Annotated in this window: 55 protein-coding genes and 4 tRNA genes (2 of these 59 running past the window's edge); 32 read left to right on the top strand and 27 right to left on the bottom strand. The window is 61.2% G+C overall.

Going from position 1 to position 56,126, the window contains the following annotated elements; all coding sequences use genetic code 11:
• A protein-coding gene (locus PSH78_RS07585; RefSeq protein WP_305499513.1) for a S1 RNA-binding domain-containing protein crosses the window boundary here: on the bottom strand, positions 1–109 show its 5' end (the start). 728 nt of this gene lie to the left of the window's left edge; 109 of the gene's 837 nt are visible here — the first part of the coding sequence; its start codon is at positions 107–109; its stop codon lies off the left edge, out of view.
• Between the two features lie 318 nt (positions 110–427).
• Between PSH78_RS07585 and PSH78_RS07580 the strand changes: the two genes are divergently transcribed.
• The 3 genes from PSH78_RS07580 (at position 428) to PSH78_RS07570 (ending at position 2,471) form a co-directional block, all read left to right on the top strand.
• Entirely contained in the window at positions 428–616 is a 189-nt protein-coding gene (locus PSH78_RS07580; RefSeq protein ID WP_018607615.1) for a hypothetical protein, read from the top strand.
• A gap of 197 nt (positions 617–813) precedes the next feature.
• Positions 814–1,524 carry a TorF family putative porin gene (locus PSH78_RS07575; protein WP_305499512.1) on the top strand — a complete coding sequence of 237 codons (711 nt, stop codon included), beginning with the start codon at positions 814–816 and terminating at the stop codon, positions 1,522–1,524.
• Positions 1,525–1,604: 80 nt separating this feature from the next.
• A complete protein-coding gene (locus PSH78_RS07570) occupies positions 1,605–2,471 on the top strand; it encodes a DUF6279 family lipoprotein (protein ID WP_305499511.1) in 867 nt (288 codons plus the stop codon).
• Positions 2,472–2,536: 65 nt separating this feature from the next.
• Here PSH78_RS07570 and PSH78_RS07565 read toward each other — a convergent pair whose 3' ends face one another.
• Positions 2,537–2,929 (bottom strand): transcriptional regulator, encoded by a 393-nt coding sequence (locus tag PSH78_RS07565; protein WP_305499510.1) that lies wholly within the window; start codon positions 2,927–2,929, stop codon positions 2,537–2,539.
• 25 nt (positions 2,930–2,954) lie between these two features.
• Here PSH78_RS07565 and PSH78_RS07560 point away from each other — a divergent pair, with 25 nt between their 5' ends.
• The 3 genes from PSH78_RS07560 to PSH78_RS07550 all read left to right on the top strand — a co-directional run bounded on the left by PSH78_RS07560 (position 2,955) and on the right by PSH78_RS07550 (position 4,321).
• Positions 2,955–3,092 (top strand): hypothetical protein, encoded by a 138-nt coding sequence (locus PSH78_RS07560; protein ID WP_305499509.1) that lies wholly within the window; start codon positions 2,955–2,957, stop codon positions 3,090–3,092.
• Positions 3,093–3,111: 19 nt separating this feature from the next.
• Complete coding sequence (locus PSH78_RS07555) at positions 3,112–3,843, top strand: thioredoxin family protein (protein ID WP_305499508.1); 732 nt, start codon at positions 3,112–3,114, stop codon at positions 3,841–3,843.
• Between the two features lie 202 nt (positions 3,844–4,045).
• Positions 4,046–4,321, top strand: coding sequence for a hypothetical protein (locus PSH78_RS07550; protein ID WP_305499507.1), 276 nt, complete (start codon positions 4,046–4,048; stop codon positions 4,319–4,321).
• Positions 4,322–4,383: 62 nt separating this feature from the next.
• Here the strand turns inward: PSH78_RS07550 and PSH78_RS07545 are convergent, their stop codons facing one another.
• Together PSH78_RS07545 and PSH78_RS07540 are read right to left on the bottom strand one after the other, a co-directional pair.
• Positions 4,384–5,571, bottom strand: a complete 1,188-nt coding sequence (locus PSH78_RS07545; protein WP_305499506.1) for a patatin-like phospholipase family protein — start codon at positions 5,569–5,571, stop codon at positions 4,384–4,386.
• A gap of 35 nt (positions 5,572–5,606) precedes the next feature.
• On the bottom strand, positions 5,607–6,539 hold the full coding sequence (locus PSH78_RS07540; RefSeq protein WP_305499505.1) for a lipid A biosynthesis lauroyl acyltransferase: 933 nt from the start codon (positions 6,537–6,539) through the stop codon (positions 5,607–5,609).
• Between the two features lie 118 nt (positions 6,540–6,657).
• Here PSH78_RS07540 and minC point away from each other — a divergent pair, with 118 nt between their 5' ends.
• The 6 genes from minC to PSH78_RS07510 all read left to right on the top strand — a co-directional run bounded on the left by minC (position 6,658) and on the right by PSH78_RS07510 (position 11,256).
• Entirely contained in the window at positions 6,658–7,392 is a 735-nt protein-coding gene (gene minC, locus PSH78_RS07535; RefSeq protein ID WP_030142350.1) for a septum site-determining protein MinC, read from the top strand.
• A 201-nt stretch (positions 7,393–7,593) separates the two neighbouring features.
• Positions 7,594–8,406, top strand: a complete 813-nt coding sequence (gene minD, locus PSH78_RS07530; protein WP_042728954.1) for a septum site-determining protein MinD — start codon at positions 7,594–7,596, stop codon at positions 8,404–8,406.
• Positions 8,406–8,660, top strand: a complete 255-nt coding sequence (minE, locus tag PSH78_RS07525) for a cell division topological specificity factor MinE (RefSeq protein WP_039594520.1) — start codon at positions 8,406–8,408, stop codon at positions 8,658–8,660. Before minD ends, minE begins: the two co-directional genes overlap by 1 nt.
• Positions 8,661–8,763: 103 nt before the next feature.
• Positions 8,764–9,399, top strand: coding sequence for an RluA family pseudouridine synthase (locus PSH78_RS07520; protein ID WP_018612476.1), 636 nt, complete (start codon positions 8,764–8,766; stop codon positions 9,397–9,399).
• Positions 9,400–9,577: 178 nt separating this feature from the next.
• A complete protein-coding gene (locus PSH78_RS07515; RefSeq protein WP_305499502.1) occupies positions 9,578–10,867 on the top strand; it encodes a M18 family aminopeptidase in 1,290 nt (429 codons plus the stop codon).
• A 206-nt stretch (positions 10,868–11,073) separates the two neighbouring features.
• A complete protein-coding gene (locus PSH78_RS07510) occupies positions 11,074–11,256 on the top strand; it encodes a hypothetical protein (protein ID WP_305499501.1) in 183 nt (60 codons plus the stop codon).
• A gap of 7 nt (positions 11,257–11,263) precedes the next feature.
• On the opposite strand, the gene PSH78_RS07505 is transcribed toward PSH78_RS07510, so the two are convergent.
• Positions 11,264–11,989, bottom strand: a complete 726-nt coding sequence (locus PSH78_RS07505; RefSeq protein WP_305499499.1) for a UTRA domain-containing protein — start codon at positions 11,987–11,989, stop codon at positions 11,264–11,266.
• A 350-nt stretch (positions 11,990–12,339) separates the two neighbouring features.
• Between PSH78_RS07505 and PSH78_RS07500 the strand changes: the two genes are divergently transcribed.
• The 6 genes from PSH78_RS07500 to PSH78_RS07475 all read left to right on the top strand — a co-directional run bounded on the left by PSH78_RS07500 (position 12,340) and on the right by PSH78_RS07475 (position 17,740).
• Positions 12,340–13,407 (top strand): ABC transporter substrate-binding protein, encoded by a 1,068-nt coding sequence (locus PSH78_RS07500; RefSeq protein ID WP_305499498.1) that lies wholly within the window; start codon positions 12,340–12,342, stop codon positions 13,405–13,407.
• Positions 13,408–13,619: 212 nt separating this feature from the next.
• On the top strand, positions 13,620–14,426 hold the full coding sequence (locus PSH78_RS07495; RefSeq protein ID WP_305499497.1) for an alkaline phosphatase family protein: 807 nt from the start codon (positions 13,620–13,622) through the stop codon (positions 14,424–14,426).
• A gap of 5 nt (positions 14,427–14,431) precedes the next feature.
• A complete protein-coding gene (locus PSH78_RS07490; RefSeq protein ID WP_305501201.1) occupies positions 14,432–15,268 on the top strand; it encodes an ABC transporter permease subunit in 837 nt (278 codons plus the stop codon).
• Entirely contained in the window at positions 15,255–16,055 is an 801-nt protein-coding gene (locus tag PSH78_RS07485) for an ABC transporter permease (RefSeq protein ID WP_305499495.1), read from the top strand. Before PSH78_RS07490 ends, PSH78_RS07485 begins: the two co-directional genes overlap by 14 nt.
• Positions 16,052–17,041 carry an ABC transporter ATP-binding protein gene (locus PSH78_RS07480; RefSeq protein ID WP_305499493.1) on the top strand — a complete coding sequence of 330 codons (990 nt, stop codon included), beginning with the start codon at positions 16,052–16,054 and terminating at the stop codon, positions 17,039–17,041. Before PSH78_RS07485 ends, PSH78_RS07480 begins: the two co-directional genes overlap by 4 nt.
• A gap of 45 nt (positions 17,042–17,086) precedes the next feature.
• A complete protein-coding gene (locus tag PSH78_RS07475) occupies positions 17,087–17,740 on the top strand; it encodes an HAD family phosphatase (protein WP_305499491.1) in 654 nt (217 codons plus the stop codon).
• A gap of 267 nt (positions 17,741–18,007) precedes the next feature.
• Here the strand turns inward: PSH78_RS07475 and PSH78_RS07470 are convergent, their stop codons facing one another.
• Positions 18,008–18,970: a zinc-binding dehydrogenase gene (locus tag PSH78_RS07470; protein ID WP_305499489.1), complete on the bottom strand. Its 963-nt coding sequence runs from the start codon at positions 18,968–18,970 to the stop codon at positions 18,008–18,010.
• A 142-nt stretch (positions 18,971–19,112) separates the two neighbouring features.
• Here PSH78_RS07470 and PSH78_RS07465 point away from each other — a divergent pair, with 142 nt between their 5' ends.
• Positions 19,113–21,191, top strand: coding sequence for a carboxy terminal-processing peptidase (locus PSH78_RS07465; RefSeq protein ID WP_305501199.1), 2,079 nt, complete (start codon positions 19,113–19,115; stop codon positions 21,189–21,191).
• Positions 21,192–21,321: 130 nt separating this feature from the next.
• Positions 21,322–23,109: a bifunctional diguanylate cyclase/phosphodiesterase gene (locus PSH78_RS07460; RefSeq protein ID WP_305499488.1), complete on the top strand. Its 1,788-nt coding sequence runs from the start codon at positions 21,322–21,324 to the stop codon at positions 23,107–23,109.
• A gap of 191 nt (positions 23,110–23,300) precedes the next feature.
• Here PSH78_RS07460 and PSH78_RS07455 read toward each other — a convergent pair whose 3' ends face one another.
• The 5 genes from PSH78_RS07455 to PSH78_RS07435 all read right to left on the bottom strand — a co-directional run bounded on the left by PSH78_RS07455 (position 23,301) and on the right by PSH78_RS07435 (position 25,976).
• Positions 23,301–23,702, bottom strand: coding sequence for a sel1 repeat family protein (locus PSH78_RS07455; RefSeq protein ID WP_305499487.1), 402 nt, complete (start codon positions 23,700–23,702; stop codon positions 23,301–23,303).
• A complete protein-coding gene (locus PSH78_RS07450) occupies positions 23,703–24,074 on the bottom strand; it encodes a hypothetical protein (protein WP_003179080.1) in 372 nt (123 codons plus the stop codon).
• Positions 24,071–24,409 carry a helix-turn-helix transcriptional regulator gene (locus PSH78_RS07445; RefSeq protein WP_305499486.1) on the bottom strand — a complete coding sequence of 113 codons (339 nt, stop codon included), beginning with the start codon at positions 24,407–24,409 and terminating at the stop codon, positions 24,071–24,073. Before PSH78_RS07445 ends, PSH78_RS07450 begins: the two co-directional genes overlap by 4 nt.
• Before the next feature lie 111 nt (positions 24,410–24,520).
• Entirely contained in the window at positions 24,521–24,976 is a 456-nt protein-coding gene (locus tag PSH78_RS07440; RefSeq protein ID WP_305499485.1) for a YkvA family protein, read from the bottom strand.
• Positions 24,977–25,262: 286 nt separating this feature from the next.
• Complete coding sequence (locus PSH78_RS07435; RefSeq protein ID WP_305499483.1) at positions 25,263–25,976, bottom strand: FKBP-type peptidyl-prolyl cis-trans isomerase; 714 nt, start codon at positions 25,974–25,976, stop codon at positions 25,263–25,265.
• A 269-nt stretch (positions 25,977–26,245) separates the two neighbouring features.
• Here PSH78_RS07435 and PSH78_RS07430 point away from each other — a divergent pair, with 269 nt between their 5' ends.
• Positions 26,246–28,051, top strand: coding sequence for a di-heme-cytochrome C peroxidase (locus PSH78_RS07430; RefSeq protein ID WP_305499481.1), 1,806 nt, complete (start codon positions 26,246–26,248; stop codon positions 28,049–28,051).
• A 31-nt stretch (positions 28,052–28,082) separates the two neighbouring features.
• Positions 28,083–29,219 (top strand): catalase family protein, encoded by a 1,137-nt coding sequence (locus PSH78_RS07425; RefSeq protein ID WP_305499479.1) that lies wholly within the window; start codon positions 28,083–28,085, stop codon positions 29,217–29,219.
• Positions 29,220–29,977: 758 nt separating this feature from the next.
• Here PSH78_RS07425 and PSH78_RS07420 read toward each other — a convergent pair.
• From PSH78_RS07420 to PSH78_RS07405, 4 genes are all read right to left on the bottom strand, one after another.
• Positions 29,978–30,054, bottom strand: a tRNA-Asp gene (locus PSH78_RS07420).
• A gap of 17 nt (positions 30,055–30,071) precedes the next feature.
• Positions 30,072–30,147, bottom strand: a tRNA-Val gene (locus PSH78_RS07415).
• 178 nt (positions 30,148–30,325) lie between these two features.
• A tRNA-Asp gene (locus PSH78_RS07410) sits at positions 30,326–30,402 on the bottom strand.
• A gap of 19 nt (positions 30,403–30,421) precedes the next feature.
• Positions 30,422–30,497, bottom strand: a tRNA-Val gene (locus PSH78_RS07405).
• A gap of 160 nt (positions 30,498–30,657) precedes the next feature.
• Between PSH78_RS07405 and rdgC the strand changes: the two genes are divergently transcribed.
• From rdgC to sugE, 3 genes are all read left to right on the top strand, one after another.
• Positions 30,658–31,578 carry a recombination-associated protein RdgC gene (gene rdgC / locus PSH78_RS07400; RefSeq protein ID WP_305499478.1) on the top strand — a complete coding sequence of 307 codons (921 nt, stop codon included), beginning with the start codon at positions 30,658–30,660 and terminating at the stop codon, positions 31,576–31,578.
• Positions 31,579–31,720: 142 nt separating this feature from the next.
• Positions 31,721–32,686 (top strand): bile acid:sodium symporter family protein, encoded by a 966-nt coding sequence (locus PSH78_RS07395; RefSeq protein ID WP_305499476.1) that lies wholly within the window; start codon positions 31,721–31,723, stop codon positions 32,684–32,686.
• Between the two features lie 117 nt (positions 32,687–32,803).
• Positions 32,804–33,118: a quaternary ammonium compound efflux SMR transporter SugE gene (gene sugE / locus PSH78_RS07390; RefSeq protein WP_305499474.1), complete on the top strand. Its 315-nt coding sequence runs from the start codon at positions 32,804–32,806 to the stop codon at positions 33,116–33,118.
• 103 nt (positions 33,119–33,221) lie between these two features.
• Here the strand turns inward: sugE and PSH78_RS07385 are convergent, their stop codons facing one another.
• From PSH78_RS07385 to PSH78_RS07375, 3 genes are all read right to left on the bottom strand, one after another.
• Positions 33,222–35,096: an MFS transporter gene (locus PSH78_RS07385; protein WP_305499473.1), complete on the bottom strand. Its 1,875-nt coding sequence runs from the start codon at positions 35,094–35,096 to the stop codon at positions 33,222–33,224.
• A gap of 81 nt (positions 35,097–35,177) precedes the next feature.
• On the bottom strand, positions 35,178–36,326 hold the full coding sequence (locus PSH78_RS07380) for a TDT family transporter (RefSeq protein ID WP_305499471.1): 1,149 nt from the start codon (positions 36,324–36,326) through the stop codon (positions 35,178–35,180).
• A gap of 104 nt (positions 36,327–36,430) precedes the next feature.
• Complete coding sequence (locus tag PSH78_RS07375) at positions 36,431–37,624, bottom strand: MFS transporter (protein ID WP_305499470.1); 1,194 nt, start codon at positions 37,622–37,624, stop codon at positions 36,431–36,433.
• A 102-nt stretch (positions 37,625–37,726) separates the two neighbouring features.
• Between PSH78_RS07375 and PSH78_RS07370 the strand changes: the two genes are divergently transcribed.
• Positions 37,727–38,266 (top strand): TetR/AcrR family transcriptional regulator, encoded by a 540-nt coding sequence (locus PSH78_RS07370; protein ID WP_305499468.1) that lies wholly within the window; start codon positions 37,727–37,729, stop codon positions 38,264–38,266.
• A gap of 252 nt (positions 38,267–38,518) precedes the next feature.
• Positions 38,519–41,989: a PAS domain-containing hybrid sensor histidine kinase/response regulator gene (locus PSH78_RS07365; RefSeq protein ID WP_305499466.1), complete on the top strand. Its 3,471-nt coding sequence runs from the start codon at positions 38,519–38,521 to the stop codon at positions 41,987–41,989.
• Between the two features lie 143 nt (positions 41,990–42,132).
• On the opposite strand, the gene rmuC is transcribed toward PSH78_RS07365, so the two are convergent.
• Positions 42,133–43,512 (bottom strand): DNA recombination protein RmuC, encoded by a 1,380-nt coding sequence (gene rmuC / locus PSH78_RS07360; RefSeq protein ID WP_305501197.1) that lies wholly within the window; start codon positions 43,510–43,512, stop codon positions 42,133–42,135.
• Positions 43,513–43,688: 176 nt separating this feature from the next.
• The gene (locus PSH78_RS07355) at positions 43,689–44,012 is read right to left on the bottom strand and encodes a sel1 repeat family protein (protein WP_305499464.1); all 324 of its coding nucleotides are present in this window, start codon (positions 44,010–44,012) and stop codon (positions 43,689–43,691) included.
• 950 nt (positions 44,013–44,962) lie between these two features.
• Here PSH78_RS07355 and PSH78_RS07350 point away from each other — a divergent pair.
• From PSH78_RS07350 to PSH78_RS07340, 3 genes are all read left to right on the top strand, one after another.
• The gene (locus PSH78_RS07350; RefSeq protein ID WP_007898912.1) at positions 44,963–45,187 is read left to right on the top strand and encodes a hypothetical protein; all 225 of its coding nucleotides are present in this window, start codon (positions 44,963–44,965) and stop codon (positions 45,185–45,187) included.
• A 275-nt stretch (positions 45,188–45,462) separates the two neighbouring features.
• On the top strand, positions 45,463–45,945 hold the full coding sequence (locus PSH78_RS07345) for a hypothetical protein (protein ID WP_305499463.1): 483 nt from the start codon (positions 45,463–45,465) through the stop codon (positions 45,943–45,945).
• A 144-nt stretch (positions 45,946–46,089) separates the two neighbouring features.
• Positions 46,090–47,364, top strand: a complete 1,275-nt coding sequence (locus tag PSH78_RS07340; protein ID WP_305499461.1) for an OmpP1/FadL family transporter — start codon at positions 46,090–46,092, stop codon at positions 47,362–47,364.
• A gap of 89 nt (positions 47,365–47,453) precedes the next feature.
• Here the strand turns inward: PSH78_RS07340 and PSH78_RS07335 are convergent, their stop codons facing one another.
• From PSH78_RS07335 to PSH78_RS07325, 3 genes are all read right to left on the bottom strand, one after another.
• Positions 47,454–48,005 (bottom strand): glutathione peroxidase, encoded by a 552-nt coding sequence (locus PSH78_RS07335; RefSeq protein WP_305499459.1) that lies wholly within the window; start codon positions 48,003–48,005, stop codon positions 47,454–47,456.
• Positions 48,006–48,187: 182 nt separating this feature from the next.
• Entirely contained in the window at positions 48,188–49,387 is a 1,200-nt protein-coding gene (locus PSH78_RS07330; RefSeq protein WP_370871113.1) for an MFS transporter, read from the bottom strand.
• A 61-nt stretch (positions 49,388–49,448) separates the two neighbouring features.
• Positions 49,449–49,853 (bottom strand): MarR family winged helix-turn-helix transcriptional regulator, encoded by a 405-nt coding sequence (locus PSH78_RS07325; RefSeq protein WP_305499455.1) that lies wholly within the window; start codon positions 49,851–49,853, stop codon positions 49,449–49,451.
• A 299-nt stretch (positions 49,854–50,152) separates the two neighbouring features.
• Here PSH78_RS07325 and PSH78_RS07320 point away from each other — a divergent pair, with 299 nt between their 5' ends.
• Positions 50,153–50,428 carry a LuxR family transcriptional regulator gene (locus tag PSH78_RS07320; protein ID WP_305499454.1) on the top strand — a complete coding sequence of 92 codons (276 nt, stop codon included), beginning with the start codon at positions 50,153–50,155 and terminating at the stop codon, positions 50,426–50,428.
• 72 nt (positions 50,429–50,500) lie between these two features.
• Here PSH78_RS07320 and PSH78_RS07315 read toward each other — a convergent pair whose 3' ends face one another.
• Positions 50,501–51,343: a fibronectin type III domain-containing protein gene (locus PSH78_RS07315; RefSeq protein ID WP_305499453.1), complete on the bottom strand. Its 843-nt coding sequence runs from the start codon at positions 51,341–51,343 to the stop codon at positions 50,501–50,503.
• Between the two features lie 297 nt (positions 51,344–51,640).
• Here PSH78_RS07315 and PSH78_RS07310 point away from each other — a divergent pair, with 297 nt between their 5' ends.
• Positions 51,641–52,921 (top strand): RHS repeat-associated core domain-containing protein, encoded by a 1,281-nt coding sequence (locus PSH78_RS07310; RefSeq protein ID WP_305499452.1) that lies wholly within the window; start codon positions 51,641–51,643, stop codon positions 52,919–52,921.
• 378 nt (positions 52,922–53,299) lie between these two features.
• On the opposite strand, the gene PSH78_RS07305 is transcribed toward PSH78_RS07310, so the two are convergent.
• The 3 genes from PSH78_RS07305 to PSH78_RS07295 form a co-directional block, all read right to left on the bottom strand.
• A complete protein-coding gene (locus tag PSH78_RS07305; protein ID WP_305499451.1) occupies positions 53,300–53,926 on the bottom strand; it encodes a hypothetical protein in 627 nt (208 codons plus the stop codon).
• Positions 53,905–55,407 carry a hypothetical protein gene (locus PSH78_RS07300; protein ID WP_305499450.1) on the bottom strand — a complete coding sequence of 501 codons (1,503 nt, stop codon included), beginning with the start codon at positions 55,405–55,407 and terminating at the stop codon, positions 53,905–53,907. Before PSH78_RS07300 ends, PSH78_RS07305 begins: the two co-directional genes overlap by 22 nt.
• A gap of 148 nt (positions 55,408–55,555) precedes the next feature.
• Positions 55,556–56,126, bottom strand: partial view of an adenosylcobinamide-GDP ribazoletransferase gene (locus PSH78_RS07295; RefSeq protein ID WP_305499449.1) — the 3' portion only. Its footprint extends 161 nt past the window's final position; 571 of the gene's 732 nt are visible here — the last part of the coding sequence; its start codon lies off the right edge, out of view; it ends in the stop codon at positions 55,556–55,558.

Raw genomic sequence — 56,126 nt, 5'->3', positions numbered from 1 at the left:
TATATCGGTTGGGCAGCAGGATTTCGCCGTCCGCGCCGCCATCCAGATATAAACCGAAGTTAGTGTGTTTAACCACTTGCAAACTGTTGTAGCGCCCGACTAAAGCCATTTCCAGATACCCTCATTACGTGGGCGGCATTCTACCCGGTTTTGCCGCGTGATTCGTGGTCGCTGGTGCAGCCGTTGATTTTCCTGGGGTTTCAGCGAGGGAGCGGCCATTCGTCAGACGGCGGCGGGTGCGAATCGCCACATTTCGAGCCCGAACCACATCAAAGGTTGTTATTTAAAACAGTGGCTTAGGACGATAAACGTGCATTAATCGGTAATATTTCCGGCCTCGCTGCGCTATATTCCGGAGGGATATTTACCAAGCAATTGTCAAGTATTTCCTGTACGATGCCTGGCCCAATTAATTATCCATAGGTTAATGGCCGTCATGCGCGTAAAAGCATCCAACAGCAAAGCAAAGCCAGCTCCAGCCGTTGAAACCAGCGAGTCGATCAACGACCAGATCGCTGCGTTCCTCAAGTCCGGCGGTGAAATCCAGCAGATTGCCAAAGGTGTCAGCGGCCAGACCTTCGGTCCGTCCAAGCAGATCAGCCTGGGCAAGAAGTAATCCCCGTTTCACCTGGTCCCAAAGCGCTTTGAATCTCGAAGCGCTTGGACTGGAACCTCCCTCGCTTGATCCCCTTCACACATAAATCGACGAACGGCCATCGCTGCCGGGTATTCGCCGGTATGCTTGCACCTCTCTAGCTCAAGCGTTTCAGCTTGGTTACGATTCCCTGCTCCTCGCTATTCATGGAGTGAAGCATGCGCATTCCTGTTGTCCTGCTGACGTTCAGCCTGCTCGCTTGCCCCGCTTCTTATGGGCAGGTGTTCCAGCGCGAGCTCGGCGACTTCGATCTCAAACTCGGCACCACACCCAGCCGCAGCATGGCCCAAGGCCTGGTCACGCCGTCGAGCACCGGCTCGTTCCACGGTGGCCTGGACCTGAGTCATGACAGCGGTTGGTACGTCGGCCAGTGGTCGCCCAGCGCCGGCGTGTCCGCCGACCTTGAGATCGATTCCTACATGGGTTTCAAACAACCCTTCGGCCAGACCCTGGGCTACGAAGTCGGCTTGATCCACTACAGCTACCCTACCGTCGATACCCTCGACAGCCAGGAATTCTACGGCGGCCTGACCCTGCTCGGCAGCCGCTTCGGCGCCGCCTTGAGCAACGACCCGGACAAACAGAACAGCACCCTGTTCGCCGACCTGGGCGGCAACGTGCCGTTCGGCATTGGCATCAGCGCCAAATACACCACCCACCAGCTCAACTCGCCTGTTTCCGTCGATAACGGCTACGTCAGCAGCTTCAGCGACTGGTCGCTGAAAATCTCCCGCCCATGGAAAGGCATCGACCTGGACCTGATCTACACCGACTCAAGCCTCAGCGGCAGCAGTTGCTCCGCCTACTCCGGCCACAACAGCGAATGCGACAGCCTGCTGACCCTCAAGATGGCCCATCCTTTTTACTAGGCGTTACTTATTAATCGGCTGAACTGCCGCGCGCCTGCCATGCTCAAACAAAGCACCTCCGCCTTTGCAAGGACTCGCTCATGTCGCGCTGGTTAACACGCACCGCCATGTTCATCGCCCTGCTGCTGACACTCACCGCTTGCAGCCGTGTCGGCCTGGCCTACCGCAACCTCGACCTGATCATCCCCTGGACCCTCAACGATTATCTGGAGATCAACGGCGAGCAGAAAGACTGGTTCAACGACCGCCTCAAGGAGCACCTGAGCTGGCATTGCACCACGCAGTTGCCCGGCTACCTGGATTGGCTCGATCGCCTCAAAACCATGGTGCAGACCGACCAGGTGACCAACGAAGCCCTGCAGCAACGCACCCGCGAAGCCAAGGCCGCGATCGCCGAAACCGCCCGGGAAATCACCCCATCGGCCACCGAACTGTTACAAGGCCTGAGCGATGACCAGGTGGCCGACATGGACGCCGCATTCATCAAGGATCAACGCAAACGCCAGCGGGACTACCTCAAGCCGACCTTGCAACAGCAGATCAAGGAACGTGCCGAGCGCATGGAAAAACGCCTGAACGACTGGATCGGCCCGCTCAACGACGCCCAGCGCCAACGCGTACAAGCCTGGTCCACCGCCCTTGGCGACCAGAACCAGCAATGGATCGCCAACCGCGCCCACTGGCAGAACCAGTTCAGCGAAGCCGTCGCCCAACGCCACAGCCCCGACTTTCCAAAACGCATCGAGCAATTACTGGTGAACCGCGAAAGCCTGTGGACGCCCGCCTACCGCGAGGCCTACAACAAAACCGAAGCCCAGGCCCGCAGCCTGTTGGTGGACCTGATGGCACAGAGCACCCCGACGCAGCGTGAACAGCTGTTGAAGAAGATTGACGGAGTGAAGAAGGATTTCAGCGATTTGAAGTGTCTGAAAGCAGCACGCCCGTAAGCCCCACCACAAATCCCCCTGTGGGAGCGAGCCTGCTCGCTCCCACAGGAGAATGGGTGAATCCATCAGGCAATCTGCGCCTTCGAAGCCAGATCATCAAAAGTAAACTCATCCAGCGCATCTTCCTGCTCATCCAGCACCTGGCGCGGATGATCATTGCCCGGAATGCTACTGTCGATCAGGCTCAACAACCGCGAGCCACGGGGCGTCAGCACAAAATTCTCGCCATTGCCGCCCTCTTCCTCCGGCCGCGGCTCGATATAACCCCGCTCAAGCAGCAGTTTTTCATACTCGCCGGCAACCGCTTTCAGATGATCGAGGTTCTCGATGTCCTCACCCAGAGCCGCCTTTTCCGCCGCGTACTGCTCCGCATAGGGCCGAGGGGTAAAACTGTGGCCGGCGCCGTTTTGCACTTCGTGCAGCAACCGTTCGATCAAGTCCCAGTTATAAGTCGTCATCCTGGTCCATCCTCTAGAGAGTGAGATGCCTACTCAGTTTGTGACCGAGGCGGTGCGGCGCCGTTCAGCCGGGTTTACCGGCGGCGTCTTTCCCACGCCGACCAACGGATTGTCGAATCCGCCGGCCGCCAAACGACTAGCCATTGCAATCGCCGATCAATGAGTCTCTGAGGAGAAGCCCCATGAACATCGAGCACCATCCGGTCGTCTCGCGGGAAGCCTGGCTCGCCGCCCGCCGCGAACACCTCGCCCACGAGAAAGCGTTCACCCGCGAACGGGACAAACTCAGCGCCGAACGCCGCGCGCTACCCTGGGTAAAAGTCGAAAAACCCTACCGCTTCCAAGGCCCCCACGGCGAACTGAGCCTGGCCGACCTGTTCGGCGGCCGCAGCCAACTGATCATCTACCACTTCATGTTCGGCCCCGGCTGGACCGAAGGCTGCCAGGGCTGCTCGTTCCTGGCCGACCACATCGACGGCGCCAACCAACACCTGGCCCACCACGACGTCGCCGTCGTGGCCGTCTCCCACGCCCCGTTCGCCGAATTCCAGCCGTTCAAACGGCGCATGGGCTGGGCCTTCGACTGGGTCTCATCGGCAGGCTGCGACTTCAACCACGATTTCGGCGTCAGCTTCAACGCACAAGACAGCGCCGCCGGAACAGCCACCTACAACTACGAAAAAACCGACAGCACCGAAAGCGAACTCCCAGGCCTGAGCGTCTTCTATCGCAACGAAGCCGGCGACATCTTCCACACCTATTCCACCTACGCCCGCGGCCTCGACATCCTGGTCGGCGCCTACAACTACCTCGACCTCACGCCAAAGGGCCGCAACGAAGACGAAATCATGGACTGGGTGCGCCACCACGATAAATACCAGGAAGCCAAGCCCCACAGCTGCTGCCATGGCTGACGCGCCAGCCACCCCAGTCGAGCGCGATCCCCGTGGCGAGGGAGCTTGCTCCCGCTCGACTGCGCAGCAGGCGCCTGATTTAAGCCGAAAGATGCCAAGCGAAACTCCCTACTTGAAGCTCGAAAAACGGCCAAATGAACTTTCCCTGGTAGCCCGGCCTCAACCGTCTACCTGCCCAACAAAGGAATACGAGGCCCGAGCCATGAAAAACCTCATCCAACTCACCCTCGCCGCCACCCTCACCTGCGCCCTGCCGGCCTGGGCGACCTGCACGCCCGAAGAAGCGACCATCAAGCGCGAGCAACTGGCGGATAAAGTGACCAAGCTCACCGAACAGGATCCGGCCAAGGCCAAGGAAATGAATGAAGAATTGCAGGCGATGAACCTGGAAACGTCCAGCAAGGACGTACCGGACAAATGCCAACTGATCGATAAGCGCCTGAAGGAGCTTGAAGAGGCGCAGAACAAGGCCGAGTGATCAGCCTCGCGCGGATAGGAAAGGAAGGAAAGGACTGCCCAGACCGGTCTGGCGTCGCCCGGTCAATTCACCGCGAGGCCGAGCGCAACCTCGGGCTGGGCCAGCCTCAGAAACCGGATCAAGGCCTCGCGTTGCGCCAGGGCATCCTGTCGCCCCAGCTCGATCAGTTCGCTGCAATAGCCTTTCTCGAATAACAGATAACTCAACACACTCGCACCGCTGGTCTTGGTCGCACCCGGCCCACGCAAAAATACCCGCAACGCTCGGGGCAGCTCCTGGCGATGGCGCGCGGCAATTTCGTCGATCGGCTGGCTCGGGGAAATCACCAGCACCTCCACCGGTGCCGCGCCGAGGGCGTGGGCCGGCACATCGTCTGGCAGCATGTGGCTGAACCTGTTCAGGCGCTCAAGCAGTTCGATGTCGCTTTCCAGGCTATCGATGAACGTGCTGTTGAGCATGTGCCCGCCGATCTGCGCCAGGGTCGGCTGCAGGCCGGTGTAGCTGCGTTCCAGCGGATCCTGGGCCGACACGCCGCGCGGGTTGCCGCTGACGCCGATGACCAGCACGCGGTTGGCCCCCAGGTGCAGGGCCGGGCTGATGGGTGCCGATTGGCGCACCGCGCCGTCGCCGAAATATTGCGGGCCGATCTTCACCGGCGCGAACAGCAGAGGGATCGCCGAGCTGGCGAGCAGGTGTTCCACCGACAGCTGCGTGGGCACACCGATACGCCGATGACGCAGCCAGGCGTCGATGGTGCCGCGGCCCTGATAGAAGGTCACCGCCTGGCCGGATTCGTAGCCAAACGCAGTGACCGCCACCGCGCGCAATTGGTGCTCGGCAATCGCCTGCTCGATACCCGCGGCATGGAATTGCGCCTGGAGCAGTTCGCGCAGCGGCGAACTGTCGATCAGCGCCACCGGCAGCTTGGCTCCCAGGCCGAGCAGGCTATGGCCGATGAACCGTGTCGCCTGGCCCATGACCCCGCGCCAGTCGCTGCGCATCACCTGGTGGCTGCACACGGCTTGCCAGAAGGCCGTCAAGCGTTCGATGGCGGTCTTGAAGTCCATCGCCCCGCTCGCCAGGCTGACCGCATTGATCGCACCGGCAGAGGTACCAACAATCACCGGAAACGGGTTGCGACCGCCTTCCGGCAGCAACTCGGCAATCGCTGCCAATACACCGACCTGATACGCCGCTCGAGCCCCGCCGCCGGAAAGAATCAAACCTGTTACCGGTTCAGCTGGGGTCATCGCGATACTCCGTGTTCAGTCATAGGGCTATATGATCAACCGCGTTTATCGTACAGCTTCGGCTCGCCGGGCGGCCGGGTCTTGAAGCGCCGGTGGGCCCAGAGGTATTGCTCGGGACACTGGCTTACCGAGCGCTCGACCCACTGGTTGATGCGCAGGCAATCAACCTCTTCGGTCTCGCCGGGAAAATCTTCCAGCGGCGCCTGGATCACCAGACGATAGCCGCTGCCATCGGCCAGGCGCTCCTGAACGAACGGCACGACCAGTGCCTTGCCCAGGCGCGCGAACTTGCTGGTAGCGGTGACCGTGGCCGCCTGGATGCCGAACAGCGGCACGAACACGCTTTGCTTGGCGCCGTAGTCCTGGTCCGGTGCGTACCAGATTGCCCGGCCGGCGCGCAGCAACTTGAGCATGCCGCGCACGTCATCACGCTCTACCGCCAGGGAATCGAGGTTATGCCGTTCGCGGCCACGGCGCTGGATATAGTCGAACAACGGGTTCTTGTGCTCGCGATACATGCCGTCGATGGTGTGCTGCTGGCCGAGCAGCGCAGCGCCGATTTCCAGCGTGGTGAAATGCAGCGCCATCAGGATCACGCCCTTGCCGTCGCGCTGGGCCTGCTTGAGGTGCTCCAGGCCTTCGACATGGGCCAGCTTCGCCAGGCGCGAACGCGACCACCACCAACTCATGGCCATTTCGAAGAAGGCGATGCCGGTGGAGGCGAAGTTTTCCTTGAGCAGACGCTTGCGCTCAGCGGCGGATTTCTCGGGGAAACACAGCTCGAGATTGCGACTGGCGATGCGCCGTCGGTCGCCGGCCGCCCGGTACATCAATGCTCCCAAGGCGCGGCCGATCCGCAACAGCAGCGGATAAGGCAACTGGATGATCAGCCACAACAGCCCCAGGCCGCACCACAGCAGCCAGAAACGCGGATGAAAAAAAGCAGCTCGAAAACGCGGGCGATCCATTACAGCTTCCATTAATACCTGGGCCGCGCATTCTACATCGTTCGACCCGGCTTGCGGCTCGCGGACGATCTCGTTATAAGTCTCGGCACTTTTAGTGACAAGCCGTTGTACGCCGACCATGAGCCAAACCGAACCGCTAGACCAAGACCCCGTGTTCCAGCTGAAGGGCAGCATGCTCGCCATTACGGTGCTGGAGCTGGCCCGTAACGACCTGGAAGGCCTTGACCGGCAACTCGCGGCGAAAGTCGCCCAGGCGCCGAATTTTTTCAGCAATGCCCCGCTGGTACTGGCGCTGGACAAGCTGCCGGCCGGTGAGGGCTCGGTCGACTTGCCAGGGCTGATGCGCGTTTGCCGCCAGCATGGGCTGCGCACCCTGGCGATCCGCGCCAGCCGCATCGAAGACATCGCCGCCGCCATCGCCGTGGACATTCCGGTGCTGCCGCCCTCCGGCGCCCGTGAACGCGTGCTGGAGCTGAGCCCGGCGGAACCGAAAAAACCGGAAAAACCGCCGGAGCCGACCATCAAGCCGACCCGTGTGATCACCTCGCCGGTACGCGGCGGACAGCAGATCTACGCCCAGGGCGGCGACCTAGTCGTGGTGTCCTCGGTCAGCCCGGGTGCGGAACTTCTCGCCGATGGCAACATCCATGTATACGGCCCGATGCGCGGCCGTGCGCTGGCCGGTGTCAAGGGTGACACCAAGGCAAGGATCTTCTGTCAGCAGTTGAGCGCTGAACTGGTCTCTATCGCCGGGCAATACAAGGTTTCCGAGGACTTGCGGCGCGACCCGTTATGGGGTGCCGGGGTCCAGGTCAGCCTGTCGGGCGACGTGTTGAACATCATTCGGCTTTAACGGATACTGCCGCATTTTCCAAGCATCTCTAAAACCTAGCGAAAACGGCTTGAATGACGTAGGAAAAAGGATCAGGCAGTGTTTACCCAAGGTAGACCCCGCCCGCATCCGATTCCAGCCAAGCCTGTCCAGTTGCAGCAGTTTTTCCAGAGATGTTTTTCAGGGGCTGACAAAGTCCTTTTTCCTTAGGGGTGAAACACCTTGGCCAAGATTCTCGTGGTTACATCCGGCAAGGGTGGTGTGGGTAAGACCACCACCAGCGCCGCTATCGGTACCGGCCTCGCCTTGCGCGGCCACAAAACAGTCATCGTCGACTTCGACGTCGGCCTGCGTAACCTCGACCTGATCATGGGTTGCGAGCGTCGCGTGGTCTATGACTTCGTCAACGTGGTCAACGGCGAAGCGAACCTGCAGCAGGCCCTGATCAAGGACAAGCGCCTTGAGAACCTCTACGTACTGGCCGCCAGCCAGACCCGTGACAAAGACGCGCTGACCCAGGAAGGCGTGGAAAAAGTCCTGATGCAACTCAAGGAAGACTTCGAATTCGTGGTCTGCGACTCCCCGGCCGGTATCGAGAAAGGTGCCCACCTGGCCATGTACTTCGCTGACGAAGCGATCGTCGTGACCAACCCGGAAGTCTCGTCGGTACGCGACTCCGATCGCATGCTCGGCCTGTTGGCAAGCAAATCCCGGCGCGCCGAGAACGGCGAGGAGCCGATCAAGGAGCACCTGCTGCTGACCCGCTACAACCCGCAACGCGTCAGCGATGGCGAAATGCTCGGCGTCGAAGACGTCAAGGAAATCCTCGCGGTGACCCTGCTGGGCGTGATCCCGGAATCCCAGGCGGTACTCAAGGCTTCGAACTCCGGCGTGCCGGTCATCCTTGACGACCAGAGCGACGCCGGCCAGGCGTACAGCGATGCGGTCGATCGTCTGCTGGGCAAAACCGTCGAGCATCGATTCCTCGACGTCACGAAGAAAGGTTTCTTCGAGCGCCTGTTTGGAGGTAGGTAATGAACCTTTTTGACTTCTTTCGTGCCAACAAAAAGCCAAGTACCGCCTCGGTCGCGAAAGAGCGTCTACAGATCATCGTGGCGCACGAACGCGGCCAACGCAGCACCCCGGACTACCTGCCCGCCTTGCAGAAGGAACTGGTGGAAGTGATCCGCAAGTACGTCAATATCGGCAACGATGACGTGCATGTCGCGCTGGAAAGCCAGGGCAGCTGCTCGATCCTGGAACTCAATATCACCCTGCCGGATCGCTGATCGACCCAGCAGGTGCCACGGCGGCTCGGGCCTTTCTCCCCCCCTTACAAGGGACAAGGAGAAGGGTTCGAGCCGCCGTTGGCGTTTGTTACGAGACTGTTCAATGCCCCTGTCCAACATCCGCATCATCCACCAGGACGCCGCCGTACTGGTGGTCGACAAGCCGACCCTGCTGCTCTCCGTGCCTGGCCGGGCGGACGACAACAAAGATTGCCTGATCACCCGCCTGCAGGAAAACGGTTATCCGGAAGCGCGAATCGTGCACCGGCTGGATTGGGAAACGTCCGGCATCATCCTGCTGGCCCGCGACCCGGACACTCATCGCGAACTGTCCCGGCAATTTCATGATCGAGAAACCGAAAAGGCCTACACGGCATTGTGCTGGGGCCAACCGGAGCTGGACAGCGGCAGCATCGACCTGCCCTTGCGCTACGACCCGCCGACCAAGCCCCGCCATGTGGTCGATCACGAACAGGGCAAGCATGCCTTGACGTTCTGGCGTGTACTGGAACGTTGCGGCGACTGGTGTCGGGTCGAACTGACACCGATCACCGGGCGCTCGCATCAATTGCGCGTGCACATGCTCTCCATTGGCCATCCGCTGCTCGGCGACGGGCTCTATGCCCACCCGCAAGCCCTGGCCGCCTGGCCGCGGCTGTGCCTGCACGCGAGCATGCTCAGTTTCACCCACCCGCAAAGCGGCGAGCGCCTGCGCTTCGAGTGCCCTGCACCGTTCTGAGAAACACCTCCGACACTGTGGCGAGGGAGCTTGCTCCCGCTGGGTTGCGAAGCGACCCCTTTTTTGGGCCTGCTGCGCAGTCCAGCGGGAGCAAGCTCCCTCGCCACAGTTCCGCCTGGAGTGCTCACCGACGCTGCTAATACGGTAAACTCCCGCCCATTGCTGTCTGGAGTTCTTTATGCATGCACAGTTGAACCAGGGCCTGATCGACTTCCTCAAGGCCTCCCCTACCCCGTTCCATGCCACCGCCAGCCTTGCCCAGCGCCTGGAAGCGGCGGGTTACGAGCGTCTCGATGAACGCGAAACCTGGGCCACCGAGGCCAATGGTCGTTATTACGTCACGCGCAACGATTCCTCGATCATTGCCTTCAAGCTGGGCCGCAACTCACCGCTGCACGACGGCATCCGCCTGGTCGGCGCGCACACCGACAGCCCCTGCCTGCGGGTCAAGCCGCAGCCGGAACTGCAACGCCACGGGTTCTGGCAACTGGGCGTGGAAGTCTATGGCGGTGCACTGCTGGCGCCGTGGTTCGACCGCGACCTGTCCCTGGCCGGGCGGGTGACCTTCCGCCGCGACGGTAAGGTCGAGAGCCAGTTGATCGACTTCAAGACGCCGATCGCGACGATCCCGAACCTGGCTATCCACCTCAACCGTGAAGCCAACCAGGGCTGGGCGATCAACCCGCAGAACGAACTGCCGCCGATCCTCGCGCAATTCGCCGGTGACGAACGCGTCGACTTTCGTGCCGTGCTCACCGACCAGCTGGCCCGGGAACATGGCTTGAACGCCGACGTGGTGCTCGACTACGAGTTGAGTTTCTATGACACCCAAAGCGCAGCGGTCATCGGTTTGCACGGTGACTTCATCACCGGTGCGCGCCTGGACAACCTGCTGTCGTGTTATGCCGGCCTGCAGGCCTTGCTGACCGCCGACACCGAAGAAACCTGCGTGCTGGTGTGCAACGACCACGAAGAAGTCGGTTCCACCTCGGCGTGTGGCGCCGACGGTCCGATGCTCGAACAGACCCTGCGCCGCCTGTTGCCCGAAGGTGAAGAGTTCGTACGCACGATTCAGAAATCCTTGCTGGTTTCGGCGGACAATGCCCACGGCGTACATCCCAACTATGCCGACAAGCACGACGCCAACCACGGCCCCAAGCTCAACGCCGGCCCAGTGATCAAGGTCAACAGCAACCAGCGCTACGCCACCAACAGCGAAACCGCCGGGTTCTTCCGCCATCTGTGCATGGCCGAGGAAGTGCCGGTGCAGAGCTTCGTGGTGCGCAGCGACATGGGTTGCGGCTCGACCATCGGCCCGATCACCGCCAGCCAGCTGGGCGTACGCACGGTCGACATCGGCCTGCCAACCTTCGCCATGCACTCGATCCGCGAGCTCTGCGGCAGCCACGACCTGGCGCATCTGGTGAAAGTGCTGAGCGCGTTCTACGCGTCTCGCGAATTGCCGTAAGCCTTTGTGTGGCGAGGGAGCTTGCTCCCGCTCCAATGCGCAGCATTGGCAGAATCTGCGTTCAGCCGCGGATTTGGGGCGGCTGCGCCACCCGGCGGGAGCAAGCTCCCTCGCCACAAGAGCATCCGCCACGGGATGTGTGCATACCGCCTTCCTCGCCAAACCCCAACTAGACTGACCTTATCCCTCCCGACAAGGCTGTCGCCATGATTTCCATGACCTCGTTCAACGCCATGCTGGTGCCCATCATCGCCGGCATGATCCTGCTCGCCATCGGCTTCAATTTCCGCGACAAGAACGTCGGCGTGTTTGCCATGTGGATCGGCATGTTGCTGATTCTCGTCACGGTACTGTTCAGGATCCTGGCCAAGCTCAACGACGTCTCCTGAACGCGCCTCAGGCCGGCTGTTCCGGCACGTCTACCCCGACATGGATCGCATCGTGGCGCCAGAACTCCAGGTCGCAATCGATCAGCCGCTGATGCTGGTCGTAGTTGACCCGGGCAATCCGCAGGCCGGGGCTGCCGACCGACACTTTCAGCGCCGCCGCGGCTTCCGGCTGTAGCGATGTCGGCACAATTTCGAATTTCACCCGGCCGTAGCGCAGGTCGTAGTGGCGAGCGTACAGCTCGGTCATCGACTGGTTGAGATCAAATTCGAGGATGTCCGGGAAATACGCGGGATTCAGGTAATGCTCGACGTACAGCACCAGGCGTTCGTCGATGCGCCGGGTGCGGCAGATCTGGATGACGCTGGACAGCGCCGGCAATTGCAGCCAGGCGCAGACCGCCGCCGACGCGGGTTGCAGGCGGGCCGAGATTACCTGGGTCGACGGCACGCGTCCTTGGGCACTGACCATCGCGTGGAAATGACTGCGCTGCATCAGGTTGTAGGCCAGCCGTGGTGGCGACACGAACCAGCCCCGGCGCTCTTCCCGATAGATCTGCCCCTGGGCTTCGAGCTGCAACAGCGCCTCGCGCACGGTAATGCGGGTGGTGCCGAACAGTTCGCTGAGCTTGCGCTCGGCCGGCAACTTGCTACCAGGCGCCAGCAAGCCGTGATCGAGCTGCTCCTGCAGGACCTGCCCGATGGTTGTCACCGCTTTGGTTGTCTCAACGCGCATCAACGTTACCTATCTGGACTAGACCAGCACTGTTTCGGGGCAGGATTCGATCACACATCAATCCACGTCTCATGCCTGCAAGCCTAGGCACTGCGCATGACTGATAGATGACACAACCGCTGAACGGTCAACACATCGGCTTGCAAATTAACGGCCAAGGCCTTGCAGATCAGCCGCTTACTCATGGTCTACGCTTATGACGCAGCGACGCTTCATGAGCCCGACGATTGCTGGCGAACCTTGCATCGACATCAAAATGTCATGGGACGCGCCTACATTGGCTCAGGTATTGCTGACCTAGACCAACACCATCGCAATCGCAGCGTTGAAAACGCCCATAGGAGCTTCGGATGAAACAGCTTTTCCTGGCATCACTGTTAGGCTCGACCATTGCCATGTGCACCGCCGCCATGGCCGCTGATACCGATCTGAAAACATTGGAAGCCGCTGCGAAAGCGGAAGGCGCCGTCAACAGCGTCGGCATGCCCGATGACTGGGCAAACTGGAAAGGCACCTGGGACGACCTGGCCAGACTTTATGGCTTGAAACACATCGACACCGACATGAGCTCGGCCCAGGAAATCGCCAAGTTCGCCGCCGAGAAGGACAACGCCAGCGCCGACATCGGCGACGTCGGTGCCGCCTTCGGCCCGATCGCGGTCAAGCAAGGCGTGGTCCAGCCCTACAAACCAAGCACCTGGGAGCAGATCCCGGACTGGGCCAAGGACAAGGATGGCAACTGGGCCCTGGCCTACACCGGCACCATTGCGTTCATCGTCAACAAGAAATTGCTGCACGGCTCCGAAGTGCCGACCAAATGGGCCGACCTGAAGGGCGGCAAATACAAAGTTTCCATCGGTGACGTGAGCACCGCCGCCCAGGCCGCCAACGGTGTGCTGGCCGCGGCCCTGGCCAACGGTGGCGACGAGAAGAACATTAAACCGGCCCTGTTGTTGTTCGCCGATATCGCCAAGCAAGGCCGCCTGTCCATGGCCAACCCGACCATCGCCACGATGGAAAAAGGTGAAGTCGAAGTCGGCGTGGTCTGGGATTTCAACGGCCTGAGCTACAAGGCCAAGATGGCCAACCCGGATGACTACGTCGTGCTGATTCCGTCCGACGGCTCGGTAATCTCCGGCTACACCACCATCATCAACAAATACGCCAAGCACCCGAACGCCGCCAAGCTGACCCGCGAATACATCTTCAGCGACGCCGGCCAGATCAACCTGGCCAAGGGCAACGCCCGGCCGATCCGCGCCGAGCACCTGAAACTGCCGGAAGAAGTCCAGGCCAAGCTGCTGCCGAACGAGCAGTACAAAGGCGTGACGCCGATCAAGGATGCCGACGCGTGGGAGAAGACCTCCAAGGCGCTGCCGCAGCAGTGGAATGAAGAAGTCATCGTCGAGATGAAGTGAGGCGCTAGCTCCCGCTTGGAGATCCACTGGAAATCCAACTGTGAGAGCAAGCCCTGTGGGAGCGAGCTTGCTCGCGATGAACGATGACACGGTCCCGCAGTTGAACCGTGTCGTCTTCATCGCGAGCAAGCTCGCTCCCACAGAACCTGCTTCCACAATGGACTTCTGTGAACCCGATATCTCAGCGACACCTGCCCGGAGTCCCGGTCCCCATGAAGCACAACGTCATCCTGGTGGTGCTCGACGGCCTCAACTATGAAGTCGCCCGGCATGCCATGGGGCATTTGCAGGCGTATGTCGGCGCAGGACGCGCGGCGCTCTACACACTGGAATGTGAACTGCCCGCCCTGTCCCGCCCACTCTACGAATGCATCCTCACCGGCGTCGTGCCCATCGACAGCGGGATCGTGCACAACAATGTCTCGCGCCTGTCGAACCAGCGCAGCATTTTCCATTACGCCACCGACGCCGGCCTGAGTACGGCGGCCGCGGCCTATCACTGGGTCAGCGAGCTGTACAACGTGTCACCCTTCATTGCCGGTCGTGATCGCCATACCGAAAACCCCGACCTGCCGATTCAATACGGACATTTCTACTGGAATGACCACTACCCCGATTCCCATCTGTTCGCCGACGCCGAACACCTGCGCCAGCGCTACTTGCCGAATTTCCTGCTGGTGCACCCGATGAACATCGACGATGCCGGCCACAAGCACGGCCTCGACACCCCGCAGTACCGCAACAGCGCCCGCTCGGCGGACATCAACCTGGCGGTTTATCTGCAAGCCTGGCTCGACGCCGGTTATCAGGTGCTGGTGACTTCCGACCATGGCATGAACAACGACCGCTCCCACAACGGCCTGCTACCGGAAGAACGGGAAGTGCCGCTGTTTGTCCTCGGCGATGGCTTCAGCCTTGACGCCAACGCGGCCCCTCGGCAAACCGAACTGTGCGGCACCATTTGCCAGCTGCTCGGGGTCGCCCATGACAAACCCTATTGCCAGGAGTTGCTCAAGTGAATGCCATGACGCGCGGCAAATGGCTGGCAGTGTTGTGCCTGGTGCCCTTTGCAATTTTTTTCATTGTGTTCCAGATCGCCCCGCTGCTCTGGGTGCTGGTCAACAGCCTGGAATCGGAAGAGTTCGGCTGGGGCCTGGCCAACTTCAGCAAGATCTTCAGCTCGAAATTCTACCGACAGGCGATCCAGCACAGCCTCGAAATCAGTTTCTGGTCCAGCGTGTTCGGCATCATCATCGCCGTGCTCGGCAGCTACTCCCTGCGCCGTGTCGATTCGCGGCTGCGCAACTTCGTCAACGCCTTCGCCAACATGACCAGCAACTTCGCCGGCGTGCCCCTGGCCTTCGCGTTCATCATCCTGCTGGGGTTCAACGGCAGCATCACGATCATGCTCAAGCAGGCGGGGATCATCGAGGACTTCAACCTGTATTCGAAAACCGGGCTGATCATTCTCTACACCTATTTCCAGATCCCCCTGGGCGTGCTGCTGCTTTACCCGGCCTTCGACGCGCTGCGCGAAGACTGGCGTGAGTCGGCGTCCCTGTTGGGCGCCAGCGGCTGGCAGTTCTGGCGGCACATCGGCTTGCCGGTGCTGACCCCCGCGCTGCTCGGCACGTTCGTGATCCTGCTGGCCAACGCCCTCGGCGCCTATGCCACGGTGTATGCGCTGACCACCGGCAATTTCAACGTCCTGCCGATCCGCATCGCGGCGATGGTCTCCGGCGACATTTCCCTCGACCCGAACATGGCCAGCGCCCTGGCCGTGGTGCTGGTGGCGTTGATGACCCTGGTGACCGTCGTCCATCAGTTGCTGCTGAAGAGGAGCTACCATGTCTCGCGCTGAATCGGGCCCGGCCGGGGTCTATCATCGAGCGGTGGTGTACCTGCTGTTCGCCATCCTGCTGCTACCCCTCGCCGGCACGCTCATCTATTCCATCGCCAGCAGTTGGTCGGCCACCGTGCTGCCCAGCGGCTTCACCTTCAAGTGGTACTTGCAGCTCTGGAGCGACCCGCGCTTTCTACACGCCTTCGGCCAATCGCTGATTGTCTGCGTGGGCGCGCTGGTGCTTTCGGTGGTGCTGATCCTGCCGCTGCTGTTCGTGGTGCACTACCACTTTCCGAAACTCGACGCGCTGATGAACATCCTCATCCTGCTGCCCTTCGCGGTGCCGCCGGTGGTGTCCTCGGTGGGGTTGTTGCAGCTCTATGGCTCCGGGCCACTGGCGATGGTCGGCACGCCGTGGATCCTGATTGGCTGCTACTTCACCGTCGCCCTGCCGTTCATGTACCGGGCGATCACCAACAACCTGCAAGCCATCAACCTGCGCGACCTGATGGACGCCGCCCAACTGCTCGGCGCCAGCACTTTCCAGGCCGCGTTGCTGGTGGTGCTGCCGAACCTGCGCAAGGGCCTGATGGTGGCGCTGCTGCTGTCCTTCTCGTTCCTGTTCGGCGAGTTCGTGTTTGCCAACATCCTCGTCGGCACCCGCTATGAAACCTTGCAGGTGTATCTGAACAACATGCGCAACAGCAGCGGCCATTTCACCAGTGCGCTGGTGATTTCCTACTTCTTCTTCGTACTGGTCCTGACCTGGGCGGCCAACATCTTGAACAAGGACAAAAGCCAATGAGCTACGTCAGCGTCCAACATTTGCAGAAAGGCTACGCCGGCACGCCGGTATTCAGCGACATCAACTGCGAAATCCACAAGGGCGAGTTCGTCACCCTGCTCGGCCCTTCCGGGTGCGGCAAGTCCACGCTGCTGCGCTGCATTGCCGGCCTGACAGCGGTGGATACGGGCCAGATCCTGCTGGACGGCCAAGACATCGTGCCGCTGAGTCCGCAGAGGCGCGGGATCGGCATGGTCTTCCAGAGTTATGCGCTGTTCCCCAACATGACCGTGGAGCAGAACGTCGCCTTCGGCCTGCGCATGCAAAAGGTCGACGCTTCGGACAGTCGCCAGCGTGTACTGGAGATTCTGCGGCTGGTGGAGCTGCATGACTTTGCCGCCCGCTACCCCCATCAACTGTCTGGCGGCCAATGCCAACGCGTGGCCCTGGCCCGCTCCCTGGTCACCCGGCCGCGCCTGTTGCTGCTGGACGAGCCGCTGTCGGCGCTGGACGCGCGGATTCGCAAGCACTTGCGCGAACAGATCCGTCAGATCCAGCGGGAACTGGGCCTGACCACCATCTTTGTCACACACGATCAGGAAGAAGCCCTGACCATGTCTGATCGGATTTTCCTGATGAATCAGGGAAAGATCGTCCAGAGCGGCGATGCCGAGACCCTTTACACTGCCCCCGTCGATGTCTTTGCCGCCGGCTTCATCGGCAACTACAACCTGCTCGACGCCGACAGCGCGAGCAAGCTGCTGCAACGCCCGGTGAACGGTCGCATAGCCATTCGCCCGGAAGCCATCGAGCTGAGTCGCAACGGCGATCCCGACGCGCTGATCCGCAGCCACAGCCTGCTGGGCAACGTGATCCGCTACCGGGTCGAGGCCCGCGGCGTGGAACTGGTGGTGGATGTGCTCAACCGCTCGGCCGCCGACCTGCATCCCGATGGTGCACGGCTGGCACTTTCCATCGATCCATCGGCGCTGTGTGAGGTAGCCTGATGGTCTGGTTGATTTTGAAGATATCTTGAAAAGGGAAGCGCGTTGATGGCTCTGGCAATTTTTGATCTGGACGAAACCCTGATCCACGGCGATTGCGCCACCCTCTGGAGCGAGCAGATGGGGCGCCTGGGCTGGGTCGATCCCGAGTCGTTCATGCGCCGCAACAACGAGCTGATGGACGCCTACAGCCATGGCAAGCTGCGCATGGAAGAGTACATGGACTTCAGCCTGGAACCGATGATCGGCCGCACGCCGGAAGAGATCGAACACCTAGTGGCACCGTGGGTGGAGGACTTCATCGAACCGATCATCTTCAGCGACGCCACCAAGGCCATCGCCGAGCACCGCAAGGCCGGTGACCGGATCCTGGTGATCTCGGCCTCGGGCACGCACCTGGTCAAGCCAATCGCCGAACGCCTGGGCATCGATGAGATCCTCGCGATCGAGCTGGACGTCGCCCATGGCGTGTACAGCGGCAAGACCGTGGGCACCCTGACCTATCGCGAAGGCAAGATCGCCCGGCTGCTGGATTGGCTGGACGCCGAGGAGGAAAACCTGGAAGGCGCGAGTTTCTATTCCGACTCGCGCAATGACCTGCCGTTGCTGCTCAAGGTCGATCACCCGCACGTCGTGAACCCGGACCCGGTATTGAAGGCCCATGCCGAATCGGCCGGCTGGCCGGTTCATATCTGGAAGTGAAGCAGATCAACTCCACAACACCTAAGGCCTTAATGGCTTGTGGCTGCTGTGGCTGTTGTGGCTGTTGTGGCTGTTGTGGCTGTTGTGGCTGTTGTGGCTGTTGTGGCTGTTGTGGCTGTTGTGGCGAGGGAGCTTGCTCCCGCTCGGCTGCGAAGCAGTCGTAAAGCTGGCTGACGCGATCCTTCCGAACAGACGCGTCGTCGAGATTGGGGCGGCTACGCCACCCAGCGGGAGCAAGCTCCCTCGCCACAGGGCACCGACTCCCGATCAGCTCAGGCTGTCATCGACCACCAGGACCAGTTTCCCGGACACCTGATTGGTCGCCAGCTCGGCAAACGCCGCCTCGGCATCGCTGATCGCAAACGTCCTGGCCAACTGCGGGCTCAGGCGCTTGTCGGCAAACAACGGCCACACCTGTTGCCCCAACTCGGCGATCAGGTCGGCCTTGAACTGATCATTGCGACTGCGCAAAGTCGAACCCAGCAACTGGATACGCTTGCCCAGCACCTGGGCCAGATCGAGCTCGGTGGTGCGCCCGCCCATTAGCCCGATCAATACCCAGCGCCCGTCAACTGACAAAAGTTTCACGTTGAGGCTGGCGTAGTTGGCGCCGACCGGATCGAGGATCACGTCGAACGGCCCGAAGTCGTTCAGGCTGTTGATGTCGTCGGTGCGCACCACGCCGCCCTGGGCCCCGAGCGCTTCGCAATAGGCCAGCCGCTCGGCCGAACCGACGCTGACCCAGCACGGGTTGCCGAACGCCTTGCACAGCTGGATCGCGGCCGAACCGACGCCGCTGGCGCCGGCGTGCAGCAGCACTTTTTCACCCGGCCTGAGCCCGGCCAGCTGGAACAGATTCAGCCACGCGGTGGCGTAGACCTCAGGCAGCGCGGCGGCTTCGGCCAGTGACAGGCCTTCCGGAACGGGCAACACATGCCGACCATCGACCACCACTTCCTCGGCCATTGCGCCGCCGGCCAGCAAGGCGCAAACCCGGTCGCCGACCTGCCAGGACGAGCCCGGCCCGACCTCACTGATCACCCCGGAACATTCCAGCCCCAACACCTGGCTGGCGCCGGGTGGCGGTGGATAATGCCCGGCTTTCTGCAACAAATCGGCCCGATTCAGGCCGGCGGCCGCTACACGGATGCGAACTTGCCCGGCATCACACGCCGGACTTGGCTCATCTGCCCATACCACTTGGCCTTCAACGCCTTGCAATGCTTTCACGGTGCCTCCATAGTGAGTCTCGACTGGGCCCGCTGCTGTTACAACGCCGGGCTTTCTTGCATTATGCGCCCGGGCCACATGGAACCGGCGACTTCAAAGACGGCCTAATATGCGTGATCAATTGTCCCTGCGTCGAATCAGCATGAAGCACTTTTTCCCCAGCACTGCACTTGCCCTCTTCATTGGCCTTGGCGCTTCAGCGCTCTCGAACACTGCGTTCGCCGCCAACAGCTGGGACAAGCTTCAGCCCGATCGCGACGAGGTGATCGCCAGCCTCAACGTGGTTGAGTTGCTCAAGCGCCATCACTACAGCAAGCCGCCACTCGATGACGCGCGCTCGGTCATCATCTATGACAGCTACCTGAAGCTGCTTGATCCGTCGCGCAGTTATTTCCTGGCCAGCGACATCGCCGAATTCGACAAGTGGAAGACCCAGTTCGACGACTTCCTCAAGAGCGGCGACCTCAACGCCGGCTTCATTATCTACAAGCGCTACCTGGACCGCGTCAAGGCGCGCCTGGACTACGCCCTTGCCGAGTTGAACAAGGGCGTCGACAAGATCGACTTCAATGCCAAGGAAACCTTGCTGGTCGACCGCAAGGACGCCGCATGGCTCAAGAGCACCGCCGAACTCGACGACCTGTGGCGCAAACGCGTCAAGGACGAAGTGTTGCGCATGAAGATCGCCGGCAAGGATCCCAAGCAGATCCAGGAAACCCTGATCAAGCGCTACAAGAATCAACTCGCGCGCCTGGACCAGACCCGCGCCGAGGACGTCTTCCAGGCCTATATCAATACCTTCGCGATGTCCTACGACCCGCACACCAATTATCTGTCGCCGGATAACGCGGAAAACTTCGACATCAACATGAGCCTGTCCCTCGAAGGCATCGGCGCGGTACTGCAGAGCGATAACGATCAGGTCAAGATCGTGCGCCTGGTGCCGGCCGGCCCTGCCGACAAGACCAAGCAGGTCGCCCCGGCGGACAAGATCATCGGCGTCGCCCAGGGCAACAAGGAAATGGTCGACGTGGTCGGCTGGCGCCTGGACGAAGTGGTCAAGCTGATCCGCGGCCCGAAAGGCTCGGTTGTCCGCCTGGAAGTCATTCCGGCCAGCAATGCGCCGAACGACCAGACCAGCAAAGTCGTATCCATCACCCGTGAAGCAGTGAAGCTGGAAGAACAGGCCGCGAAAAAATCGGTCCTCCAGCTCAAGCAGGACGGCAAGGACTACAAGCTCGGCATCATCGAGATCCCGGCTTTCTATCTGGACTTCAAGGCCTTTCGCGCCGGGGATCCGAACTACAAGAGCACCACGCGCGACGTCAAGAAACTGCTGACCGAACTGCAGAAGGAAAAGGTCGACGGCGTGGTCATCGACTTGCGCAACAACGGCGGTGGCTCCTTGCAGGAAGCCACCGAACTGACCAGCCTGTTCATCGACAAGGGCCCGACCGTGCTCGTGCGTAACGCCGATGGTCGTGTCGATGTACTCGAAGACGAAAACCCCGGCGCGTTCTACAAGGGACCGATGGCCCTGCTGGTCAATCGCCTGTCGGCCTCGGCTTCGGAGATTTTCGCCGGCGCCATGCAGGACTACCATCGCGCGCTGATCATCGGCGGCCAGACCTTCGGCAAAGGCACCGTGCAGACCATCCAGCCGCTGAACCACGGCGAACTGAAGCTGACCCTGGCGAAGTTCTACCGGGTTTCCGGGCAGAGCACCCAACACCAGGGCGTGCTGCCTGACATCGATTACCCGTCGATTATCGACACCAAGGAAATCGGTGAGAGCGCCCTGCCCGAAGCCATGCCGTGGGACACCATCCGGCCTGCAATCAAGCCGGCCGTGGACCCGTTCAAGCCGTACCTGGCCCAGTTGAAATCCGAGCATGACGCCCGCACGGCCCAAGACGCGGAGTTTGTATTTATTCGCGACAAGCTGGCCCTGGCGCAGAAGTTGATGATGGAAAAAACCGTCACCCTCAACGAAGCCGAGCGCCGCGCGCAGCATGCCGACATCGAAGCCAAGCAACTGGCCATGGAAAACCTGCGTCGCAAGGCCAAGGGCGAAGAGCCGCTCAAAGAGCTGAAGAAGGAAGACGAAGACCTGATCACCGAGCCGGAAAAAACCAAGCCGGAAGACGACGCCTACCTGAGCGAAACCGGTCGGATCCTGCTCGATTACCTCAAGCTCAATACGGCGGTCGCCAAACATTGAAATGATGGCCTTTTAATGGTGGCGCTCGTCGGAGTGTCATCAAACTGACATCAGTCTGTCGTGAAATACAGGACCGGGCGCACCCCAGCAGGGGTTGCGCCCAGTCCTTTTTTTATCGCCAGAGATCGCCATGACCACGACAGAACAGCTGAGTGCCTTGAGCTCAATCCTGAGTCAAAGCGGTTTGCACAGCCTGTTCCAACCGATCATCTGTCTTTCCGAACGACGCATCCTCGGCTACGAGGCCCTGACCCGCGGCCCGTCGAACAGCCCGCTGCATTCCCCCATCGCGTTATTGTCCGTGGCGCGCCAGGCCGGACGCCTCAGCGAACTGGAGCTGGCCTGCCGACGCAGTGCCTGCCAGCGCTTCAACGAACAGAAGCTGCCGGGCAAACTGTTCCTCAACGTCTCGCCAGAATCGCTGCTCGAATCGGCCCACCAGACCGGCCGCACCCTGCAGCTGCTGCAGGACTTCGGCATTCCGCCCAGCCAGGTCGTTATCGAACTGACCGAACAAACGCCTATCGATGATTTCCAGCTTCTGCAAACCGCCCTGCATCACTATCGAGCCATGGGTTTTTCCATTGCCCTGGATGACCTTGGGGCCGGGTATTCAAGCTTGCGGCTGTGGTCCGAATTGCGACCTGACTACGTGAAGATCGATCGGCATTTCATCGATGGCATTCACCAGGACGCACTCAAGCGTGAATTCGTCGGTTCCATTCTCAAGATCGCCCAGGCTTCACGGGCCCAGGTGATCGCCGAAGGGATCGAACTGCCGGAAGAGCTCGCTGTGTTGATAGAAATGGGCGTCGACCTGGTCCAGGGCTACTTGCTTGCCCGGCCCCAGGAGCATCCATCCCAGGACGCCAAGGCATTGATGCCCCGCCAGGACAGCGGCGTGGTACCGCTGGGCGATGAAGTCAACGACCTCACTGCGCTGCTCAACGAACAACCGGCAGTCGCCCACGACACGCCGACGGCAGCGGTACTGGAAGCGTTCCGGCGCCAGGCCAACCTCAATTCCCTGGCGGTGCTGGACGACCGTGACCAACCGTGTGGCATCGTCCATCGTCATTCACTCTCGGATGCCCTGCTCAAGCCTTTCGCCACCGACCTGTTCGCTCGCAAGCCCATCAGCCGCCTGATGAGCGATGATTTCCTCGCGGTTGAACTGAGCCAGTCACTGCAACAAGTCAGCCGCCTCATCACCAGCCGCGCCCGCCAGCGCATCGAAGAAGACTTCATCATCACCCTCAACGGCGGCTACCTCGGCCTGGGCCGGGTGATCGACGTACTCAAGCTCATCACCGAACTGAAGATCCAACAGGCGCGCTACGCCAACCCGCTGACTCTGCTGCCGGGCAACGTGCCCATCCAGCAGTGCCTTACGCGCCTGCTGCAGCAGCGCCAGGAGTCGGTGATCTGCTACGTCGACATCGACAGTTTCAAACCCTTCAACGACATCTACGGCTACGGTCGCGGTGACGAAGTCCTGCTGTGCCTGGCCCAATGCCTGAACGAACGCATTGACCCCAGCCGCGATTTCGTCGGCCACATCGGCGGCGACGACTTCCTGCTGGTCCTCGGCCCGGACGACTGGCGCAAGCGCCTGACCCAGCTGCTGAGCGACTTCCAGAACCACTGCCGCCGCTTCTACCGGCCCGAGCATCTGGAAGCCGGCTGTTTTACCGCGTTGAACCGACAGGGCATCCGGCAGGACTTTGCCTTGCTGTCGTTGTCGATCGGGGTGGTGCATCTGCGCGCCGAGGCCTGTGCAGAGCTGGATGCCAGCCAGTTGGCGGAAATGGCTTCGCAGGCCAAGCACCATGCCAAGGAGATCGTCGGGGGGAGTTTGTATCTGATTAACGGGATGGTTGAGCAGGCGCCTGTCGCGGAACTGGGGTTCTCAGCGTGAGATTCAGGTGAAACCCTGTAGGTGATAATCACCCTGTGAGTGGTGCTCATCCCGTGGCGAGGGAGCTTGCTCCCGCTGGGCTGCGTAGCAGCCCCTTTTAACAGCGCCTCGGTGTGCCTGGTTGATCGAGCAGGCTGGTTTGGGGCGGCTTCGCCGCCCAGCGGGAGCAAGCTCCCTCGCCACGAGCGGTTTCAGGGTTCCTTGCTCTCGAGCGCCTTGAGCTTGATCTCGGCCAGCGGATGCCCGGCCTTCACGGCCAAGGTCCACCAACGCGCCGCTTCGTCCGGATCCGGCGCCTGGGTGGTAGAGCCTGCCAGACTGATGACGCCGACCTGGTAGGCGGCCTTGCCGTCACCGGCCAGTGCCGCCAGGCGGAGCAGGCGAATGCCTTCTTCCCGTGCGCCGAGTCCCTGGCCGCGAAACGTCAGGATATGCCCGTAGAAGCTCTGGGCGCCGACGTCGCCCAGGTTCGCCATGCGCGCAAACTGACCTTCAAGCCAAGCCCAGCCACGCGGCTGCCGAACCAACCATGACCAATGGAACAACCGGCGCGCCAACCAATAACCGGCCCGGGCCTTGATCCGCCAGAGCACTCAGGCCTCCGCCGATTCGGGGTACTCGTATTCGAACACCCGGACCACTTCCGACGCATGCCAGGATGCGGCGGCGACGCCGTCGGAGGGACCGGAAAAGCGCCCGAGGCGTTCAACACATTCGAAAAAACCGGTGCGTGGCAGGCGACTGGCCCCCTGGCTGATGACCAACGAACTGCGCAGTGGCTGTTCGGCCCGGGCGTCCAGCGCCGCCAGGTGTTCGAGTGCGGCGGTCAGTGTCTGCATGGCCGGGCTGGGCAGCTGCAAGCGCTCCAGCAAGGCGCGGTACGTCAATAAATGGCGCTGGCGACGCGCCTGGTCCAACTCACCCAACAACCCGTCCCAATGTTGCCGACTGATGCGTACACTCACGATTCATCCCTCCAACCCGGCACCGTCAGTTCCCAGGCCAGACTGCGCTTGATCGCGGCATCGGGCTGACGCTCGCCGCTTTCGATCATGGCCAGATAAGACGGGCTGATGCCTACCGTGCGGGCCAGCGCCTCGATGGCGATGCCCTTCCCTTCGCGCAAACTGCGTAGTTGATCCAGGCCAGGGAGAACCTGGCCGGGTGCCGCCGCATGGCGGACCGTGGCTTCTTGCGGTGCTTGATTGATGCCGGCTGCCTTCAGCAGCGCCTGGTACTGATCCCACGGCAAAACCGCGTACTCGGGCTCTCCGTCGCGCGTGATTATTTGAATATCCATGATTACCCCGTAGGACAACAACACTTAGCAAGTAAGCTTTTTCTTGGAAGTGTAATCCTAATAGCGGCCAAGGTCGCGGGGCGATGAAATCTCGCAGGGAAACGGGCCAGGTCAGGTTTTTTTCGGCCCTTGCAGCTGGAGTTGTTCCGGGGTGTCGGGAAGCCTTTCAACCCGCGCAAGCTTCTCCGGCGACTGCTGTTCGCGCCAGGCACGGAAGGCACCCAGCTCGTCGTCGAGGGTTTTCATGATCCAGGCCAGCACCGCGATGTCGTCGAACATGCCTAGCATGGGCAGCAAGTCCGGAATCGCATCCAGCGGGCTGAGGAAATACATCAGGCCCGCCACCACCGAGAGCATCGACTTGGCACTGACTGCGCGGTATTCACCCCGCCAGTAAGCCAGGCATAGAGCCTGCAGCAGACGCAGGTCCTCCTTGAGCTTGCCGAGGCGACCGCCCTCCCGGGCGCCCTTGCTGGCAACGGCGAACAGCAGCGTGGGCAGTCTGCCGCGGGCCAGGAGCCGTCCCGCCAGGGGAAGAAATCGCGCAAAATTCCACGGGGCCTTCATTTTTTCTCCACTGAAATGTTATCCACACAAATTGTGGATAACCTTGTGAACAGAGCTGCATTTCAGCGCTGTGCCCCCCGTTTCATAAGGGCCTGGCTTAGATCGGGCGTTTTTTACTCACATAAATAAACGGCAACCACCTACCCGACGGATCGACCGCATCCAGCACAGCGCTGTACTGCCTATGACTGTAGCTTGCCCTGCGCGTTCGGTTTTTTTGTCGCACCGAAAGCCAGATGCAAAAACGCCCCGCAAAAGCGAGGCGTTTTCTTCAGGGCAGACGCAGTTACTTGGCTGCGCCTTCTTTTGCCGGATCCTTGATCGCCAGCAGTTCCAGGTCGAATACCAGGACCGAGTTGGCTGGAATGGCCGGGCTCGGGCTCTGCGCGCCGTAGGCCAGGTCGCTCGGGATGTACAGTTTGTACTTCTCGCCGACATGCATCAATTGCAAGCCTTCAACCCAACCCGGGATCACGCCGCTGACCGGCAGGTCAATCGGGCTGCCACGTTCCACGGAGCTGTCGAACACAGTGCCGTTGGTCAGCTTGCCGGTGTAGTGAACGGTCACTACGTCGGTCGGCTTCGGCTGTGCGCCGCTGGCCTTCTTGACCACTTCGTACTGCAGGCCGGAAGCGGTGGTGGTAACGCCAGCCTTCTTGCCGTTTTCCTCAAGGAATTTCTTGCCGGCGGCTGCCGACTCTTCACTCATCTTGGCCATGCGTTCTTCGGCACGTTTTTGCAGTGCGGCAAAGGCTTCGACCAGTTCTTCGTCTTTCAGCTTCTGTTCTTTCTTGCCGACGGCATCTTCGATGCCCTGGGCGACTGCTTTGGAGTCCAGGTCATCCATACCTTCCTGAGCCAGGCTTTTGCCCATGTTCAGGCCAATACCGTAGGAAGCTTTCTGCGCCGGGGTTTTCAGCTCCACGCTGGTCTGCGAGTCACAACCCGCGAGTACCAGGCCAACCAGGGCTACCGCAGCCGCCAACCGATGCTGTTTCATGCTATTTCCTTGTTCATGCGCCTAAAGGGCAATCGAGTAAAGCCGCGAGCTTATCAGGCGGCCACGACCAATGGCTACCGGCATGTGAGCCACAAAGCGATGATAAGTTCAGGTCGGCAAACGCTTTTTGATCCTCGGCAGATGAAGCATCTGTCATCTGTTTCGTACCCGATCAGATCGCCCGCTACTCACAGCGTGGGGTAATGGCCACTTGCCGGCCAAGCGGCGCTGAGGCATAAGGGCATATTAAAAAAACAAGGACGTAAACCGTGCGCCTCCTCTCTCGCATTCTTTTGCTGATCCTCGCGCTGCTCGTCGTGGTCGTGGCCGTGGTGCTTTATTACGTGGCCAACCCGCGCCTGCCGGCCTACTCGCCTGTCGAACAGGTGCACTACCTGGACCAATGGAGCGCCGCCGAGCGACAGACCTACTATTTCACGCCTCAGGGCACCCAGGTCAAAGGCCTGCGTTACGAGTGGTTCACCGCACTTGAACTGCCATTCTCGCAACAGCGCTTCGCTTCGCCGGAGTATCTGGCGCGCTTCGGTTTCCTGGTCGATCCGGCGCAGAAAGTCACGCCACTGAACCCCGGCAATTTACCGGTGGGCTTCACCCGGCACCAGAACGCCGGCAGTAACGAGCAGTACCTCGACATCACCTGCGCCGCCTGCCACACCGGCGAACTGCACTTCAAGGGCCAGGCGATCCGGATCGATGGCGGCTCGGCCCAACACGTATTGCCGTCGACTGTTCCGACATTGCGCGGCGGCAGTTTCGGACAGGCATTGGTCGCAAGTCTCGCCTCGACTTACTACAACCCATGGAAATTCGAACGCTTCGCCCGCCAGGTGCTGGGCAATGACTATGACGCTCGCCATGAAGAGTTGCGCAAGGCCTTCAAGGTTTCCCTGAATGCGTTCATGCGCACCGCCTGGAACGACACCCATCGCGGCCTCTACCCCACCGAGGAAGGCCCGGGCCGCACTGACGCCTTTGGCCGTATCGCCAATGCCAGCTTTGGCGATGCCATTTCGGCGGAAAACTACCGGGTCGCCAACGCACCGGTGGATTACCCACAGTTGTGGGAAATGTGGACGTTCGACTGGGTACAGTGGAACGGTTCGGCGCAGCAACCGATGGCCCGCAACGTCGGCGAGGCGCTGGGGGTTGGCGCCACGTTGAGTTTCTTCGATGCCCAAGGCAAACCGCTGCAAGGCGATGCGCGCTACCCTTCCAGCGTGCGGGTGCGCGACCTGAACAAGATTGAAGAGACCTTGCAACTGCTCAAGCCACCCGTATGGCCGGAAGCGTTGCTGGGTTCGATTGACAAGCCCCTGGCGGCAAAGGGCAAGGCGTTGTTCGAAGAAAACTGCGCCGGCTGCCATGTGCCCAAAGTCGTCCAGGGACCTGACCGGCCGGTGCAACAGTTGCATATGCTGCCAGTGAAGGTGATCGGCACGGACCCGGGCACCGCGAACAATATTGCCGATCACCGTTTCAACCTGACCAGCCTGCAATGGGACCCGGCCGAACTGGCGAAGCTGGAAGTGCAACTGCACCCTGCCCCGACAGAGCCGCTGGACCTCAGCCAGATCTCGGTCGCCAAGGGGCTGGCCTACGTCACCGCATTCGTCGAAAACCGCGCTTACCGGGATGCCGGCGTCACGCCGGTGGAACGTCCGGCACTGGACGGTTTCGGCCTGCCCATCGGCGTCCGTGAATTACGCGCCTACAAGGCCCGGCCATTGGCCGGCGTGTGGGCAACACCGCCGTTCCTGCACAACGGCTCAGTGCCGACCATCTACCAGTTGCTGTCGCCGCAGGCCGAGCGGGCGACCACCTTCTATAAGGGCAGCTTCGAGTACGACCCGCGGCACCTGGGTTATCGCACCGAAGCGTTTGCCAATGCCTTCCTGTTCGACACCCGCCTCACTGGCAACCATAACAGCGGCCATGAATTTCGCGCTGGCGAGCGAGGCAATGGGGTCATTGGCCGTTTGCTGCAACCGCAGGAGCGCTGGGCGTTGCTGGAGTACTTGAAGGTGCTGGCCGGACCGCTGGAGTCGCAACTGTAATGATAAATATCTCAGGTAAAAGGATTGCCCCATGCTCATAAAGCTCTGGCTGCGCCTCGGCGCCTTTCTGGGCAAGACGCTCCTCTGGCTGCTGGGCATCGGCCTGCTCGGCTGGGCCCTGGCCACGGCCTGGTTCGCCTGGCAACACAGCGGGCCGGTCCCGGACAGGGAACAGATACCGCCCGGTGAAAGCGCCATGACCCAGGACATCATCCAGACCGCCATCCGCATCGTCGACCAGCACCGCGAAGGCACGCGCTACCTGCGCGATGCCCATGCCAAGGCCCACGGCTGCGTGATGGCCGAAGTCCAAGTGCCCGGCGATCTGCCGGCACCGTTGCGCCAGGGCGTATTCGCCGAACCGGGCAAGACCTGGCAGGCGACGATCCGCCTGTCCAACGGCAACGCTTATCCACAGTTCGACAGCCTGCGCGATGCACGAGGGATGGCCATCAAGCTGCTGGATGTGCCTGGCAAGCAATTGCTCGCTGACCGGCAATCGCAGGGCGAGCAGGACTTCGTGATGTTCAATCATCCGAACTTCTTTGTCAGCGATGTCGCCGAATACCGTCAGAACGTGGCGGCCCAGGCTGACGGAAAAAAGGCGATGGCTTTCTTTCCGAGCCTGGACCCACGCAGCTGGCAGATCCGTCATCTGTTCATCGCCCTGGCGACGCTCTCCCCGCCTCCGGCGAGCCCGACCCAGACCACTTATTTCTCGGTATCGCCGTACAAGTTCGGCGCGGCCAATGCCAAATTTCGCGTTGCGCCGGATCCGGACAACTGCCCAGCCTACACCCTGCCCAAGCAGAACCAGGACCTGCCGAATTTCTTGCGCAGCGCACTGACTCAGCAGTTATCCACAGACCGCGTGCCGGCCTGTTTTGTGCTGCAGATCCAGCGTCAGGACCCGGGCAAATACATGCCGATCGAAGACACCAGCATCGAGTGGCAGGAAAGCGATGCGCCGTTCGAGACGGTGGCGCGGATCAAGGTGCCGGCTCAGGACTTCGATACGCCCAAGCTGAACTTGGCCTGCGATAACCAGTCGTTCAATCCGTGGTTTGGGCTTGAGGCGCATCGGCCCATCGGTGGTATCAATCGTTTGCGTAAAGCGGTGTATGAGGCGGTCAGCGATTATCGGCATAGTCGGAATGCTGAGCAGTAGGTGGTGGTGGGTGTGGTGTGGTGTGGTGTGGTGTGGTGTGGTGTGGTGTGGTGTGGCGTGGCGTGCGTGTATATCCGTCTCTGCGGTAACGGCCGCTTATGGTTCCGCTTTTACAGCGGCTCACTTTTAAGAGGCGCAAAAGTAAGCAAAACGCCTTTGCCCCACCACTCGGCACCTCGCCTAGGCTCGGTGTGCCCTCTCTCCGGCATTGCTCCGTGGGCCCGCCGCGAAGGGCCGTCCCTGGCCCAGCGCGGCTATCCCGGCATCCATGCCGGGATGCCCACTCCACAATGCCTGCGTTCGGCCAGCGTGGTTAACGGGGCGCCGAAATCAACGTCCACCGCGAGGCGGCCTTAGAGCCGACCTGGTTTTGGTTGACCGTGTTCATCCTATGGGAGACACCTGTGGGAGCGAGCCTGCTCGCGAAAGCGGTGTCATGGTCGATGAAAACGCTGGATGTGCCGGCCTCTTCGCGAGCAGGCTCGCTCCCACAGTTGGATCGGAGTACGACTGGGAGAGCCAGGCCGGCTTTAAGGCCGCCTCGCGGTGGACAGTGGTGGGGCTAAAACGTTTACGCTTGATAAAAGTGAGTCGCTGTAAAAGCGAAACCGCCAGCGCCCACTACCGCAGAAACGGATATACACACCACTCTGAGAAAGACAGATATCGAAAGCAAAAAAAACGGCGCCTTTCCTCTCTTAAAGGAAAAGCGCCGCTTCTGGCGGGTACCTGGCGTTCAGCGTTCCAGATACCAAATATGGCGCAGCGGACGGGACTCGAACCCGCGACCCCCGGCGTGACAGGCCGGTATTCTAACCGACTGAACTACCGCTGCGCGTAACATTGAAAGTTTGGTGGGTGATGACGGGATCGAACCGCCGACATTCTGCTTGTAAGGCAGACGCTCTCCCGGCTGAGCTAATCACCCTGCACTTTCGATGCGGGGCGCATTCTCTCACAGTTTTCTATAACGTGCTGATTTAATTGATAAATCCAGCAAAAAAAAATGTGATTCAAGCGCACCACAGAAACTCCAGACAGCAAAAAGCCCGCGTTAGCGGGCTTTCTGTGGTCACCTGGCGTTCAGTGTTCCAGATTACCGAATATGGCGCAGCGGACGGGACTCGAACCCGCGACCCCCGGCGTGACAGGCCGGTATTCTAACCGACTGAACTACCGCTGCGCATAACACTTGAAGCGAATGGTGGGTGATGACGGGATCGAACCGCCGACATTCTGCTTGTAAGGCAGACGCTCTCCCGGCTGAGCTAATCACCCTTCGCTTTCGGTGTGGCGCGCATTCTACGGAGCACTCCCCAAGCTGGCAAGCACTTTTTAAATTAATTTTTTCAGGCCTTCCAAAGGCTTAGCGAAGGGTTGGCCTATGGCGCCGCGAAGAGAATAATGCCCCCCTTTGTATAAAGGAGAGACTCACCCCATGTGGTTCAAGAACCTGCTTATCTATCGCCTGACCCAAGATCTGCCTGTTGATGCCGAGGCGTTGGAAACTGCACTGGCGAGCAAACTGGCACGCCCCTGTGCAAGCCAGGAGTTGACCACTTACGGTTTCGTCGCGCCATTTGGCAAAGGCGAAGACGCACCCCTGGTGCATGTCAGCCAGGATTTCCTGCTGATTGCCGCACGCAAGGAAGAACGCATCCTGCCGGGCAGCGTCGTCCGTGACGCGGTCAAGGAAAAGGTCGAAGAGATCGAAGCCGAGCAGATGCGCAAGGTCTATAAAAAGGAACGGGACCAGATCAAGGATGAAATCATCCAGGCCTTCCTGCCTCGCGCCTTCATCCGCCGTTCGTCCACGTTCGCCGCGATCGCGCCGAAACAGGGCCTGATCCTGGTCAACTCGGCCAGCCCGAAACGCGCCGAAGACCTGCTTTCGACCCTGCGCGAAGTCATCGGCACGCTGCCGGTGCGCCCGCTGACAGTGAAGACGGCCCCGACCGCGATCATGACCGACTGGGTCAAGACCCAGAAAGCCGCGGACGATTTCTTCGTGCTGGACGAATGCGAACTGCGCGATACCCATGAAGATGGCGGCATCGTCCGTTGCAAGCGCCAGGACCTGACCAGCGACGAAATCCAGCTGCACCTGAACACCGGCAAGGTGGTGACGCAACTGTCGCTGGCCTGGCAGGACAAATTGTCCTTCGTCCTCGACGACAAGATGGTGGTCAAGCGCCTGAAGTTCGAAGACCTGCTGCAAGACCAGGCGGAACAGGACGGCGGCGACGAAGCCCTCGGCCAACTGGACGCCAGCTTCACCCTGATGATGCTGACGTTCGGCGAGTTCCTGCCGGCGCTGGTTGAAGCGCTGGGCGGTGAAGAGATTCCGCAAGGGATCTAAAAGTAGCGGATAGCCCCTGTGGGAGCGAGCCTGCTCGCGAAAGCGGTATGACAGCCACAGCGATGTTGACTGACACCCCGCTTTCGCGAGCAGGCTCGCTCCCACAAGGGTATTCGGTGTTTTTTATAACAAGGATCAGATCATGCGTGCACTGGCTGCATTGAGCCGCTTCGTCGGCAATACGTTCGCTTACTGGGTGTTGCTGTTCGCCGTCGTGGCGTTCTTTCTGCCGACCTGGTTCATCGGTCTCAAAAGCGCCATTGTGCCGCTGCTGGGCCTGGTGATGTTCGGCATGGGCCTCGCGCTGAAGCTGGAAGACTTTGCCGAGGTGGCTCGTCGCCCTGGACGGGTGGCCCTGGGTGTGATTGCCCAGTTCGTGATCATGCCGGGGACAGCATGGCTGCTTTGCCAGGTTTTCAGCCTGCCGCCGGAAATCGCCGTCGGCGTGATTCTGGTGGGTTGCTGCCCGAGCGGCACGTCGTCCAACGTGATGACCTGGCTCGCCCGCGGCGACCTGGCCCTGGCTGTAGCGATATCCGCCATCACAACCCTGCTTGCCCCGCTGCTGACCCCGACGCTGATATGGCTGCTGGCCTCGGCCTGGCTGCCGGTGTCGTTCTCGGCATTGTTCTGGTCGATACTGCAAATTGTGTTGCTGCCCATCGCACTGGGTATCGTTGCCCAACGTTTGTTGGGTGCGCGGGTCCGTCATGCCGTAGAGGTGCTGCCGCTGGTATCGGTGGTCAGTATCGTGATCATCGTTGCGGCGGTGGTGGCAGCCAGCCAAGCGAAGATCGCTGAGTCCGGCCTGCTGATCATGGCAATCGTGATCCTGCATAACAGCTTCGGCTACCTGCTGGGGTATTTCACCGGTCGGCTTTTCGGGCTGCCGTTGGCCCAACGCAAGACGTTGTCGCTGGAAGTCGGCATGCAGAACTCCGGCCTCGGTGCGGCATTGGCCAGCGCACACTTTTCGCCGCTGGCGGCAGTGCCCAGCGCGCTGTTCAGCGTCTGGCACAACATTTCCGGCGCCCTGCTCTCGACCTGGTTCCGGCGCATGAGCGAAAAACAGGACCGCGAAGCGCTCGCCCGACAAACCGCGGACTGACCGGCGGACTTGACCGAATAGTCAGCATTGGGCACTCTTGCGCCCAATGCGGGGACGACCCCGCAACGCCATGAAGTTTTTATCCGGGGACGACCCCATCCATCGATGAGGTGTGTGATGTCCTGGATCATTCTGTTTTTCGCCGGCCTGTTCGAAGTCGGCTGGGCTGTCGGCCTGAAGTACACCGACGGCTTCAGCCGCCCGCTCCCTACCGCACTGACAATCGCCGCCATGGCGATCAGCCTCGGCCTGCTCGGCCTGGCGATGAAGGAGTTGCCCCTGGGTACCGCCTATGCCATCTGGACCGGGGTCGGTGCCGTGGGCACGGTGATCGCCGGGATCATCCTGTTTGGCGAGTCGATGGCGCTGATTCGGCTGGCCAGCGTCGCGCTGATCATCGCCGGGCTGGTCGGGCTCAAGGTCAGCGCTTAAGCCACTGCCCATTCGCGAGCAGGCTCGCTCCCACATTCGACCGCATCCACTCGGTCAAGGGTGGGAGCGAGCCTGCTCGCGAAGAGGCCCGCAAGATCACCTGTTATCTGACCGCCCCGCGCAGCTCTCCGACCAACGCCTGCAACTTCGCCGGCTCCGCCGCCTCGACCGCCACCGCCGTCCCCGCCACCAACGTCACCCGCGACCAGAACCGCCGAAACAGCCCCTTGCTCGGATCACGGCTGAAAAAGCTGCCCCACAAGCCCTGCAATGCCAGGGGAATCACCGGCACCGGGGTTTCCTGAAGGATGCGCGTCAGCCCGCTCTTGAACTCGTTGATCTCACCGTCAGCGGTCAATTTTCCTTCAGGGAAAATGCACACCAGCTCACCGTCCTTCAGGTACTGGGCGATGCGGCTGAAGGCCTTTTCATAGATGTGGATATCTTCCTGGCGCCCGGCAATCGGAATGGTCCCGGCGGTGCGGAAGATGAAGTTCAGGATCGGCAGGTTGTAGATCTTGTAGTACATCACAAAACGAATCGGCCGACGCACCGCGCCGCCAATCAGCAAGGCATCGACAAACGATACGTGATTGCATACCAGTAATGCCGCACCTTCATCCGGGATCGCTTGCAGGTTGCGATGCTCCACGCGATACATGGAATGGCTGAGCAGCCAGATCATGAAGCGCATGCTGAACTCGGGGACGATCTTGAAGATGTAGGCGTTGACGCCGATGTTCAGCAGCGACACCACCAGGAACAGCTGCGGGATGGACAGCTTGGCCAGGCTCAGCAGGACGATGGAAACGATCGCCGAGACCACCATGAACAAGGCGTTGAGAATGTTGTTGGCGGCGATCACTCGCGCCCGCTCGTTTTCAACGGTGCGCGACTGGATCAATGCATACAGCGGCACGATGTAGAAACCGCCAAAGATACCCAGCCCGAGGATGTCGATCAGCACCAGCCAGGCGTGGCCGAAACCCAGAATTTGCAGCCAGCCGTGGCCGTCGACGCTGGCGGGGATTCCACCGGAATGCCACCACAACAGCAAGCCGAACACCGTCAGCCCGAACGAGCCGAACGGCACCAGGCCGATTTCCACTTTGCGCCCCGAGAGCCTTTCGCAGAGCATCGAGCCCAGGGCGATCCCCACCGAAAATACGGTCAGGATCAGCGTTACGACGGTTTCGTCGCCGTGCATCCATTCCTTGGCGTAGGCCGGGATCTGCGTGAGATAGATCGCGCCGACAAACCAGAACCAGGAATTGCCGACAATCGAGCGGGACACCGCCGGGGTCTGCCCGAGGCCCAGCTTCAGGGTCGCCCAGGACTGGCTGAAGATGTTCCAGTTCAAGCGCATCTGCGGCGAGGCTGCCGCCGCCCGCGGAATGCCGCGGCTGGCCAGGTAGCCGGCCACGGCGATGCCGACAATCGCCACCGACACCACGGGCGCGTAATTGGCCGCGGACATCATGATCCCGGCGCCAATGGTGCCGGCGAGAATCGCCAGGAACGTCCCCATCTCCACCAGGCCGTTGCCGCCGACCAGTTCATCTTCGCGCAAGGCTTGCGGCAGGATCGAATACTTCACCGGCCCGAACAGCGCCGAGTGCGTGCCCATGGCGAACAGCGCCACCAGCATCAGCCACAGATGATCGAACAGGAAACCCACCGCGCCGACCGCCATGATCGCGATTTCGCCAAGCTTGATCAGGCGAATCAACGCATCCTTGGCGAATTTTTCGCCGAACTGGCCCGCCAGCGCCGAGAACAGGAAGAACGGCAGAATGAACAGCAGCGCACACAGATTGACCCAGATCGAGCGGTCACCCTCGATGGTCAATTTATAGAGGATGGCAAGGATCAGCGACTGCTTGAAGATATTGTCGTTGAACGCGCCGAGGGACTGCGTGATGAAGAACGGCAGGAAACGCCGCGTGCGAAGCAAGGTGAACTGCGAGGGGTGACTCATCTTCCATGTTCCTGAGTGGCTTGGACGCTTATTGGAATGACGCTTTTTCGATCCAGGCCACACATTACCTGTCTTTGACGATTATTTCCCCAGCCCCGCAATACAAGGCGACACGAACAACTCACCATGCCAGGCGCCCAGCACCGTGCGCCGGGCGACGATCAGCCACATCACCGCCAGCATCACCACCAGTGCGCAACCCAGCAGGTTGAAAAATACCAGCCCCAGCACGCTCGCCAGTTTCAGCGTGGTCAGTGCGTACACGCCCAAGGGAAAGGTGAAGCCCCACCAGCCGAGATTGAACGGGATGCCTTCGCGCAAATAGCGCCCGGTGATCAACAGCGCCATCAACATCCACCACAAACCCAAGCCCCACAGGGTGATGCCGGCCACCAGCCCCAGCCCCGAGGCAACCTCGCCCACGCCCGGCAAGCCATTGGCGGCGAAAATCAGCGGTGCCTCGCCCCCCAGCAGCAACATGCCCAAGGCGCCCGTGCCGATGGGGCCCAGGGCCAGCCAGCTCGAAGCGGCCATGTTTTCGTGGGGCAGTTTGTGCAGGGCCATGCGCAGCAGCAGGATGGTCAGAATGCTGAACGCCACCGGCAGGGAAAATGCCCACAACACATAGCTGATGACCAACATGACCAATTGCGAATGGGCGTCGCCAAGGTGTGGCGCCAGCAGCCCGCCGCTGGCAGCGGCAACCTCGGCGGCCACCACGGGCAACAGCCACACAGCGGTCATCTGGTCGATGCGATGTTCCTGGCGGGTGAACATCAGGAACGGAATCAGCACGCCGCAGGCCAGCGACATCGCCACGTCGATCCACCACAACACCTCTGCCACCGCCACCACGCCATCTCCCCAGCGCGGCAACCCGAACACCAGAAAGCCGTTGATGATCGTCGCCAGGCCCATGGGAATGGTGCCGAAAAACATCGAGACCGTTGAATGGCCGAAAACTCGCCGGGCCTCGTTGAAAAAAAGCATCCAGCGAGCGCTGTACAGCCCGGTGAACAGAGCAAACAGGAAAATGTTGAACAACCACAGCCCTTCAGCAAATGCGTGCAATCCGGCATTGCCGCCTGGCACTTGCGCCAGGGCCAATGCCAGCACGCCAGTCCCCATGGTGGCGGCGAACCAGTTCGGGGTGAATTGTCGGACGACCTCCAAGGGTCCGGCCAAGTGGCTCAGCGGGCGTAAACGGTTTTTCGCAGCGCAGCAAGTCATGGTCAATCCTCGTTATCGGATGAGGTAAAGCCATGCTAGAACTGAAAAGAATATCTATATAACGGGTAATTTCTCTATATCTATTCTGTTTTACAGATAAGCGCTCACGATCCCACCCCTTCCGCCAGCGGTTTTGCAGGCTGGCGCAGCAAGCCCGCCAGCGCACCGACCGCCATCACAATCAGCACGGCGCCGTAGCCATCGGTGGTCGGAATCAGCCCGAAAATACGCGTGAGGTTTCCCGCCAGCAACGAAGGCAGGCTGAAGGCCAGGTAACTGAGCACGTAGAACGCCGACATCAGGCCGGCCCGTTCGTGGGGCAAGGCCAGCGGCATGATGCTGCGCAGGGCGCCGAGGAATCCCGCGCCAAAACCGCTGCCCGTGATCAAGGTGCCAATGAAAAACCACGGCAGGCTGGCCGTGTGTATGGCCGTCAATACCAGGCCCAGGCCGAGCACCAATAGGCTGGCGCCAAGCCGCAGCATCGTTGTTGCCGCCCGGTTACGCAGCGTGTAGATCGATAAGGCGCCACTGAGGGTGAGCACAGCCACCAGCGCGCCGCCAATCAGGTTCGATGTCGAACCGGTCGCGGCCCGCACCAATGATGGCGCCAGGGACAAATAGAATCCCCCGACGGCCCAAGCCGCCAGGTCCAGAGGCAATATCAGCCACAAGGCGCGCCGGGCCTGGACAGGTACATGCAAAGTCGGGCGCAACGATCGCCAGGCCCCGGGCTGCGGGCTGACGCTTTCCGCCAGGCGCCACAGGTAAATCGCCTGGAGGAGAAACAATGCCAGCAGCAGCCAATACGTCAATTGCAGCGGCATCGGCGCGAACTCAGCCAGCAGGCCGCAGCCCATCGCGCCACACGCCATGCCGAGCAATGGCGCCACGCTGGTGATCAGCGGCCCCTGCTGACGATCGAAGTCCAGCAACGCCGCCCCCAATACACTGGTGGCCATTCCGGTGGCAAAACCCTGTATCAAACGCGCACCGATCAACCAGGCGACGCTGTCGGCGTTGATAAACAGCAGCATCGCCAGCATGTTGAGCAGCAATGCCGCAAAGATCACCGGCTTGCGACCGAGGTAATCGGACAGCGAACCGACGACCAGCAAAGCCGCCAGCAGACTGAACGCGTACACGCCGAAGATCAGTGTCAGGATCGCCGGGGAAAACTGCATATGTTCCTGGTAGAGGTGATACAACGGCGTCGGCGCGCTGGACGCCGCCAGGAAGCCGAGCAAGGTGAGCGCCAGAAATATCAGGCTGGCGCGGGTCGAAGCTGGACGAGACATGGGCACGCTCCACAAGGCATTCACAAAAGCTAATTTTTTGCTTTTGCGGAGTGTGCTACCGGCATGCGCTTAAAGCAAATTCTTTGTGTTAAGGTCCGATTCATGGCTATTAAAGAAGGTTTACGCCCCGGCGGCAGAAGCGCCCGGGTCCAAGAGTCGATTCATTCGGCCGTTCGCGCGTTATTGCAGGAGCAGGATCGCGCCAGCCTGACCGTGCCGCAAATTGCCGCGCGCGCCGGGGTAACGCCGTCCACCATTTATCGGCGCTGGGGCGATCTGCAGGCGCTACTGGCCGATGTCGCCATCGCACGCATGCGCCCGGACGGCGAGCCGGCCAATACCGGCAGCCTGCGCGGCGACTTGCGTGCCTGGGCCGAGCAGTATCTGGACGAAATGAGTTCCGAGCCCGGCCGCAACATGATGCGCGACATCCAGGCCTGCGCCACGCCGGGCTATTGCGTGGGCATCATCAGCGGCCAGTTGCAGATCATCCTGGACCGCTATCCCGATGAGCCGAACCCGGGCATCGAGCGGCTGGTGAATGTGATCGTCGCGCCGACGGTGTTTCGTATCCTCTTTGCCACTGCGCCGCTGGAGGTTGAGGAGTTGTATCGGTTGGTTGATATCGCGCTGGGTCAGTAAGGCCGCTTTCGCGAGCAGGCTCGCTCCCACATGGGACCTCCAGCGGGCATAAAATTTGTGTGCACCGCAGATCCACTGTGGGAGCGAGCCTGCTCGCGAAGAGGCCCGAAAGCACACCCGATAACCTGAGCATCCCACCCCACCCGCGACACCCCGCCACGCCCCGACCTTGGTCGACACTGACGAACCCGAGCGGGCATGCGAGACTGTCTTGCCGGGCCCGAGCCCGGGGATATTTGTCCGGGAGTTTCCATGTCGCTGTCCAGCGGGCTGATTGCCGTTGTCGCCCTGGCCTATATGGCCATCATGTTTGCCATCGCCTTCTACGGCGACCGACGCAGCACGCCGTTGCCGCCGCGCGTGCGGGCCTGGGTCTACAGCCTGTCGCTGGCGGTCTATTGCACCAGTTGGACGTTCTTTGGCGCCGTGGGCCAGGCCGCCGAACAGCTCTGGTCGTTCCTGCCGATCTACCTCGGGCCGATCCTGCTGCTGGTGTTCGCGCCGTGGGTCCTGCAGAAAATGGTGATGATCAGCAAGCAGGAGAACATCACCTCCATTGCCGACTTCATCGCCGCCCGCTACGGCAAGTCGCAGTCCCTGGCGATTGTGGTCGCCCTGATCTGCCTCGTCGGCGTGCTGCCCTACATCGCCTTGCAGCTCAAGGGCATCGTGCTCGGGGTGAACCTGCTGATCGGCGCCGGCGCGGACGCCATGGGCACCCGGGCCCAGGACACCGCCCTGATCGTCTCGCTGATCCTGGCGCTGTTCACCATCGTCTTCGGTACCCGCAACCTGGACGCCACCGAGCACCATCGCGGCATGGTCCTGGCGATTGCCTTCGAGTCGCTGGTCAAGCTGTTCGCCTTCCTGGCCGTCGGCGCGTTTGTCACGTTTGGCCTCTATGACGGTTTTGATGACCTGTTCAACCAGGCGATGCTGGCGCCCCGCCTGGAGCAATACTGGAAGGAAACCATCAACTGGCCGTCCATGGTCGTGCAAACCGGCGTGGCGATGATGGCGATCATCTGCCTGCCCCGGCAATTCCATGTGACCGTGGTCGAGAACATCGACCCGCAGGACCTGCGCCTGGCCAAGTGGGTGTTTCCCGCGTACCTGGCGCTGGCCGCGCTGTTCGTGGTACCGATCGCCCTGGCCGGGCAGATGATGCTGCCCAGTTCGGTGCTGCCGGATTCGTTCGTCATCAGCCTGCCGCTGGCCCAGGCCCATCCGGCCCTGGCGGTACTGGCGTTCATCGGCGGCGCGTCGGCCGCGACCGGCATGGTCATCGTGGCGAGTGTCGCCCTGTCGACCATGGTCTCCAACGACATGCTGTTGCCCTGGTTGTTGCGCCGCAACAACGCCGAGCGACCCTTCGAGGTGTTCCGCCAGTGGATGCTGTCGGTACGCCGGGTGAGCATCGTCGCGATCCTGCTGCTGGCTTACGTCAGTTACCGGCTGCTGGGATCGACGGCGAGCCTGGCGACCATCGGCCAGATCGCTTTCGCCGCCGTGACCCAATTGGCGCCGGCCATGCTTGGCGCGCTGTACTGGAAGCAGGCGAACCGACGCGGCGTATTCGCCGGCCTCGCCACGGGAATTTTCCTCTGGTTTTATACGCTGGTGCTGCCGATCGCCGCCCACAGCCTGGGCTGGTCACTGAGCAGTTTTCCCGGCCTTGCCTGGCTGCACGGCAACCCGCTGGACCTGCCGATTACTCCGCTGACGCAAGGGGTCGTCTTGTCCCTGGCCGGCAACTTCATCCTGTTCGCCTGGGTCTCGGTGTTGTCCCGCACCCGCGTGTCGGAGCACTGGCAGGCCGGGCGCTTCATCGGCCAGGAAATCAGCGCCCGCCCCAACCCGCGTTCGATGCTCGCGGTGCAGATCGACGATCTGCTGCAACTGGCCGCCCGGTTCGTCGGCGAAGAGCGCGCGCGCCAGAGCTTCATCCGCTTCGCCTATCGCCAGGGCAAAGGCTTCAACCCGAGCCAGAACGCTGACAGCGAGTGGATCGCCCACACCGAGCGCCTGCTGGCCGGTGTGCTGGGAGCCTCTTCAACGCGGGCGGTGGTGAAGGCGGCGATCGAAGGTCGCGAGATGCAGTTGGAAGACGTCGTGCGGATCGCCGACGAAGCGTCCGAGGTGCTGCAATTCAATCGCGCGCTGCTGCAAGGCGCCATCGAAAACATCACCCAAGGCATCAGCGTGGTCGACCAGTCCCTAAGGCTGGTGGCCTGGAATCGTCGTTACCTGGAGCTGTTCAATTACCCCGACGGCCTGATCAGCGTCGGCCGGCCGATCGCCGACATCATCCGCTACAACGCCGAACGCGGCCTCTGCGGGCCCGGCGAGGCCGAGGTCCATGTCGCCCGCCGCCTGCACTGGATGCGCCAGGGCCGCGCGCATACCTCGGAACGGCTGTTCCCCAACGGCCGGGTGATCGAGCTGATCGGCAACCCGATGCCCGGTGGCGGCTTTGTCATGAGTTTCACTGACATCACCGCGTTCCGCGAAGCCGCCCAAGCCTTGACCGAAGCCAACGAAGGGCTGGAGCAACGCGTGGCCGAGCGCACCCGGGAACTGTCGCAGCTGAACCTGGCGCTGACCGAGGCCAAGAGCACCGCAGAAGCCGCCTATCAGTCCAAGACCCGCTTCCTTGCCGCCGTCAGCCATGACCTGATGCAGCCGCTGAATGCCGCGCGGCTGTTTTCCGCCGCGCTGTCCCACCAGCATGACAGCTTGCCCGGCGAAGCCCGGCAACTGGTGCAGCACCTGGACAGCTCGCTGCGTTCGGCGGAAGACCTGATCACCGACCTGCTGGACATCTCCCGCCTGGAGAACGGCAAGATCAACCCCGACCGCAAGCCCTTCGTGCTCAACGACCTGTTCGATACCCTGGGCGCCGAATTCACCGTGCTGGCCCAAGAGCAAGGGCTCAAGTTCCGCGTTCGTGGCTCGCGGCTGCGGGTCGACAGCGACATCAAGCTGCTCCGGCGGATTTTGCAGAACTTCCTCACCAATGCCTTCCGCTACGCCAAAGGTCCCGTGCTGCTGGGGGTGCGCCGCCGCCAGGGCGAGCTGTGCCTGGAGGTCTGGGATCGCGGCCCCGGCATTGCCGAAGACAAACAGCAGGTCATTTTCGAAGAATTCAAACGCCTCGACAGCCATCAGACCCGCGCCGAAAAAGGCCTCGGCCTCGGCCTGGCGATCGCCGACGGCCTGTGCCGCGTTCTTGATCACCGGTTGCGCGTGCGTTCCTGGCTGGGGCGCGGCAGCGTGTTCAGTGTCAGCGTGCCGCTGGCCAGCACCCAGGCCGCTGCTCCCAGTATCGCGCCCGAACCCAACGGCCAATTGCCGAGCGGGGCCCAGGTGCTGTGTGTGGATAACGAGGACAGCATCCTGATCGGCATGAGCAGTTTGCTGACGCGTTGGGGATGCCAGGTCTGGACCGCGCGCAACCGCGAAGAATGCGAGCGCTGGCTCGCCCAGGGCGGGCGTCCGCAATTGGCCCTGGTGGATTTCCATCTGGACGACGGCGAGACGGGCACCGAGCTGATGGCCTGGCTGCGCACGCGCCTGGGCAAACCGGTGCCGGGGGTGGTGATCAGTGCCGACGGCCGGCCCGAGACGGTGGCGCAAGTGCACGCGGCGGGGTTGGACTACCTGGCCAAACCGGTGAAGCCGGCGGCGTTGCGGGCGTTGTTGAGTCGGCATTTGCCGTTGTAGTAAAGCAGGGGCACGCCCCCCGTGGCGAGGGAGCTTGCTCCCGCTGGGCTGCGCAGCGGCCCCCTTTTTTGTGAGTGCTGCGCACTCAAGCGGGAGCAAGCTCCCTCGCCACGGGGGTTCGGTTTCAGGCCTGGAGTTCTACTTCAGCCTTGGCTGGGTTCTTCCGCCGCCTCAGGCAACCCATCCACGTCCGCCATCGCGCGTTCCAGCAGTTCCGTCGGCAAGCTTTTGCTCGCCCGGGCGCCGAGGAGTTTCAGTTGTTCGCTGCGGCTGATCAGGTTGCCGCGCCCTTCCGTCAGCTTGTTGCGCGCGGCGCTGTAGGCTTTGTCCAGTTGCTGCAGGCGATTACCGATTTCATCAAGATCCTGGATGAACAGGACGAACTTGTCGTACAGCCATCCGGCACGTTCGGCAATTTCCCGGGCGTTCTGGCTCTGGCGCTCCTGTTTCCACAAGCTGTCGATGACCCGCAATGTCGCCAGCAAAGTCGTCGGGCTGACGATTACGATGTTACGGTCAAAGGCTTCCTGAAACAGCGTCGGCTCGGCTTGCAGCGCAGCGGAAAACGCCGCCTCGATCGGCACGAACAGCAACACGAAATCCAGGCTGTGCAGACCGTCCAGGCGCTTGTAGTCCTTGCCGGCCAAGCCCTTGACGTGGGCTCGCAACGACACGACGTGCTGCTTCAGGGCGAGCTGGCCGATGGCGTCATCTTCGGCGGCGACGTATTGCTGGTAAGCCGTGAGGCTGACCTTCGAATCGACTACTACCTGTTTGTCGCCCGGCAGATAAATCAACACGTCCGGCTGGAAACGCTCACCGTCCGGGCCTTTGAGGCTGACCTGCGTCTGGTATTCACGGCCCTTCTCCAGGCCGGCGTGTTCGAGCACCCGCTCGAGGATCAGCTCGCCCCAGTTGCCCTGGGTTTTCTGCCCTTTGAGGGCACGGGTAAGGTTGGTGGCTTCGTCGCTCAGGCGCAGGTTCAATTGCTGCAAGCGCTCAAGCTCCTTGCCCAGGGAGAACCGCTCGCGGGCCTCGGCCTGATAGCTTTCCTCGACGCGTTTCTCGAACGACTGGATGCGCTCCTTCAGCGGATCGAGCAATTGTCCCAGGCGCTGCTGGCTGGTTTCGGCGAAACGCTGTTCGCGTTCATCGAAGATCTTCCCCGCCAGTTCTGCGAACTGCGCCCGCAGCTCGTCCCGCGAGCCTTGCAAGTCATTGAGGCGCTGCTGATGGCTTTCCTGCTGCTCGCGCAGCTCGGCGTGCAACGAAGCCGCCTGGGCGTCGAGCCGCCGCAGTTCCGCTTCCTTGTTGGCCCGTTCGAGATTCCAGGCGTGGGCCGCGTCCCGAGCGTTGTCGCGCTCGATCTGCAGCAATTCGACTTCACGACTGGCCGCCGCCAGCTCGGCCTGTTTGGCGGCATTGGCCTGACTCAGGTCACTGATTTCGTCACGGCAGGCATCCAGCTGGGCGTTCAACCCGTCGTGGGCCATGTGCGCGGTCGCCAGGCGTTCTTCCAGCAGGGCGAGTTCGGTCTGCGCCGCACTGGCCTGGCGTTGCAGATGCCAGGCCAGGGCCAGCAATGGCAGCGCAGCGCCTGCCAGGCCAAGCAACAGGCTGGTCAAATCCATAGCCATGACAATTTTCCGCGGATGAAATAAAGCCCGAAGGTTAACCAAGCAACCCGGCGTTGCCCAGCTCAGTCTTCGATTTCACCCAGCGCCTGGCGAGCGCGGTGATCACCGGCCCGGGCAGCCTGGCGCAACAGGTCCTGGCCGATGCGCCGGTCCCGAGCGTTACCGCATTCGCGGCACATCAACTGGCCGAGACGGCTCTGGGCCGCCACCACGCCTTCACGGGCCGGCTGCTTGAGCAGGCGCCCGGCCAGGTGCTTGACGCTGGGGCTTTCGCCCAGGCGCGGGCTGTCGAGTAACCATTCGGCTACGCGCATCGAGATTCGCTTGGGTGGGGTAACACCCTGGGGTGTGGAGGTAACAGGATTTGATACTGAGCGGAACTTCATAACGCACTACGGTGACAGGTCAGAAGGCGCGCCACTCTACTCCTTTTTTCGTACGGGTAAAGTCGAAAAAAACCGGCACGCCCGTCCTAGAGCAAGCGCTTGGGACAATCCACAGAAGCTGTGGATAACTCAGTGGACAACCTACCTTGAACTCGCCGCAAGCCCTGTGGAACGGGGCCTGCGCTCAAACTGACGATTTTTTCACCAGCTAAAAAAAGCGATGTTTTTCATTGACTTAAATTTTGGATGCAGGCACCCACCTCAGAATGTTCCTACATGACAGTTCGGTGACAAGCCTCCTCCCAAGTGTGCACAAGTAACACGCGAACGGTTATATCGCCGCGCTTTTTTGATGCATTCAGAGGAGCGGAGCCTGGGGATAAACTGGAGAGAGCCTTAACTTCGCCAGACGCCCGGCAGCTGCGGGAAGGCGAAGAGCGGCAACCCACTGGTCGGATTTGAATATTTTTTGATCAATGGCCTTCCCTTCGGTAATCCGATCCGTTAGTATCCGCGGCGTTAGTACCAAGCTGAAAGTCAATTCCGGGTCGAACACATCTCCACGGTCAGCCACCCTCAAGGGCAGCCCCCACCGATAAAAAGAGACCGACCCCCTCGATGGTTTCCAGGTAAATCTTGCGTCAGCACTGCCTTTGATCAAATGCAAACTTTGATCGAACGAAAAGAGTGCCTGCCAGGCTCGTTACTCTGACCGAACCAACCTGCAAAATTGATCAGGATCTTCACCCCGGGCCCAGAACCTTTGCCCTTGATGTGCTGCCTGCCCTCCTAAGTACCTACCTGCCAGCCCAAGCGCGCCTTTTTATAGCGCTAAAACTGGCTGCTTTGTTCCAGTCGGGTTCTTCGTTCGACCAATGGTGGTCGACGTTACTGGAACGTTTTAACGCGGCACGGTTCTTAACCGTGTCATTTGCAGGAACACCCATAACATGTCTACTCAAATCCATACCCAGGATGCCATCCGCACCCTGACCAACGCTTTTGCACCAATGAACTGCCTGATCATGGCCGCTCGCAAAGGCTGCTTCAGCTTCACGCTGGTCAACGAACACGGCATCGCTCGTCACAGCGAACGCTTGTATCCCGACCAGTACTCCAGCGCAGAACCGCTGCAGGCCGTGATCGAGCGTACCCGCCAGGCACTGGTTGCCTGAGACGCCCGCAAAGCTGAAACCGAAGACCCCGCCCCGAAAAGCGGGGTTTTTTATTGCCTGGCATTTCTCGATAAAGCGCAACGGCTTAAGTACAAAGCGCTATAACAGTCATAACCGTTCGATGAAGATGGTTTAAAAACAGTCCTTTACAGCAGGGATATGACACTACACTTCAAGTCAAGCGGCCTGATCCGCTTCCGGCGGAGCCTGAACCGATCCACTGCTGCCAAGGCCACATCATCAGGCTTCGCCCCTTTTCCCGTCTCGAGGGTTTTATGGGTATCGCTGCCAGCGAACTGTGTCGATACGTGATCCGTCCGACGCTCCTCTACCTGGGGAGCCACAGCACGACGGCGGAGACCTTGCTGCTGGGCATTGCCGCCAGCCAGTCCGGCCTCGGCGCGGCGTTGCACGATCGGCGCGGGCACGGCTTGTACCGCATCACCGAACCTCGCCACCGAGCCTTATGGGACGACTATCTGGCGCTGGACCCGGAGCGGGCCAGCCTGGTACGCGGCCTGGCGAGCCAGCATGCGTTCCTGAGCGGTCCCCATCTGGAACTGACCGTCAACCTGCGCTACGCCACGGCCATCGCCTGGCTGCTGGTGGAGGAACAGGCCACGCCGCTGCCCGAGGCCGGCGACCTGTTGGGCATGGCGCGGATCTGGCGGCAGACTTTTCACCCCCAGGGACGCCTGCGAGATTTCACATGTGCCTGGCAAAACTGTGTTTCACCACTGAATCAGGTCGCTTGCTGAATGGAAAATCGGAAAGTTCCTACAACTTCAGTGAATTTGGTCAGATTGTCCTACAAAACCCCTCTAAATCAAGCCATACAAGCTATAGCGCTTGAGGGAAAATGTTGGTAATTTTCGCGTCGGTGATCACCTGGAGTTCTAACAATGAAAAAAATGATGCTCAAAACCACCCTTGGCCTTGCCGTTACCTTGGCATCCACCCAACTCTTTGCCAGTGGTTTTGCCCTGAACGAACAAAGCATCAGTGGCATGGGCACTGGCTTCGCGGGTCGTTCTTCTTCTGCCGATGATGCAAGCACCGTGTTTGGCAACCCTGCCGGTATGTCGCGCCTCAAGCGCGAGCAAGTGACCGGCGGCTTCGCCGTGATCGACGCGTCCACCGATATCAACGATGCCAGCGGTACCCGCTCCGGCACCAACGACGGCGACATGGTTCCGTTCACCGGCGTTCCGATGGGCTACTACGTCAAGCCTATCGATGACAAATGGGCATTCGGCCTGGGTGTCTACGCCCCGTTCGGCCTGATCACCGATTATGAAAACAGCTTCCAGGGCCGCAACTTCGGCAGCAAGAGCGAAGTGAAGGTCGTGACCTTCCAGCCAACCATCAGCTATGCCTTCAACGACAAGGTATCGATCGGTTTCGGCCCGACCATCAACCGTATTTCCGGCTCGCTGGAATCGGCACTGACCACACCGTTCTCGCCTAACGACGGCAACGTCAAGATCAAGGGCGACGACATCGGCTACGGCTACAACATCGGCTTGATGGTCCAGGCCACCGACAGCACGCGTGTCGGCCTGACCTACCACTCCAAGGTCAAGTACAAGCTCGAAGGCCACACCGAAGTGAGCCCGGGCGCCGGTACGCCGGGCTTCCTGTTGAGCCGTGCACGTTATGACGCTTCGCTGGACATCACCACGCCTGAATCGGTGGACTTCTCGGTGACCCAGGAAATCAATGACGCCTGGACCGTCTATGCAGGCAGCACCTGGACCCGTTGGAGCCGCCTGAAGGACATCACCGTCGATAACGACCTGACCGGCGGCGGAGCCCTGAACCCTGCCCTCTTCGGCACCATCACCGAAGAACAGAACTGGCACGACACCTGGGCCTACGCCATCGGCACGTCCTACCAGTTGAACAAACAGTGGGTGCTGCGCACCGGCCTGACGTTCGACCAGTCGCCTGCCAACAACGAAGACCGCTCGCCACGCATCCCTACCGGCGACCGGACGATCTTCAGCCTGGGCGCCGGTTGGAGCCCGACCGACGATCTGACCATCGACGTTGCCTATTCCTACCTCAAGGAAGAAAAAGTCAACGTCAACCGCAGCAATGCGCTGGGCCAGGCCTACAATGCTGAATACGAAAACAGCGCCAACGGTTTTGGTGTCGGTGCAACCTACCGCTTCTGATTATTCACGGCGAAGCTGAACACTTCGCCAGTTGAAGCGAAAAAAGCCCCGCACTCTGCAAAGAGGCGGGGCTTTTTCGTGGCTGGCGGTCAGGGTTTCGAAGCGATGGCGGTTTCAACGGCCTTGATGAAGTCCGGGTCGTCAGGTTTGATCCGGCTGGAAAAACTGCCGACCACCCTGCCCTGGCGATCTACAACGTACTTGTAGAAATTCCATTTCGGCGCGCTGGACTGTTCGGCCAGGTGCCTGAACAAGGGGATCGCGTCCGCGCCGCGCACTGGCTGCGGCTCGGTCATGGTGAAGGTCACGCCGTAGTTGACGTAGCAGACCTTGGCGGTTTCCGCGCCATCCTTGGACTCCTGCTTGAAATCGTCGGAGGGTACGCCCAGCACTTCCAGCCCTTCGCTCTTGTAGTGCTGGTTCAGCGCTTCGAGGCCTTTGAACTGCGGTGCAAAACCACAGAAGCTGGCGGTATTGACCACCACCAGAGGCTTGCCGGCGAAGCGTTGGCACAGGTCGATGGTTTCCTTGGCCCGCAGCTTGGGCAGCGAGCCCTCCAGCAGCGGCGGACAATCAGCCGCCCAAACTTGCCCGGCCGCAGCCAGCAACAGGGTGGGAACAGCAAGCCAACGCATCTGCATGTCGGATTTTCCTTGAAAGCCTGTCAGACCCGGACGTTACTCCGCCCGCCCGACGCCGTCCATTGTTCAGCAGTTACCCATGCCCAATTGCATCAACGCCAATCCGCCCTGATGCCAGCCCCACCAGGCGAAGGCCAGCAACAGCGCGGCGCCGGCCGCGACCAGCCATGGGCCGACGCGGCTCATGCGGCACCGGCCTGTGCTTGCAGCCGCGCCACCGGGCGCTCGCGTACCGGCCAATTCAATGCGGCCGCCAACAGGCTGAGCAGGATCGACACTTGCCAGATCAGGTCATAGCTGCCGGTGCGGTCGTACACCACCCCGCCCAGCCAGCCACCGAGGAACGAGCCCAATTGGTGGAACAGGAACACGATCCCACCGAGCATCGAAAGATTTCGCACACCGAACAAGGTCGCGACCGTACCGTTGGTCAACGGCACCGTCGACAGCCACAAAAAGCCCATCGCCATGCCGAAGACATAAGCCGTGGTCGTGGTCACGGGCAGCCAGAGGAACAGGCCGATCACCACCGCTCGCGCCAGGTACAACCCGGTCAGCAGCCGCGGCTTGGACATGCGGCCGCCCAGCCAACCGGCCGTGTAGGTACCAAAAATGTTGAACAGCCCGACCAGCGCCAGCACGGTGGTTCCGACGCTGGCCGGCAGGTGCTGATCGACCAGGTAGGCCGGCAGATGCACGCCGATGAAAACGACCTGGAAACCACAGACAAAAAAGCCCACGGCCAGCAGCCAGAACCCCGAATGACTGCAGGCCTCGCGCAACGCTTCGGACAGTGTCTGTTCATGCCCGGACAGCGGCGCCGGTGCGTCCTTGAGCATGCTCACCAAAGGCACGATCAACGCCACCAACAGACCCAGCGCCAGCAGCGCGGCGGACCAGCCGAGCCAGCCGATCAGGCCCAGCGTGCCCGGCAGCATGGCGAACTGGCCGAAGGAGCCGGCGGCGCTGGCGATGCCCATGCCCATGCTGCGTTTTTCCGCCGGCACCGCTCGCCCGACCACGCCAAGAATCACCGAGAACGAGGTGCCGGACAGCCCGATGCCGATCAACAGGCCGGCGCTCAAAGACAACGACCAGGGCGAGTCGGCCAGACCCATGAAGACCAGCCCGAGCGCGTAGAGAACGCCACCGATCAGTACCACTTTCGCCGCGCCGAAGCGATCGGCCAGCGCACCGGTGAACGGCTGCGCCAGGCCCCAGATCAGGTTCTGCAAGGCAATCGCGAAGGCAAACACCTCGCGGCCCCAGCCGAAATCCGCGCTCATCGGCGCCAGGAACAGGCCGAAGCCATGCCGCACACCCAGCGACAACGCCAGGATCAGCGCACTGCCCACCAGGACCCAACCACAGGTACGCCACATCGATGTCATTGTTGTTCTCCGGTCGCGGGTATATACCCACTTATCAGCGGACGAACCGGCATCACGCCAGTTCATCCAGCAAGGCCAACAGGGTCGCACGCTTTTGTGCGCCCAGCTTGTCGATCAGTTTCTGTTGAGCGGCTTCCCAGGCCGGCAATGCCGCCGCCAGTCGGGCACGCCCGGCCTCGGTGAGCTCGACGATACGGTTGCGCAGATCCTCGCCCTCGGCCAGCTTCACCAGGCCCTCGCCTTCCAGCACCCTGAGGTTGCGCCCCAGCGTGCTGCGGTCAAGGCCCATGGCCTCGGCCAGGGAAGAAATGCTCGGCTGGTCCAGGCGCGCCAGGTTGCTCAGCAAAGAATACTGGGCAACGTTGATCCCGAAGCCATCGAGGGCGCCGTCGTAATACCTGCTGACGCCACGGGCGGCACGACGCAGGTTGATGCACAGACATTGAGAGGCAAGCATGGTGCGTGTATATACCCGCGATTAATTTAGCGCAAGTTAATTCAGAAGATTTCCGGCCCGCGTAGGACGGCGAGCAAGTCGCAGCGATATGTCCTACGAGGCGCGTGGCCTTGTGCTGACAGCCTTTTCCCTACGACCTGCTTAAAGTCCGCACCTGTCAATCCTGACAGGTTCCGCCGGGATTGAATCCCGATATAAGGAGATATCCCAGCCCTACCAAGGCCTGGGGGGCACCGTGTAAGCAACACCAAGACTGCACGCGCCCACGCCATCAATGATGATGAATGGGAGATTCAATCATGTACCAAGCCACTGCTGTTCCAGGACGTTCGCCAGCAGCCCCTACCCACCTGCGCAGCGCAGAAAGCAACGAAGCCCAGGCCGTCAGATTGACCAATCGGGAGAAGGAATTCCTGCAATGGAGCGAGATCGGCAAGTCTTCCTGGGAAATCGCCAGGATCGTCGACTGCAGCGAAGCCAACGTCAATTACCACTTCAATAACATCCGCCGGAAGTTCGGCGTCAGTTCGCGTCATCTCGCCGGGAAAATTGCCCGGGAGCAAGGCTTGATCTGATGCCGGCTGGCGTCTCGACGGCGGTGTGGATGTCAACTTGGCGCGCAGCGGCGCCAAGCCGATGAAGCGTCTTCAGCTTTCGATCTGAACCACGGTCGATCCCATCTCGGTTATTTTCCCCGCAACATCCAGCGAGCGTAGAGAAAACGAGTGCGAACCAGGGCTCAAGCCGACTGCGTTGTAGCGGGTGGCCAGCGTACTGCCGACGTGTTTTTGGTTATCGTAAATCAAATACCCGTGCGGCCCGCCGTCGGCCAATGCCTCCCACTCCAGCGTCACTGAACTCGCCGAGGCAATGGCGCGAAGACCACTCGACGGTGTCCAGGACAGCGAAACCGAAGTGTCGGTTAAATGACTGGACGGCGGAGGGGCTGACCAACTCGGGGGGGCCTTCCCTTGCACATCGATCAGGACAACTGCCGGCTCGGAGGCGTTTCCATAAATGTCCAACGCGCGCACGTGAAACAAATGCGGTCCGGGATACAGATCAGTGGCGGTGTACTGGGTGGTCGGTAATTCGTCGCAGTATTCGTAATTGTCGTAGATGATATAACCATGCATGCCGATATCATCCGTGGATGCCTCCCACGTCAGTGAAACCGAATGAGGGACTGTTTCAGCGGCACGCAGGTTGCCGGGGACGGTGGGCGGGGTGACGTCCTTGGGCTCGTAGTTCAATATGGTCGGTTTAGAAAGGTTCTGTGCGAACATCGTATAGGCAATGATCGTAATGGTATATTCGGTGCCAAGTTCCAGATTCTCCAATCGCTTGGATCTGGCCGGGAGAAACACATCGCCGTGGTAGTCACCATTAACGGTAATTCTTATCCCGTACCCTAGCTTATCCCCATCCTCGAACGTCCACGTCAACAGAGCGGACGTCGAAGTCTGGGGAGTGAGGGTGACACGTGGCATCAAGGGTTCCGGGTAGGCCGATGTGCCTGAGGTCTTGAACATAACCTCACTCGGAACAGATAAGTTGCCCTCCGGGTCCTTGGCACGTACAGCGAGGAGATAACGCCTTCCTTTGTCCAGCCCGGTATAACTGCACCTCGCATCCACAACAAAAACAAGCTCCGGGCTGGCGCCTCCCCAGAGAACGGTACTGTACCCACACACCTCTTTGTTGTCCGTGGAAGGCGCCCAGGACAATGTCGCCCCTGTGTAGCTGCTCCGCCCCTCACCTACCGCTATGACGGCCACGATCAACTGGTGGGTGTACGCAACGGCAGCGACCCGGAGGCCCTGCGCTTCTATCAGGGTTACCAGCTCAGCTACACCTTGCAGGACGACCAACTGACCCAGTTCCTCTACGACGGTGATCATGCCTTGGGCCAACAAGGCCAGAGCATTACGGATCCGAGCATGCTGCTGCTGAGCGATGGCGCCAACAACGTGATCGGTGAGAGCCGTGCCGACGGCCTGCATGAATCCTGCTATAGCGCCTATGGCGAACGTCGTGAAGACAACGGCTTGCGAGGGCTGCTGGCGTTTGCCGGCGAAGTGCGCGAGGCCGCCACCGGCTGGTACCTGCTGGGCCGTGGCTACCGCGCTTATAATCCGGCGCTGATGCGCTTTCACAGTCCCGATTCACTCAGCCCTTTCGGCGCCGGCGGGGTCAACCCCTACAGTTATTGCCTCGGCAACCCGATTGCCTGGCGTGACCCAAGTGGCCATCGAAGCCAGCCTGCTTCGTCGCGTCGGGAGCCGGATCCGGGTTATAGGGATCCGATTGAACAGCCCGAGAAGCCTGGCGCAAGCATCGCGCAATGGATTGGCGTGGGCCTGGCGGCACTATTCCTGGCAGTCTCCGTGGTACTCATGCCTTGGAGCGCGCCAGCGACTATCGGGTTGACCGCCGCTTATGTGGCCGGTGTCGTCGGGATCGGCGTCCAAGCCGCGGGGTTGGGGCTGCAGGTTTATGGAACGATCAAGCAAGACGATACCCTGTCGGCTATTGGTGGAGGGCTGGGTGCCGTAGGCGGCCTGCTTGCCGGAGGCGGGATATACATGGCAAAGGCCGCGGTGGCAGCGGCCCAGGCGGCGACCCGGGCAACGACCCAGGCGACCATTGCCGCAGCGACAACGGGCTTCGCAAACATCTCGAAAACAGCCGGATCCGTTGCCCGAAGCGGTTCGGGCGCGGCCGTCTCGGCCACAGGTGCAGGTGCGGGTGTCGGTGCAGGTGTGCGCGCTGGGGGTTGGGGCGGGGGGGGCACGGCAACTTCCAGGGTCCGTTCAACGTCGGGTTCATTTTCCGCTTCATCGCAAAGTTCGACCCGTAGCCAACCGCGTACCCCGTCCGTGGATTATGGGTCTGACTCCAGCATGTCGAGTCTGCCAGGCAGTATTGGCTCAACAGAGGCAGTGAGACCGCCAGCTTTGCCGCCAGCACCGCCGCAATCCTTTTTTTCCAATGACGGACGGTGGGTACGTGTAGGAGTAGGTCGATGGCTGGAACGGGACACACGTCCGGGCCTGGCAAGAGTCTGAAACAGAGTGGCAACCCGGCCATCCTCCCCGCCGTCTGCGCGGCGGGAGTTTTCTTTCGAGCGCTAAAAACCTTCCAATCCAATAGCCAATTCATTCAATCCCTACAGAAACATCCTACATATTTAACCCCCACCGCTCCGTAACCTCCCTCGCCACAACGCAGCCCCACGTCACCCCTGAACGCGGAGGTTGCTCTTCTCTATTTGAAACCGGCCCAGAGCCTGATACCCGCCAGTACATCCATGAAAAGTCCCCTGTGGGAGCGAGCTTGCTCGCGAAGAGGTTCCGTCAGCCGATAGCGATGCCGGCTGACTTACCGCCATCGCGAGCAAGCTCGCTCCCACAGGGGTTGGTCGCTGGGTTCTTGATTGACTGGTATCAGGCCGTTGTCCCGTCGTGCTGTTGGATATATATCGGGCGAGCTGTCACCCGACCAGTACCCGGATCTTTGACGATCACCCGGTAAAAGCCCAGGGCATCCGGCTCCAGCCCTTGTATCACCGATGTATCTGTCACCGCATAACGGCTGTAGACCGCCTCCTCCAACGGTAACCCAAGCCGTGCCTCACGCTGGCTGTGGCCCGCCGTCACCGCCAGGAACGAGGTTTGGCCTCGTGACAGAACGGCGACTCTTCGGGCAAGTTCCCTGCCCTTGGTGCTTTCCAGCAGATACAGGAGCAGCACACCCCTGACATTCACCGGGATAAGGCCGGTCCTGAACATCGCCCAACCCACCGTCATCGCCCGCTTGATCAGTTCAAAGCCTGGGAACAAAAGCAGACTGAGCACGTCCAGCACTCCGCCGATTATCTGCGGAAGGATATCGCTGAACGTCACGGTTACTTCCCAATTGCTGGTGGAACGCTCAGCGGCATGTGCCCTGCGGAAACTGACATGCGCTCGATACAGGACCTCAAGAAAATCCCCGTCGATGAATGAAACCCCAACAAACGGACGACCGCCACGCCGACCGAGAATCCGCTTTATCTCGTCAGGTTCGACCAAGGAAATACGTGAACGGAAATAAAGAACCCCACGTTGCCCAGCTGATAATGCGGCGGCGCATCGCGTTGTAAACAGCCCGTCAGCACATCGGTAAAACTTTCCGAGGCGGTCACCGAACGTGCGCCGCTGGCATCAGTGACAAAGTGATTGACGTAGCAGTTGTCCGGATCGATAGGCTCTGGCAGCGGAGCCCGAAACCGGCGTGCCTCGAATTTTGCCTTGAGCATGCGGACCAGCAGGTTCTTGAGTGCCGTGTCGAAGGTCGGAAGACCCGCGAACAACCGGGCCAGTTTTACTTGGTTGGCGTCCAGCAACTCCAACTGCCTGAGCTGCGCTTTTTCCTGGTGATCGAGCCGGTTGCCTTGCGCATCCGCCTCGGTGAGCGGAGGCTGCCCGGTGCCCTGATAGCCTGGCGGGACACCACCTTGCAGCTGTCGCAGAAGCTCTGGCGCCAGGGCTCTGCCGTTGACCCGCAGTGACGAAAAATCGACGGACATCTGGCTTATGTGCGGATAACGCCAGCCCTCGCGCGCCGAGGCGGCAGACCCATAGAACTCGTCCCTGCTCTGATAGGCAGCCAGAAAACCCTGGGTGACGACGTGAAGCAAGGGCACCGACGCGCTCTTGCTTGCGGAAGCCGAATCGATCGTCTCGACTTCGTGGTAATTCACCCGAACCTGTGCATCGCTGCTCAGGCCTCGTTCGGACAACCACTGCCCGGCAAACGGGTGGGGACGGAACCGAATACCGTTGGGCAACAGGCTGATGGGCTCCAGCGCTTCCGTGTAGACAGCCCTGGACTGACGTCCAGGCCGGATAAGCGTATCGCCGACCTCGGATCGCCAGTCTTGCTCCAACGCCCCGCAATCCATGCCAACCGCCAGGCTGGCGAATCCGTTGTAGCGGTGTGGCATCCCTCGCCTGATCGCCTGCAGCAACCCGTCATCGAACCCCGCCAGGACGGCGAGCACATCAGGTGGGACTGCATCGGCCAGTTGCTTGCGGCTATGTTCACTGAAGGTTTCGGCACTCTGTTCATTGCCCCAGAATATTTTCATGTGCCAGCGATAAGGGGCCTGCTCACTGCCCAGCAGCGTCGTCGCAAGTTCGGCGTCGTCCGGTGGCGTGGACAGGTTGGCCCTCAGGAAAACCATCTCTCCGGCTGCCAGCATCCACAGAGGCACCAGGTCGATGTGTTCGGTGCCGTTCAGGTAGGTACTGAGCGTGCTCCAGTACATCACCGGGATCAGCGTATCGGGCGTTATGGGATGGGCAAGGCTACCCGGATTTCCAGTCGCGTGGCACGCAACGAGTTGACGGATCCACTGTGTTGCAAGGCTGCGGTCGAGGCGCCCGCCCTCGGGGTTATCGGGTTGCAGCGGGCCGGTGTATTCAACCCGGCTTGTCGCAGCGGCGATGGACCGCAGACCTGCGTCAGTAGCGAGCGATGCCCCGGTGGTTTCTTCAGATAAAACAGACATTCATGTCACCCGTGTTGTGCTTGAGAAGCACAGAGGCTATCGGGCCATGCAACGGCGGATGACATACATAGTTATAGGCTGGTTGCTGAACCGGCGGAAAAATGTAAGCCAGCATGTAAGCCAGTTCGATGCAGCTGCAGAGTACGAGCTAACTCAATGCCCAGGCTACCAGCACTGCCATCTCCAGCAGCTCCAGCAAGGCACCCGCCGTGTCTCCGGTGCACCCGCCCAACCGGCGCAGCATTATCCGGCGCAAGCCGATAAAGCCCAGCGCCGCGACCACCAACGCCCCCAGGCCGGCCCAACCTGCCACCAGCACGGAGCCCAGCGCAACAGCGACTAGCACCTGCCAACCGGCGTGGCGTGGCAGGTGGTCGGCGAGCGCCTGGCCCAAGCCACCGGCACGCACATAGGGCGTGGTGAGGAACAGCGCCAGCAAGGCCCCCCGCCCGAGTACCGGCACGATAAGCAGCGCCAGGGATTGCTGCTGTTCAATCAGCGCCAGCAACGCGCTGAACTTGAGCAGCAGCACCAGCACCAGGGTGACCACGGCGATCGGTCCGCTGCGCGGGTCCTTCATGATCAGCAGCGTGCGCTCGCGGTCACCGAAACCACCGAGCCAGGCATCCGCGCTATCGGCCAGGCCATCAAGGTGCAGGCCGCCGCTGAGCAACACCCAAGCCGTCAGCAGCAGCGCCGCATGCAGCAGCAACGGTGCG

Origin of the sequence: Pseudomonas sp. FP198 (genome assembly GCF_030687895.1) — a bacterium.
Classification (GTDB): Bacteria; Pseudomonadota; Gammaproteobacteria; order Pseudomonadales; family Pseudomonadaceae; genus Aquipseudomonas.
Note: the sequence above shows the minus strand (reverse complement) of the source record. Positions and strands in the feature narration are given on the sequence as shown.

Bases quoted from the DNA above. Each gene is read 5' to 3' on its own strand.
- PSH78_RS07580 (WP_018607615.1), top strand. From the start codon at position 428: ATGGCCGTCATGCGCGTAAAAGCATCCAACAGCAAAGCAAAGCCAGCT.
- PSH78_RS07575 (WP_305499512.1), top strand. From the start codon at position 814: ATGCGCATTCCTGTTGTCCTGCTGACGTTCAGCCTGCTCGCTTGCCCC.
- PSH78_RS07570 (WP_305499511.1), top strand. From the start codon at position 1,605: ATGTCGCGCTGGTTAACACGCACCGCCATGTTCATCGCCCTGCTGCTG.
- PSH78_RS07565 (WP_305499510.1), bottom strand. From the start codon at position 2,929: ATGACGACTTATAACTGGGACTTGATCGAACGGTTGCTGCACGAAGTG.
- PSH78_RS07560 (WP_305499509.1), top strand. From the start codon at position 2,955: ATGCCTACTCAGTTTGTGACCGAGGCGGTGCGGCGCCGTTCAGCCGGG.
- PSH78_RS07555 (WP_305499508.1), top strand. From the start codon at position 3,112: ATGAACATCGAGCACCATCCGGTCGTCTCGCGGGAAGCCTGGCTCGCC.
- PSH78_RS07550 (WP_305499507.1), top strand. From the start codon at position 4,046: ATGAAAAACCTCATCCAACTCACCCTCGCCGCCACCCTCACCTGCGCC.
- PSH78_RS07545 (WP_305499506.1), bottom strand. From the start codon at position 5,571: ATGACCCCAGCTGAACCGGTAACAGGTTTGATTCTTTCCGGCGGCGGG.
- PSH78_RS07540 (WP_305499505.1), bottom strand. From the start codon at position 6,539: ATGGATCGCCCGCGTTTTCGAGCTGCTTTTTTTCATCCGCGTTTCTGG.
- minC (WP_030142350.1), top strand. From the start codon at position 6,658: ATGAGCCAAACCGAACCGCTAGACCAAGACCCCGTGTTCCAGCTGAAG.
- minE (WP_039594520.1), top strand. From the start codon at position 8,406: ATGAACCTTTTTGACTTCTTTCGTGCCAACAAAAAGCCAAGTACCGCC.
- PSH78_RS07520 (WP_018612476.1), top strand. From the start codon at position 8,764: ATGCCCCTGTCCAACATCCGCATCATCCACCAGGACGCCGCCGTACTG.
- PSH78_RS07515 (WP_305499502.1), top strand. From the start codon at position 9,578: ATGCATGCACAGTTGAACCAGGGCCTGATCGACTTCCTCAAGGCCTCC.
- PSH78_RS07510 (WP_305499501.1), top strand. From the start codon at position 11,074: ATGATTTCCATGACCTCGTTCAACGCCATGCTGGTGCCCATCATCGCC.
- PSH78_RS07505 (WP_305499499.1), bottom strand. From the start codon at position 11,989: ATGCGCGTTGAGACAACCAAAGCGGTGACAACCATCGGGCAGGTCCTG.
- PSH78_RS07500 (WP_305499498.1), top strand. From the start codon at position 12,340: ATGAAACAGCTTTTCCTGGCATCACTGTTAGGCTCGACCATTGCCATG.
- PSH78_RS07495 (WP_305499497.1), top strand. From the start codon at position 13,620: ATGAAGCACAACGTCATCCTGGTGGTGCTCGACGGCCTCAACTATGAA.
- PSH78_RS07490 (WP_305501201.1), top strand. From the start codon at position 14,432: ATGACGCGCGGCAAATGGCTGGCAGTGTTGTGCCTGGTGCCCTTTGCA.
- PSH78_RS07485 (WP_305499495.1), top strand. From the start codon at position 15,255: ATGTCTCGCGCTGAATCGGGCCCGGCCGGGGTCTATCATCGAGCGGTG.
- PSH78_RS07480 (WP_305499493.1), top strand. From the start codon at position 16,052: ATGAGCTACGTCAGCGTCCAACATTTGCAGAAAGGCTACGCCGGCACG.
- PSH78_RS07475 (WP_305499491.1), top strand. From the start codon at position 17,087: ATGGCTCTGGCAATTTTTGATCTGGACGAAACCCTGATCCACGGCGAT.
- PSH78_RS07465 (WP_305501199.1), top strand. From the start codon at position 19,113: ATGAAGCACTTTTTCCCCAGCACTGCACTTGCCCTCTTCATTGGCCTT.
- PSH78_RS07460 (WP_305499488.1), top strand. From the start codon at position 21,322: ATGACCACGACAGAACAGCTGAGTGCCTTGAGCTCAATCCTGAGTCAA.
- PSH78_RS07445 (WP_305499486.1), bottom strand. From the start codon at position 24,409: ATGGATATTCAAATAATCACGCGCGACGGAGAGCCCGAGTACGCGGTT.
- PSH78_RS07440 (WP_305499485.1), bottom strand. From the start codon at position 24,976: ATGAAGGCCCCGTGGAATTTTGCGCGATTTCTTCCCCTGGCGGGACGG.
- PSH78_RS07435 (WP_305499483.1), bottom strand. From the start codon at position 25,976: ATGAAACAGCATCGGTTGGCGGCTGCGGTAGCCCTGGTTGGCCTGGTA.
- PSH78_RS07425 (WP_305499479.1), top strand. From the start codon at position 28,083: ATGCTCATAAAGCTCTGGCTGCGCCTCGGCGCCTTTCTGGGCAAGACG.
- rdgC (WP_305499478.1), top strand. From the start codon at position 30,658: ATGTGGTTCAAGAACCTGCTTATCTATCGCCTGACCCAAGATCTGCCT.
- PSH78_RS07395 (WP_305499476.1), top strand. From the start codon at position 31,721: ATGCGTGCACTGGCTGCATTGAGCCGCTTCGTCGGCAATACGTTCGCT.
- sugE (WP_305499474.1), top strand. From the start codon at position 32,804: ATGTCCTGGATCATTCTGTTTTTCGCCGGCCTGTTCGAAGTCGGCTGG.
- PSH78_RS07385 (WP_305499473.1), bottom strand. From the start codon at position 35,096: ATGAGTCACCCCTCGCAGTTCACCTTGCTTCGCACGCGGCGTTTCCTG.
- PSH78_RS07380 (WP_305499471.1), bottom strand. From the start codon at position 36,326: ATGACTTGCTGCGCTGCGAAAAACCGTTTACGCCCGCTGAGCCACTTG.
- PSH78_RS07375 (WP_305499470.1), bottom strand. From the start codon at position 37,624: ATGTCTCGTCCAGCTTCGACCCGCGCCAGCCTGATATTTCTGGCGCTC.
- PSH78_RS07370 (WP_305499468.1), top strand. From the start codon at position 37,727: ATGGCTATTAAAGAAGGTTTACGCCCCGGCGGCAGAAGCGCCCGGGTC.
- PSH78_RS07365 (WP_305499466.1), top strand. From the start codon at position 38,519: ATGTCGCTGTCCAGCGGGCTGATTGCCGTTGTCGCCCTGGCCTATATG.
- PSH78_RS07355 (WP_305499464.1), bottom strand. From the start codon at position 44,012: ATGAAGTTCCGCTCAGTATCAAATCCTGTTACCTCCACACCCCAGGGT.
- PSH78_RS07350 (WP_007898912.1), top strand. From the start codon at position 44,963: ATGTCTACTCAAATCCATACCCAGGATGCCATCCGCACCCTGACCAAC.
- PSH78_RS07345 (WP_305499463.1), top strand. From the start codon at position 45,463: ATGGGTATCGCTGCCAGCGAACTGTGTCGATACGTGATCCGTCCGACG.
- PSH78_RS07340 (WP_305499461.1), top strand. From the start codon at position 46,090: ATGAAAAAAATGATGCTCAAAACCACCCTTGGCCTTGCCGTTACCTTG.
- PSH78_RS07335 (WP_305499459.1), bottom strand. From the start codon at position 48,005: ATGCAGATGCGTTGGCTTGCTGTTCCCACCCTGTTGCTGGCTGCGGCC.
- PSH78_RS07330 (WP_370871113.1), bottom strand. From the start codon at position 49,387: ATGTGGCGTACCTGTGGTTGGGTCCTGGTGGGCAGTGCGCTGATCCTG.
- PSH78_RS07325 (WP_305499455.1), bottom strand. From the start codon at position 49,853: ATGCTTGCCTCTCAATGTCTGTGCATCAACCTGCGTCGTGCCGCCCGT.
- PSH78_RS07320 (WP_305499454.1), top strand. From the start codon at position 50,153: ATGTACCAAGCCACTGCTGTTCCAGGACGTTCGCCAGCAGCCCCTACC.
- PSH78_RS07315 (WP_305499453.1), bottom strand. From the start codon at position 51,343: ATGCCACGTGTCACCCTCACTCCCCAGACTTCGACGTCCGCTCTGTTG.
- PSH78_RS07300 (WP_305499450.1), bottom strand. From the start codon at position 55,407: ATGTCTGTTTTATCTGAAGAAACCACCGGGGCATCGCTCGCTACTGAC.